Raw genomic sequence first — 56,189 nt, 5'->3', positions numbered from 1 at the left:
GCAGATCGGCATGGTCTTCCAGAGCTATCACCTGTTCCCGCACATGAGCGTGCTCGACAATCTGTTGCTCGGCCCGCTCAAGGTACAGAAGCGTGAACGCCGTGAAGCCCGCGCGCAGGCCGAGGCCTTGCTGGAACGCGTGGGCCTTTTGGACAAGCGTGACGCCTTCCCGCGCCAGCTCTCCGGCGGCCAGCAGCAACGCATCGCCATCGTCCGTTCGCTGTGCATGAACCCCAAGGTTATGCTCTTCGACGAAGTCACCGCGGCCCTCGATCCGGAAATGGTCAAGGAAGTGCTCGAAGTGATTCAGGGCCTGGCCCGCGAGGGCATGACCCTGCTGATCGTCACCCACGAAATGGCCTTCGCCCGTGCGGTGGCCGACCGCATCGTGTTCATGGACGCCGGGCGCATCCTTGAACAACACCCCCCCGAGATTTTCTTTACGAACCCGCAAACCGCACGAGCGCAGCAGTTCCTGGAGAAGTTCTCCTACGTCGCCGCACTACCCAAAACGACTCAAACAAAGGAACTGGAACTGTCATGAAAACTGCCAAGTCTTCTCTGCTGCTGCTCCCGCTGTTCGGCCTGGCGCTGCTGGCCGGCTGCAACAAAACCGAAGAACCGACAAAGCCGAAAGCCGCAAGCGTCAGCACCGCACCGGCCGGGTACCTGGAAAAAATCAAAGCCCGGGATAAGCTGATCGTCGGCGTCTTCACCGACAAGCCGCCGTTCGGTTTTGTCGATGAGGCCGGGCGCTACGTGGGGTTCGATACTGATATCGGTCGTCAATTCGCCAAGGATCTGTTGGGTGATGAGAACAAGGTCGAATTCGTTGCGGTGGAGCCGGCGAGCCGGATTCCGTTCCTGCAAAGCGACAAGGTCGACCTGATCCTGGCCAACATGACCGTCACCCCGGAGCGCAAGGACGCGGTGGACTTCACCAACCCGAACCTCAAGGTCGCGGTGCAGGCACTGGTGCCGCAGGCGAGTTCGGTGAAGAACCTTGATGACCTGGCGACCCGCACCACCATCGTGACCACGGGCACCACGGCGGATATCTGGCTGACCAAGAATCATCCGGACTGGAAACTGCTGAAGTTCGAGAAAAACTCCGAGTCTTTGCAAGCCCTGGCCAATGGTCGCGGCGACGCTTATGCGCAGGACAACCTGGTGCTGTTCAGCTGGGCCAAGCAGAACCCCGGTTACCGCGTGCTGGAGGAAAAACTGGGTGCTGAAGCACCGATCGCACCGGCAGTGAAGAAGGGCAATATCGAACTGCGCGACTGGGTGAATGTGGAGTTGGCGAAGTTGGGTGAGGAGAAGTTTCAGCTCAAGCTGTACGACCAGTATGTGCGTAAAGAATTGAGCGATGACACCAAGCCTGAGAGCGTGATTGTCGAGGGTGGAAAGTGGCAGGGGTGATTTGCTTCAGATGATCGTTCCCACGCTCTGCGTGGGAATGCCTCTCGGGACGCTCCGCGTCCCTGCGGCTGTGACGCAGAGCGTCACTGGCTGCATTCCCACGCAGAGCGTGGGAACGATCAGTGTGTCTCAATCCGGCCAATACCACGCCGGCTCATCCAGCATCCGCTGCCCGACCATCCCGGTCTGGCCGAAATTCTTCTCCAGCACAATGCAATTGCATTCCGGGTCTTGCTGCAGCGCCGAGATCAACCGCCGCGCATGAGACACCACCCACACCTGACACTGCTCGGACGCTCGAATAATCAAGCGTGCCAACGCCGGCAGCAGGTCTGGATGCAGACTGGTTTCCGGCTCGTTCAACACCATCAACGTCGGCGGCCGAGGAGTCAGCAATGCCGCAACCAGCAACAAATAGCGCAACGTCCCGTCCGACAACTCGGCGGCGGACAACGGCCGCAACAATCCTTCCTGATAAAATTCGATCGCAAACCGCCCACCCTGCAGCGGCGCGATGTTCAACGTTGCACCGGGGAATGCATCGCTGATCGCTGCCTGCAACGCGTCGGGATCGCCGATTTCGCGGATGGTCTGTAACGCTGCGGCGAGGTCGCGACCGTCGTGGTGCAACACTGGCGTGCGGGTGCCCAGTTGCGGTTGGCGCACTGGCGCGTCGGCGTCGCTGCGAAAGTGGTCGTAGAAGCGCCAGCGGCGGATGAACTCACGCAGCTGCAAGACTTCCGGCGAGGTGCGCAAGCTACCGACCTGATCGAACAGGCTGTCGAAGTTCGGTGTGTGCTGCGCCAGTACTTCCCAGCCGCGACCGACCCGAGCGCGGATCATCGGGCCGTCGCGATCCACCAGCAGGCTGGCCGGGCGATAGAACGGCCCGGACCAGATGCATTCCTTTTTGATTTCCGGGTCGAGGGAAAAGTACGTCACATGGTCTGGCAGCGGCATGGGTAGCCCCAGCGCGATCGCATAACTGAAATCATCACCGGCAAAGCCCAGACGCAAACGCTTGGGTGACTGGCGCACGCTTGCCTCGACCGGCACTTCGCCGTTACGCATACGCCGGCTGATGTTTTCCGGCCCGGCCCAGAACGTCGAATCCAGTCCACCCTCGCGTGCCAACGCATTGACCACGCCACCTTGAGCGGTTTCCGCCAGCAGGCGCAAGGCGCGGTAGAGGTTGGACTTGCCGCTGCCGTTGGGACCGGTGATCAGGTTCAACCGGCCAAGCGGAATCACCAATTTATTGATCGAGCGGTAATTGGCCACCGCTAGGGTTTTGAGCATGGGAAGCTTCCTGCTGCATGGTTTGATCGTTCCCACGCTCCGCGTGGGAATGCATCCCGTGACGCTCCGCGTCACAGTGGACGCAGAGCGTCCATGGCGGCGTTCCCACGCAGAGCATGGGAACGATCAGTGGAGTATAAGGATCGCTCGTGCAGACGTGGAACGCTGTTCTAAGCTCACAGTCGTATCGTCACTGGCAGGTTTGTACAACGCAAAGGAGTTTGCATGGCAGGTCCCGGATTGAAATTAATGGTTGGCCTGAGTCTCATCGCCTTGCTGACCGCCTGTGGCGATAAAAAGCCCGTCGAGAAGGACCGCCCACGAGTCTTCGTGCAAGAGGTCAAACCATCGGATTACGCCGCCGCGGTGACACTCACCGGCGACGTCCAGGCGCGAGTACAAACCGAACTGTCGTTCCGCGTGGGCGGCAAGATCATCCAGCGCATGGTCGATGTCGGTGACCGGGTTTCGGCCAAACAAGTGCTGGCCAAGCTCGATCCCAAGGACCTGCAAACCAGCGTCGACTCTGCCCAGGCCCAGGTCGTTGCCGAACAGGCGCGGGTCAAACAAACCGCCGCCGCCTTCGTTCGCCAACAAAAACTCCTGCCCAAGGGCTACACCAGCCAGAGCGAATACGACTCCGCCCAAGCCGCCTTGCGCAGCAGCCAGAGCGCGCTGACCGCCGCTCAAGCGCAATTGGCCAACGCCCGTGATCAACTGAGCTACACCGCGTTGATTGCCGATGCGCCGGGGGTGATTACCGCGCGCCAGGCTGAAGTCGGCCAAGTGGTACAAGCCACAGTGCCGATTTTCAGCCTGGCCCGGGACGGCGAGCGTGACGCGGTGTTCAACGTGTACGAATCACTGCTGACTGAGCCGCCGGCGGATAGATCGATTGTGGTCAGCCTGCTCGACAACCCGAAAATCAAGACCACGGGCACCGTTCGGGAAGTCACGCCAGCCGTGTCCGCGCAGACCGGCACGGTGCAAGTCAAAGTCAGTCTCGACAGTCTTCCCGAGGGCATGCAGCTCGGATCGGTAGTGAGCGCCACCGCAAAACCGGTGGGCAAAACCGCAGTGGAGCTGCCTTGGGCGGCGCTGACCAAGAACCTCAGCGACCCGGCCGTGTGGCTGGTGGACGCCGAGGGCAGGGCGCAATTGCACACCGTCACCGTCGGCCGTTACCTGACCGGCAAAGTCATTGTCAGCGCTGGCCTCAACGGGGGCGAAAAAGTCGTCACTGCGGGTGGCCAGTTACTGCATCCGGGTGTGCGCGTGGAGATTGTCGAAAACACTTACCAGCCCTCAGCGACAGGAGCCCAGCCATGAAGCGTCTGTTGCTGTTGTCCGCCGGTTTGTTGCTGGTCGCCTGCTCCAAGGAGGAAGCGCCGCCAGAACCGGTTCGGCCGGTGTTGTCTGTGGAAGTGAAGGCGCTCAATCAAGAAAACCTCGGCCGGTTTGCCGGCAGCATCCAGGCCCGTTACGAAAGCAACGTCGGTTTCCGGGTGCCGGGGCGTATCGCCAGCCGTAACGTCGATGTTGGCGCAGAAGTCCAGAAGGGCGCGTTGCTCGCGACCCTCGACCCCACCGATCAGCAGAACCAGTTGCGCTCCGCCCAGGGGGATCTGGCGCGGGTTCAGGCGCAGCTCATCAACGCTCAGGCCAACGCCCGGCGTCAGCAGGAACTGTTCAATCGCGGGGTTGGCGCACAGGCGCAGCTGGACATCGCCCAGACCGACCTGAAAACCACCCAGGCGTCCCTCGATCAAGCCAGGGCTGCTGTCGATCAGGCACAGGACCAACTCAACTACGTTGAGCTGCGCGCCGATCACAAAGCCATCGTCACCGCGTGGAACGCCGAAGCCGGGCAAGTGGTCACGGCCGGCCAGCAAGTGGTGACCCTGGCGCAGCCGGACATCAAGGAAGCGGTGATCGACCTGCCCGATACCCTGGTCGATCAGTTGCCAGCCGACGTGGTGTTCCAGGTCGCCTCACAACTGGACCCGAGCATCACCAGCACCGCCATCGTGCGCGAGATCGAACCCCAGGCGCAAAGCGCGACCCGCACCCGTCGTGCCCGCCTGAGCCTGGCCGATACGCCGCCGGGCTTTCGCCTCGGCACGGCGATCAGCGTGACCCTCAGCTCCGCGATCAAGCCGCGCCTCGAACTGCCGGTGAGCGCGCTGCAGGAGGTCGATGGAAAACTGCGGATCTGGGTCGTTGACCCACAGACGCAAACCGTTTCGCCACGGGAGGTCAGCCTGATCAGCCGGACTGATGCCACGGTGGTCCTGGCCAACGGCGTGAAAACCGGTGAGCGGGTGGTCAGCGCGGGCGTGAACAGCCTCAAACCGGGGCAGAAAGTGAAAATTGACGAGGGCAGCCCGCAATGAAAGGGAGTTTCAACTTATCCGAGTGGGCCCTCAAGCATCAGTCGTTTGTCTGGTATTTGATGTTCGTCGCGCTACTGATGGGCGTGTTCTCGTACCTGAACCTCGGTCGTGAAGAAGACCCCTCGTTCACCATCAAAACCATGGTGATTCAGACTCGCTGGCCCGGCGCGACCCAGGAACAGACCCTCAAGCAGGTCACCGACCGGATCGAGAAAAAACTCGAAGAACTCGACTCGCTCGACTACGTGAAAAGCTACACCCGCCCCGGCGAATCAACGGTCTTCGTTAACCTGCTCGACACCACCAGTGCCAAGGACATCCCGCAAATCTGGTACCAGGTGCGCAAGAAGATCAACGACATTCGCGGTGATTTCCCGAAGGGCCTGCAAGGGCCGGGTTTCAACGACGAGTTCGGCGACGTGTTCGGTTCGGTGTACGCCTTTACCGCCGATGGCCTGTCGATGCGCCAGTTGCGCGATTACGTGGAGCAGGTGCGTGCCGAGATCCGTGAAGTCCCGGGGTTGGGCAAGGTCGAGATGGTCGGCGAGCAGGATGAAGTCCTTTACCTGAACTTCTCCACTCGCAAACTCGCCGCGCTCGGCATCGATCAGCGTCAGGTGGTGCAAAGCCTGCAATCACAGAACGCCGTGACCCCGGCCGGGGTGATCGAGGCCGGCCCGGAGCGGATTTCGGTGCGGACCTCGGGCCAGTTTGCCTCTGAAAAAGACCTGGCCAATGTCAACCTGAAGCTCAACGATCGCTTCTATCGACTGGCCGACATTGCCAACATCAGCCGTGGCTACGTCGATCCGGCCACCCCGGAGTTTCGCTTCAACGGCCAGCCGGCCATTGGCCTGGCGATCGCCATGAAGAAGGGCGGCAACATTCAGGACTTCGGCAAGGCGCTGCACCTGCGCATGGATGAGCTGACGGCGGACCTGCCGGTGGGCGTCGGTGTACACACCGTTTCCGACCAGGCTGTAGTGGTGGAAGAAGCCGTCGGCGGTTTCACCAGTGCGCTGTTCGAAGCCGTGGTGATCGTGCTGATCGTCAGCTTCGTCAGTCTTGGCGTGCGCGCCGGGCTGGTGGTGGCGTGTTCGATTCCATTGGTGCTGGCGATGGTCTTCCTCTTCATGGAATACAGCGGCATCACCATGCAGCGGATCTCCCTCGGAGCGCTGATCATCGCCCTCGGCCTGCTGGTGGACGATGCGATGATCACCGTGGAGATGATGGTCACACGCCTGGAAATGGGCGAAACCAAAGAGCAGGCGGCGACCTTCGCCTACACCTCGACCGCATTCCCGATGCTCACCGGCACCTTGGTCACCGTCGCCGGTTTTGTGCCGATCGGCTTGAATGCAAGCTCGGCCGGTGAGTACACCTTCACGCTGTTCGCCGTGATCGCAGTGGCGATGCTGGTGTCGTGGATCGTCGCCGTGCTGTTCGCCCCGGTACTCGGTGTGCATATTCTGAGCGCCAATGTGAAACCTCACGACGCAGAGCCTGGGCGCATCGGTCGGGCGTTCAATGGCGGCCTGCTCTGGGCCATGCGCAATCGCTGGTGGGCCATCGGCATCACCGTGGCGCTGTTTGTGCTCTCGGTGTTTTCCATGCAGTTCGTGCAGAACCAGTTCTTCCCGTCCTCCGACCGCCCGGAAATTCTCGTCGATCTGAACCTGCCGCAAAACGCTTCGATCGCCGAAACCCGCAAGGTGGTGGACAAGCTCGAAGCGACGTTCAAGGATGACCCGGACATCGTGCGCTGGAGCACCTACATCGGTGAGGGGGCGATCCGTTTCTACCTGCCCCTCGACCAGCAATTGCAGAACCCGTACTACGCGCAACTGGTGATCGTCAGCAAAGGCCTGGAATCGCGCACGGCCCTGACCGAGCGTTTGCAAAAGCGCCTGCGCGAAGAATTCGTCGGTGTCGGCAGTTACGTCCAGGCGCTGGAAATGGGCCCGCCGGTGGGGCGGCCGATTCAGTACCGGGTCAGCGGCAAAGACATCGATCAGGTGCGCAAACATGCGATTGCCCTGGCGACCGAGCTGGATAAGAACTCGCACATCGGCGAAATCATTTACGACTGGAACGAGCCGGGCAAAGTCTTGCGCATCGACATCGCCCAAGACCGGGCACGGCAATTGGGGCTGTCGTCGGAGGATGTGGCGAACCTGATGAACAGCATCGTCGTCGGCTTGCCGGTCACGCAGGTCGATGATGATATCTACCTGATCAACGTAGTGGGTCGTGCCGAGGATGCCGAGCGCGGCAGTCCGAAAACCTTGGAGAACTTGCAGATCGTCACTCCGAGCGGCACGTCGATTCCGCTGCTGGCGTTTGCCACGGTGCGTTATGAACTCGAACAGCCGCTGGTCTGGCGTCGTGATCGCAAACCGACCATCACCATCAAGGCGGCGGTGCGCGACGAGATTCAGCCGACCGACCTGGTGCAACAGCTACAGCCAGACATCGATAAGTTCGCCGCCAGTTTGCCGGTGGGCTACAAAGTCGCCACCGGCGGTACGGTGGAGGAAAGCGGCAAGGCTCAAGGGCCGATTGCCAAAGTTGTGCCGTTGATGCTGTTTTTGATGGCGACCTTCCTGATGATCCAGTTGCACAGCGTGCAGAAGCTGTTCCTGGTGGCCAGCGTCGCGCCGCTTGGGTTGATCGGCGTGGTGCTGGCGCTGATTCCGACCGGCACGCCAATGGGCTTCGTGGCCATCTTGGGGATTCTGGCGCTGATCGGCATCATCATCCGCAACTCGGTGATTCTGGTGACCCAGATCGACTCTTTCGAGAAGAGTGGCTACACACCGTGGGACGCGGTGGTGCAGGCCACGGAACACCGGCGCCGGCCGATTCTGTTGACGGCGGCGGCGGCGAGTTTGGGGATGATCCCGATCGCCCGGGAAGTGTTCTGGGGGCCGATGGCCTACGCGATGATTGGCGGGATCATCATCGCGACGTTGCTGACACTGCTGTTTTTGCCGGCGCTGTACGTGGCCTGGTACAAGGTTCGCGAGCCGAAGAATGAGTCTGCCTAATGATCGTTCCCACGCAGAGCGTGGGAACGATCAGTTGGCTCGACGCCAGACACTCGCCAACCAAGGCTGCTGCTCCCGCGGTAGCCCCGCCGGCCGGTAGTAATGTTCAAGCTCCACAAACCCCGCTTCAGTCAGCATTTGCTGCCACACCTGAAGATCGTAATAAGCCCCATAACGCGGCCCGTTCCAGCCTTCCTGATTCTCGCCACGCGGATTGGAACTGAACAACACACCACCCGGTTTCAACGCCCCGCGCAGTTCCTTCAGCACCCGAGGCAACTCCTGACTCGGGATGTGAAACAGCACCGCATTGGCGAATATCCCGTCGAAGCGTTCGGCCGGCAGGTCGAGCTTCAGAAAGTCTTGCTGCCAGACTTCGCAACCACTGTCCTCCCGCGCCATCTGTGCAAGCTTTTCCGAACCGTCGAGCCCGACGGCGCTGTGGCCCAGGCGGGTGAAGGTTTTCAGATCGCGGCCAGGGCCACAGCCAAAGTCGAGAATGCTGAACGGAGCCTCACCCTGAATATGCCGCAACAGGGCATCGATGTTCTGGCTGACATCATGATCGCGAGTACCCTCACGGAAGTCCTCGGCCACTGCGTTGTAATGGCCCAAGGTGGTGGAAGTGATCTGCTCCAGGTCGTCGGGAGTCTGTTTCATGGTTGGCTGCGCAGGTAATGGAGGATTTGCCGAATATACGCCAAGACGCCGGGGGCTGCTGCGCAGCCCATCGCGAGCAGGCTCGCTCCCACAATGGATCGTGTCGAACACAGGTTGTGTGTTCGCAGCAGATCAACTGTGGGAGCGAGCCTGCTCGCGATGGCGGTATCACTGACAACCAATGACTTCAGCCAGACTCAACTCTGTTTCATCCCCAGACATTCAATGGACCGATCAACCATCGCCTTGGCAATCTCCAGCAAATGCCAGACGGAGAACACCAACGCCCGATCGGCCCCCTTGAGTTGATCGCCGCACTGATACGCCGTGACCGAGGCGCAGCGCAGCAGATCAGCCACATAGAGCTGGGCGTCTTCGAAGCTCACGTCTTTGCTGACGTTGTAGAAGCGTAATTCATCGGGCGCCGTCGGCTGCTTGCCGGTGAGGTGGAAATCGATCGCACGGTAAAGCGCGGAACGGTCCTTGAGCAGGTCGTCGGTGAAGGCTTTGTTGGAGGATGTATCGGGAGGTGGATCGGGAATGCTTCTTTCCATAGGTAAAACTCCTAGAGCTAATTGGAGCCAACCGATATCGCGACTAAACGAACAGGGGTGGCGGCTGCACGCAGGTTAGTCGACCGGTCTCCAGGCAATACCGGCGCACCCGAGGGTGCCCTGCGCACAGCCACCATAACTTTCAGGCAATGAAAAACACCTGACATGAGGTGGCGCTGTGCGCCTGGAAAGATCCGGGCGACTAAACCCGATCACTGATGAGCAGTGACGAACCGAGACTAGCCACCAGATTCTGTCGGCGCAAGCGAGCGGAATGATCTAGGAAACGTCCTGCAAATGAAAGGGATCGGGCCTGCTGGCACTCTGATTTTCTTGTGCGAAATGTTCCCCAGAGGCTAGAGACAATACCTCTGGCGAGTGAGCTTTTCTGTGGCGAGGGAGCTTGCTCCCGCTGGGCTGCGAAGCAGACCCCAAACCATTCAATCAGGTGTGTCAGAAAAAACCGGTAAGCAGGTTTTGCGATTGCTGCGCAATCGAGCGGGAGCAAGCTCCCTCGCCACAAAAGCCTGCGACCTCCACCGCCTTCAACGCTTGTTCAACCCCCGAGCCAACCGATCTCCACCCAACTGAATCACCGCCACCAATACCACCAGCAACACAATCACCGTCAACATGATCTGGCTATCAAAGCGCTGATACCCATACCGATAAGCAATGTCCCCCAACCCACCAGCACCAATCGCTCCGGCCATGGCTGACGAGTTGATCATCGTCACCAACGTAATCGTGAAACCACCGACAATCCCCGGCAGCGCCTCGGGCAGCAGCACATGCCAGACGATATGCCAGCGTCGGCAGCCCATCGCTTGCGCCGCTTCAATCAACCCATGGTCGACCTCGCGCAAACTGACTTCGGCAATACGCGCAAAGAACGGCGTAGCGGCGATGGTCAGCGGCACCACGGCAGCCCAAACGCCATACGTGGTACCGACGATCAACCGGGTAAACGGAATCAGCGCCACCATCAAAATCAAAAACGGAATCGAGCGGAACAGGTTCACGAATGCACCCAATGCGCGGTTCAACGCCGGTGCTGCGTAGATCCCGCCTTTGGTGCTGGTGACCAGAATCACCGCCAGCGGAATGCCCGCCAACAGTGCAATCAGCGACGACACACCCACCATCAAAAACGTGTCGATAAACCCCTGAAGCAAGCGATCAAACCACATAACCCAGCACCTCCACCTGTTGCGCCCAGTGGCCGGCGCGCTGACGCAACTCATCGGTGCCGAGGGACGATCCGGTCACCGCCAGCAGCAATTGCCCGAGGGCATGCCCCTGAATCCGTTCCACGCCCCCTTGCAGCAAGCGCACGCGGCCACCGAGGGCGCTGAACAGCGCCGCCAGGTCTGGCTCCTCGCTTGTGCTGCCGGTGAATTGCAAACGCAGCACCACAGCGGCGTCCGAAGACGGCGGCTGCGCTCGCAAGCGGCTTTGCAGTTCTTCCGGCAGGCCGTGTTGCAGCGGCGCGAGCAAGGTTTTGCTGACCTCATGTTGCGGGTTGCCAAAGACTTCCCAGACCGGCCCTTGCTCGACGATTTGCCCGTGCTCCAGCACCACGACCCGATCACAGATGTCGCGGATCACCGCCATCTCGTGGGTGATCAGCACGATGGTCAAACCCAGCCGTTGATTGATCTCACGCAGCAGGCCGAGGATCGATTGCGTGGTTTCCGGATCCAGCGCCGAAGTCGCCTCGTCGCACAGCAGAATCTCGGGATCATGGACCAGTGCGCGGGCGATGCCGACGCGTTGTTTCTGCCCGCCGGAAAGCTGCGCCGGATAAGACTTGTGCTTGCCTTGCAGGCCGACCAGTTCCAGCAAATCACGGACCTTCTGCTCGCGTTTTTCCTTGGGCACACCAGCAACTTTCAGCGGCAATTCGACGTTCTGCCAAACCGTCTTGGCCGACATCAGATTGAAGTGCTGGAAGATCATGCCGATCCGCCGCCGCAGCGCCACTAGGCGGTCTTCATCGAACTCGCCGATGTCCACCTGATCGATCAGCACCCGCCCGCTGCTCGGTTGTTCGAGGCGGTTGATGGTACGGATCAGCGACGACTTGCCGGCGCCGCTACGACCGATGATGCCGAACACTTCGCCGCGCTGGATCGCCAGGTCGATGCCGTGCAGGGCCGCCACCGGACCTTGCTGGCCGTTGTAGGTTTTGCCCAGGCCGATGAAGCGCACGTGAGCTCGATTGAGGTCTGGGTGCAGTTCGGTTTGTATGGCGTTATGTGGCTCCGGAAGTTCCAGTCGCCGTTGGATCGCGGCCGTCATGTTCAGCTTTCCCAACCGGCTTGATAGAGCTTGCCGTGGGCTTTATCCAGCGCCGCACGCACGGCTGGCGAATGCTGGTAGATGTCGACGAATTTGATCAGGCGTGGATCGGTTTTGCTTTTCGGCTGGATCACGAACTGGATCACGTATTCCTTGTGATCGAGGCCATCGAACAGCAGGGCGGAATTGGCATCGAAGGTCTTCGACAGACGGATGTAGGCCGGGTAGCCCTGGACCAGATCGGCGTCGTCGTAGGCGCGCACCAGTTGCACGGCCTCGACCTGAAGGATTTTGATTTTTTTCGGGTTGGCGATGATGTCCTCTTCGGTGGCCTTGTAGCCGACGCCCGGTTTGAGGGTAATCAACCCGGCCTTGGCCAGCAGTTGCAGGCCGCGACCGCTGTTGATCGGGTCGTTGGCGATGGCGACGCTGGCGCCTTCGGGCAACTCGTCGAAGCTTTTGTATTTCTTCGAATAGAGGCCGACGTTGTTGATGATCCCCGGGGCGAACGGCACCAGGTCAAAACCGGCGGCGGCCTTGGCGTTTTCCAGGAACGGGATGTGCTGGAAGTAGTTCACGTCGATGTCGCCCGAGGCGAGGCTGACGTTGGGGGCGATCCAGTCACTGAACTCCACCAGTTCGACTTTCAGGCCTTGTTTGTTGGCTTCTTCTACGGCGGCTTCCAGGGGAATGGCGAAGGCGGCGGTGGTGCCGACTTTCAGCGGTGCGTCGGCGGCGAAGGTGACGGAACTGAAGAGGCCGAGGGCCAGAGCCAGTGCTTTGACTGGGTGGTTGAACAGTTTTTTTGTCATGAGATTTCTTCCAGTCAATGATTAAATTTGTTGCACACCTTTGTGGCGAGGGAGCTTGCTCCCGCTGGGCTGCGAAGCGGCCCCAAAACCATCCAATGAGGTCAGCCAGTTGAAACTCGCCAGCAGATTTTTTGCGACTGCTGCGCAGTCGAGCGGGAGCAAGCTCCCTCGCCACAGGGATCAGCGCCGGAATGCAGAGCCCGTATGTTGCTCAGGCAAATGCGCCCCTTCGTGAAACAGCTTTTCCCGCAGGCTGCCGTTGTCATAAGCAATCTTGTACGACCCTCGGCGCTGTAACTCCGGAATCACCAGTTCAATGAAGTCCACATAACTTTCCGGGGTGACGATCCGTGTCAGGTTGAAGCCGTCCAGGCCGGTTTCGGCGATCCACGATTCCAGCTCATCCGCCACCTGCTGCGGCGAGCCGACCACGGTGATGTAGCGGCCACCGAGGGCGTGTTGTTCCAGCAATTTGCGGCGGGTCCAATCGTTGTTTTGCAGGTTCTTGGTGGCGGACTGGATGGCGTTGCTTTTCACGTACTGGATCGGTTCGTCGAGTTCGTACTCGGAAAAGTCGATCCCGGTGGACGCCGAAAAGTGCGCCACGCCGGCCTCGGCACTGGCGTAGCTCAGGTACTCGGCATGCTTGGCCCAAGCCAGCTCTTCTGTCTCACCGACAATCACGTTCAAGCCCATGAACACCTTGATGTCCCAGGGATTGCGCCCGGCCTCGACGGCGCTGGCGCGCACCTTGTCCACCTGAACCCGGGTCGCTGGTTTGTTCTGACCGCTGATGAACACGCACTCGGCATGCCGACCGGCGAACAGCAAACCGCGATCGGAACTGCCGGCCTGGAACAGCACCGGCGTGCGTTGCGGCGATGGTTCGCAGAGGTGATAGCCCTCGACCTGATAGAACTCGCCCTTGTGCTCGATCTTGTGCACTTTTTCGGGTTGGGCGTAGATCCGTTGCTCGCGGTCGTTGAGCACCGCGCCGTTTTCCCAGCTGCCTTCCCAGAGTTTGTAGAGCACTTGCAGGTATTCGTCGGCCTGGTCGTAGCGGCGGTCGTGTTCCACCTGTTCGCTCAGGCCCATGGCCTTGGCGGCGCTGTCGAGGTAGCCGGTGACGATGTTCCAGCCGACCCGCCCACGGCTCAAATGATCAAGCGTCGACAGGCGTCGGGCGAACAGATACGGCGGTTCGTAGGTCAGGTTGGCGGTCAGGCCGAAGCCGAGGTTTTTGGTAACGGCGGCCATGGCCGAGACCAGCAACAGCGGGTCGTTGACCGGCAACTGGATCGACTCTTTGAGTGGCACGTCCACCGAGTTTTGATAGACGTCGTACACGCCGACAATGTCGGCGATGAACAAACCGTCGAACAGTCCGCGTTCCAGCAACTGAGCCAGTTCGGTCCAGTATTCGATGGTTTTGTACTGGGTGGAATTGTCCCGTGGATGCGTCCACAGGCCATGGTTGATGTGCCCGATGCAGTTCATGTTGAACGCGTTGAGCAGGATTTTCTTTTTGGCATCAGCCATCAAATGGTCCCTCGCAATGGAGGGGGTTCATCGTTGAGGTAGTAATTGCCGATGGCGTGATATTTCCAGCGCACCGGGTCGTGCAGGGTATGCACCCGGGCATTGCGCCAGTGGCGATCCAGGCCGTGTTCGGCCAGGGTCGCCTGGCTACCCGCCAGTTCGAACAGTGTGCTGCCGGCGGCGAGGGAAATTTCGGTGCTGATGGCGCGGGCTTCGGCAATGGCAATCGACGCGGCGGCGACGGTCTCGGCATTGGTGTTGGCCTGGGCCTGGTCGAGGAATTCGCCGGAGCGTTCCAGCAGGGCTTCGGTGGCGTGCAGACGGATACTCAAGTGGCCGAAGCTCTTGATGGTCAGCGGGTCTTCGGTGGCTTTTTCATGAGTGGCGTCGATCCACGGCCGGGTCCTGGTGCGCACAAAATGCAGTGCATCTTCATAAGCGGCGCGGGCGATGCCAGTGTCGATGGCGGCATGGAGAATCTGCGCCAACGGGCCGACAGTGGTCGGGCGTTCGAACGCGCTTTGAAACGGGATCACATCCTCGGCGGCGACGTAGACACCCTCGAACACCACCGAACCGCTGCCGGTGGTGCGCTGGCCGAAACCGCTCCAGTCGTCGATCACCGTCAGGCCTTTGCTGTTGCGCGGGACGAAGGCCAACTGCTGCACGCCGTTTTCGTCCACCACTGACGTGGGGATGCGCTGGGCGTAAATCGCGCCGGTGGCGTAGAACTTGCGGCCGTTGATGCGGTAGCCGTTGCCATCGCGAGTCAGGCTGGTGACGCGGTCATGGGCGGTTTTGGTGCCCAGTTCCGCGAGTGCATTGCCGAAGCGCTGGCCGGCCAACACTTCGGCGTACAGGCGTTTTTTCTGCTCGTCGGTGCCGTTCACACGGAGCACTTCGAGGGCATAGAAATGGTTCTGGGGAATTTGCCCGAGGGAGCCGTCGGCCTGGGCGATCAATGCGATGACCTTGGCCAGGGTGACGTTGGAAACCCCAGCGCCGCCGTATTCTTTTGGCACGCTGATGCCCCAAAGACCCGAACGGGAAAACACTTCCAGTTCCGGGTATGGCAAACGACGTTCGCGGTCGCGCAGGGCGCTGTCGCGTTTGAAATCGTCGGCCAGGTCACTGGCGACGATCAGGGCTTGCTCATCGCTGGTGATGACCGCGACATGGTGAGAATGAGTCATGTGTTTCTCCAGAGATCTGGTCAAAAAGGTTCTGGTCGTCAGATCCAGGAATGCCGCGCAGGCAAGGTTCCATTGAGGTGGTAAGCGCCAACCGCGTGATACTTCCAGCGCACCGGGTCGTGCAGCGTGTGCACCCGGGCGTTGCGCCAGTGGCGGTCGAGATTGAATTCAGCGAGGGTGGCGCGGCTGCCGGCCAGTTCGAAGAGCTTTTCGCTGGCCAGCAGCGAGATCTCGGTGGTCAGTACTTTGGCTTCCGCCACGGCAATCGAGGCGCGTGCAGCGGACTCGGCGGTGAGCGGCGCGGCGTTGACCTGATCGAGTACTTGGCCTGCCTTGCGCAGCAGTGCTTCGGCGGCGTGCAGTTCGATTTTCAGCTTGCCGATGTCGGCGATCACATAGAGGTCGTCGCTGGCCCGGTCGACCTTGGCGTCGATCCACGGTCGTGCGCGTTTTTGCACGAATTCTATGGCGTCATCGATGGCGCCCCGGGCAATGCCGGCGTCGATGGCTGCTTGAATCAGCTGCGACACGGCGCCTTGGGTATTCGGGCTGTCGTTGATCTTCCAGTTATCCACCACCAGCTCGGCGTCGACCCGCACGTTGTTGAGCAAAATGGTGCCGCTGGCGGTGGTGCGCTGGCCGAAACCCGACCAGTCATCAACGATGCGCAGGCCTGGGGTGCCGCGACGTACGAAGGCCAGCACTTGCTTGCCGTCGTCGTTCAGCGCCTTGACGGCCACCCAGTGGGCGAACAGCGCGCCGGTGGAATAGAACTTCTGCCCGTTGATGACGAAGCCATCACCGTCGGCGGTGATCCGAGCCTTGAGCTCCAGGGTATTTTTGGTCCCGCGTTCTGGTCCCGCGTTACCGATTCGCCAGCCTTCGAGGACACTTTTGAACAGCTGCTTTTTCTGCGACTCGGTGGCGGCGCCGAGTATCAGGTTGAGAATCCCGAACTGGTTCTGCGGGATCTGCCCCAGTGCCGGGTCGGCCGCGGAAATGATCGCGAACACCGAGGCCAGGGTGACGAATGAAACCTGCGGGCCGCCGTACTCACGCGGGATGGCAATACTGCCCAGACCGCTGCGGGTGAACTGCTCGATTTCCGACCACGGCAACTTGCGTTGCTGGTCACGTTTGGCTGCTTGCAGGCGGGCGACTTGCGCCAGCTCATGGGCTGCCTTGATGGCTTGTGCGTCGTTGCGCAAGACCTGCGCGGGCAACAACAATGGGGCGATGTCCAGATCACTCTGGACGATTGCATCTGCCAGACTGGACATCAGTGCCGCTCCTTGGCTGCACGCAATGCCCTGGCGATTTGCACTGGGGTGATTGTGTTCCGGACCATACCTACCTCACATCTCATGAAAGCGCCGCATGGGTTGCGGCGAACGAAAAACACGAATGTCCGGTGGTCCGGTTTATATACCCTAAACGTGTATAAATAATTAATGAACTAACTTTTAGGAATATGTATAGAAGGGTGACTTCGCCCAAGTGGGCGGAGCCCCTGTGGCGAGGGAGCTTGCTCCCGCTCGGCTGCGCAGCAGTCGCAAAAATCGTTAACGGGGTTCAATCTGAAAGAACGCGTTTGTCGGTTTCAGGGGCGCTTCGCACCCCAGCGGGAGCAAGCTCCCTCGCCACAAAAAAACTCATGACACAACAGGAGTGTTGCTACAGGGTCTTCACTTCTTCCGGGATTCAGCGGCCATGAGCGCTTCTTTTGGCGGCACTTTCAGGTAGGGATTGGCACAGCCGATCTTCAGCGTGCGTGCCGGTGCCCAGCGCGAGTTGTTACCCACGCGGTCGAGGATGCAGTAGGTCACTTCCAGTCGAAGGTCTTCGCCGGCTTCGACAATGATCGCCGGGGGCACCCACACCTGAATCGGCTGACCTACATCGCAAGCCTTGAGCTTTGGCAAGTCCATGCGCACATCGCCCCAGCGCAGGGTGATCTCGTCGTCGGCGGCCATGTTCAGGTACGGTTCGATGGTCAACGGGACACCGCGCTTGACCTGATTCGGATTGACCCCCTGACGGCGAATGGTCTCGGGGATGGATACGGGCGCCAGGCTCTGGTTTTCCTCATCGCAAAGAAGCAGGCCGCCCGGACAATCGAGTTTGATCTGGACGCGCGCCGCCGGTGATACCGCTGGCCCTTGCCCGACCTGCATGACCTTGTAATGGACGCGGGCAGAACCATTGGCAATGAAGCTTTCCGGCACCCGCAGGCTCACGGCTTGGCTGTCATGGTCGGACCCCAACACGCTGGAGGCGACATAGCAGTTGTCCCAAAACAGCTCGATCAGATCGCCTTCGTCCATGCCGGGGTAGGGTGGCACCTCGATCATAAGGTGCGCGGCCGAGGTAATGTTGATACCGGCCTTGTGGCTTCGCGCCAGGGTCGGGGCTGCAAGTTCAGGTTTGTTCGAAGTGCTTGTCATGGGTTTCTCTCCTTGAAGCTTTGCCGCGAAGTCCATTTCTGAAAGATCGAAAGGCGTGAATTACCAAGCAACAAAACGATTCGTTATTTGCGCGCTTAAACAATAATTGAGGGTGATGGTTGTTGCCTGTTGGTGCCTAGATAAGAGTGCGCTCGAATAAGTGTCAATAGCGTTGGTTGGTTAAAGGTTAGTTCTTGCGTGATTCAGAAAGCTCCTACGCGGCGTGGTTAATAATCCGCATCGCTCTGTCGAACATAGTCCGGTATTTGGCGGGTTTTATGCCTCCCAGGCAGTAACCCTTTGAGCGTGGACAGCGAGGTGTTTTATAGATTTTAGGCGATATGAATCTGTTGCAGGACATATATATGTACCGCATGGGATGGCGGGAAGTTATTTAGGATGGGGGCGAATCATGTGAGTCGTTGAAAGCTGCTATACGATTTTATAAAACGGAGTTAATGTCACTTCCATCCATGGAAGTTGACAGTTTTCGAGTGGGGCAGCACTAAGCGTTATTAAGAAACTTGCTGAGAAACTGCTTCGTCCGTTCCTCTTTCGGGTTGGCAAACAGTGCTTTGGCTTCGCCTTGTTCGACGATCACACCCTTGTCAAAAAACACTACACGGTTGGCCACGTCCCGGGCAAAGCCCATTTCGTGGGTAACGATCACCATGGTGCGTTTCTCCTCGGCCAGGCCGCGGATGGTTGCCAACACTTCACCCACCAGTTCCGGGTCCAGCGCCGAGGTCGGTTCATCGAACAGAATCACTTCCGGTTCCATCGCCAACGCTCGGGCAATCGCTACACGCTGTTGCTGACCGCCGGAGAGGCGTCGCGGGTAAGCGTCTTCCTTGCCCGCCAGGCCGACCTTGGCCAACAGCTTTTTACCCAGGGCAACGGCTTCGGCACGCGGGATCTTTTTCACCACCAACGGGCCTTCGATGACGTTTTCCAGGGCCGTGCGATGGGGGAACAGGTTGAAGTTCTGGAACACAAAACCCACGTGCTGGCGCAAGCGCCGTACCAGGCTCTGCTGCTGGTTCAGGGGGCGGCTGCCATCGATCTCGATGTCGCCGACCTTGATCCGGCCGCTGGTGGGTTCTTCCAGAAAATTCAGGCAACGCAGGAAGGTGGTCTTGCCCGAGCCGCTGGGGCCGATGATTGCCACCACCTCGCCTTCCTTCACCTGCAGATCGATGCCGTTGAGCACCACCTGACCCTTGAACTGCTTTGTCAGTTTTTCCACGACAATCATTGGGTCAGGACTCCTGGTCGTGCCGATTGACCCGCGCTTCCAACTGGTTCTGCAGGTGCGACAGGACAGTCGCCAGAACCCAGTAGATCAGCGCAGCGGCAAGATACATGGTGAAAATTTCGAAGGTGCGAGCGGTAATCAGCTGTGCCTGGCGGAACAGCTCCGGCACCTGAATGGTGGCGGCCAGTGCCGTGTCCTTGACCAACGAGATAAAGCTGTTGCCCAAAGGTGGCAAGGCCGTGCGCGCCGCTTGCGGCAGGATGGCCCGGCGCAGGGTTTGCGCGCGGGTCATGCCGATACTGGCGGCAGCTTCCCACTGGCCGCGCTCGATGGAGCTGATCGCGGCACGCAGGATTTCGCAGGCGTAGGCGGCCATGTTCAGCGAGAAGCCGATCAGGGCAGCCGGCAGCGGATCAAGTTCGATACCCAGTTGCGGCAAGCCGTAATAGATCACGAACAGTTGCACCAGCAACGGCGTGCCGCGAAAGAACGACACGTAGATGCGGGCGATCCAGCTCACCAGTTTGAAGCGCGACAGCCGCATCAACGCCAGGCCGAAGCCCATCAGCAGGCCGAAGAACATTCCGCCCAGGCTCAGGATGACTGTGTAATACGCGCCCTTGAGCAGAAAGGGCGCGGAGTCCAGCGCAAGTTGGAAAGCTTCTCCCATTATTGAGTGACGTCAGCGCTGAAGTATTTTTCCGACAGCTTTTTCAGCGTACCGTCGGCACGCAGCTTGTCGATGGCTTTGTTCACCGCGGCCAGCAGCTCAGGCTCGCCTTTGCGCAGGGCAATACCGGCTTCCTGGCGGGAGAACGCTTCGCCGGCGGCGGCAGTGTCCTTGGCCTTCCTGGCATATTCCAGCGCGGCCAGGCGGTCGATCAGAATGGCGTCGATGCGGCCGACGCGCAGATCCTGGAACTTGGTCGGATCATCTTCGTAGGTGCGGATGTCAGCCTTAGGCACATTCTCTTTCACCCACTGCTCGTAGTTGGTGCCCAGGCCTACGCCGACTTTCTTGCCGGCCAGATCGGCGGCGGTCTTGATGGTGTCTTTGTTTTTGGTCAGGGTCAGCGCCTGAATTCCGGAAACGGTGTAAGGCGTGGAGAAGTCGTACTTCTTCTTGCGCTCTTCGGTGATGGTCACCTGGTTGATCACCGCGTCCAGACGCTTGGATTCCAGGGCTGCGAGGATGCCTTCCCATTTGGTCGGCTGCAGTTTGACCTTCACGCCCAGCTCTTTGGCCAAGGCTTCGGAGAACTCGACTTCGAAGCCGCTCAGTTTGCCGGCCTCGTCGACGAAGCTGAACGGTGGATAAGTGCCTTCCAGACCGACGTTGATCACGCCTGCGTCCTTGATTTTTTGCAGTTGCTCACCGGCCACTGCCTGCCCGAGCAGGCCGGCGCTCAGCGCCAGGCCCAGCGAACCCACCAGCAGATTTCGACGTAATGCGGAAAAATTCATGACAAGCCCCTGTGTTTTCTTATGGAAGACGCTTAAGGAAAGTTGGCAAATTCGGGATTTGAACGACTGCGATATCCTGCCCTAAAGCAGCTTATGCGTCTTGCTGCAAATTCGCCTGCGGCGCGACTATATGATGTTGTCTTTAGATAGGAAAATACTAAATATTGAGTTTGTTATTCTTTTTTTGGCTAAGTGATCGTTCCCACGCTCCTGCGTGGGAATGCCTCTAGGGACGCGGAGCGTCCCGGGCTGCGTTCCCACGCAGAGCGTGGGAACGATCATTTACAGAAAGTCTTTGTAGGCAAACAGTGCCGGCGCCCCACCGGTGTGCAGGAAGATGATCGGGCCGTCATTGAAGCGCTGGCGCCCAATGCCGTCGAGCAAACCGGCCATGGCCTTGCCTGTGTACACCGGATCCAGTAACAACCCTTCCTGGCTCGCCAGCAGCTTCAGCGCCGACAGTGTCCCGGCATTCGGCTCGCCATAACGCGGGCCGAAATATTCGTCCCACAGTTCGATTTTGAAATTCGCCGGCAGACTCACGCCCAGCAACTCGGCCGTGCGCTCGGCGAGGCCTTGGACTTTCGGTCGTTGCTCTTCATCGCTACGGGAAACAGTCACGCCGATCACTGGCAAATCCGGCAGTACTTCGCTCAATGCCAGCGCCAGGCCGCTGTGGGTACCGGCACTGCCGGACGCCAGCACCACGGCGGCGAATTGCAGCCCGGTGTCCTTGATCTGTTCGGCCAGCTCCAGGCCTGCACGGACATAACCCAAAGCGCCCAATGCATTCGAGCCACCAATCGGCACCAGATACGGCTTCTTGCCGTTACTGCGCAGACGCCCGGCCAGCGCTTCCAATTGCTCGTCGGCGTTGTCGAGGTTTTCCACCAGCTCGACCTTGGCGTCGAACAGGTCCAGCAACAGCCGATTGCCGTTGCCGATATAGTTGCTGTCGTCAGTGCCCAGCGGATTTTCCAGCAGGGCCACGCAGCCCAGGCCAAGCTTGGCCGCAATGGCAGCGGTCTGGCGCACGTGGTTGGACTGGATCGCGCCTGCAGTGATCAACGTATCAGCGCCTTGGGCCAGGGCATCGGCGGCCAGGTATTCGAGTTTGCGCAGCTTGTTGCCGCCCAGTGCCAATGGCGTCAGGTCATCGCGTTTGACGTACACATCGCGGCCTAGCCAGGTCGACAGGCGTTCGAGTTTTTCCAGGGGGGTAGGATGACCGAGCAGGTCGAGGCGGTTAAAGCGGGCAAGCTGTTGTTTGATCATGGGTCCGTACTGGCGGAGGAAGATGTCAGGACTATAGGCACGGGTATTTAGTGGGGCAACTGCCAATCGCTTATAGCCAAAAGTGTTGATCTCAGCACTATTGGTTCTTAATTCGGCTGCAAGCCGTTGCCGTAAAGTAATCGCGGTTAACGCGGCCAGACAGTCCGGCCGCCCGTGAGGAGTTTTTACCGTGAGCGAGCGTTCCAGCCATTGGCAATTGCAGACCATCGTCAGCCAACTGCGTACGGCGCGCGAGCAGTGGCGCGCACAAAACGGCCGTGCCAGCGGCGAGCAGGGCGGTCGCGAGTTGCCGTCCCGAGCGGCCATGGCGGATATTCTCGAAGCCTTGTGCGGTGCGCTGTTCCCGATGCGTCTGGGCCCGGTGGATTTGCGCGAGGAGAGTGAAGACTTCTACGTCGGCCACACACTCGACGTGGCGCTGAACGCGTTGCTGGCCCAGGCGCGGCTCGAACTGCGTTACGCCGCGCGCCACAGTGCCCAGGCCGACACTGAAGTCGAGGCCAAAACCATCCAGATCATTCAGGATTTCGCCCTGGCTTTGCCGGGGCTGCGCACTCTGCTGGACACCGACGTACTGGCGGCCTATCACGGCGACCCGGCGGCTCGCAGTGTCGATGAAGTGTTGCTCTGCTATCCGGGGATTCTGGCGGTGATTCACCATCGTCTGGCCCATCATTTGTATCGCGCCGGCTTGCCGCTGCTGGCGCGGATCAGCGCGGAAATCGCCCATTCGGCCACCGGCATCGACATCCATCCGGGGGCGCAGATCGGGCGCAGTTTCTTCATCGATCACGGGACGGGTGTGGTGATCGGCGAGACCGCGATCATTGGTGAGCGCGTGCGGATTTATCAAGCCGTGACGTTGGGCGCCAAGCGCTTTCCGGCGGATGAAGACGGCCAGTTGCAAAAGGGTCATCCGCGGCATCCGATCGTCGAGGACGATGTGGTGATCTATGCCGGAGCGACGATTCTGGGGCGCATCACCATCGGCAAGGGCTCGACCATCGGCGGCAACGTCTGGCTGACCCGCAGCGTGCCGGCGGGGTGCAATCTGACCCAGGCGAATCTGCAGCATGATGATGGGACGCAGAAGTAATTTCGATAACGCATTGCGTTTTTGTGGCGAGGGAGCTTGCTCCCGCTCGGTTGCGTAGCAACCGCAAATACAGACAACGCCGTTTATCCACATGGATGGGGTCGCGATTTTTGGGGCCGCTTCGCGGCCCAACGGGAGCAAGCTCCCTCGCCACAGCCCTTCCCTGAGCTAGCGTACGAAAAGTACCGCCGAGCCCTGCGATTAGTCCTTAGCCCCCTATCCATGTTTAACTTGAACGCTCATTCAAGTTAAACCACCGGTTTGCTGCCCGCTCACAACAGGAGGCTTGCCTTTGCCGAGTCCGTTATTGATTGCCCTGTTTCACCCCCTTGAGGTGCACTTTTCATGAGTGCATCGTCCCCCCCCGCAAGCGGCCAGGTCCGCATGAATCCGCCGGTGTTTTATTTCGCGGCGACCTTTATTTTGTTGTTCGCCGTTGTGGTCATGGCGATACCCGAACAGGCCGGTGCCTGGCTTCTGGAAGCGCAAAACTGGGCGGCCAATACGGTCGGCTGGTACTACATGCTCGCGATGACGCTGTATCTGGTCTTCGTGGTGGTCACCGCCTTGTCTGGCTACGGCAAGATCAAGCTCGGTGCCGACCACGACGAGCCCGAATTCAGCTACCTGTCCTGGGCCGGCATGCTGTTCGCCGCCGGGATCAGCATCACGCTGTTTTTCTTTTGCGTGTCCGAACCGCTGACGCACTTGGCACAACCGCCGCAAGGTGAAGCCGGCACGGCGGATGCGGCACGGCAGGCAATGCAGATTCTGTTTCTGCACTGGGGCCTGCACGGTTGGGGCGTGTTCGCCTTCGTCGGCATGGCGCTGGCCTATTTCGCCTATCGACATAACCTGCCGCTGGCCCTGCGTTCGGCGCTGTACCCGCTGATCGGCAAGCGCATCAACGGGCCCATCGGCTACGCGGTGGACGGCTTCGGCATCATCGCCACGGTATTCGGCCTCGGTGCCGACATGGGCTTTGGCGTATTGCACCTCAACTCGGGCCTCGATTACCTGTTCGGCATCGCTCACACCCAGTGGATTCAGGTCGGTCTGATCACGCTGATGATGGGTGCGGCGATCATCGTTGCGGTGTCCGGCGTCGATAAAGGTGTGCGGGTGATGTCCGACATCAACATGCTGCTGGCCTGTGCGCTGCTGCTGTTCGTATTGTTCGCTGGCCCCACCCAGCACTTGCTCAACACACTGATCCAGAACCTCGGCGATTACCTCGGCGCCTTGCCGATGAAGAGTTTCGACCTCTACGCCTACGACAAACCCAGCGACTGGCTGGGCGGCTGGACGGTGTTCTACTGGGCCTGGTGGATTGCATGGTCGCCATTCGTGGGCCTGTTCATCGCACGGATTTCCCGTGGCCGGACCATCCGTGAATTCGTCTTCGGCGTGTTGCTGATCCCGCTCGGTTTCACCCTGGCGTGGATGTCGATCTTCGGCAACAGCGCCATCGACCAGGTCCTCAACCACGGCATGAGCGCGCTCGGCATATCGGCCATCGACAACCCGTCGATGACCCTGTACCTGCTGCTGGAAACCTACCCGTGGAGCAAAACCGTGATTGCGGTCACGGTGTTCATCAGCTTCGTGTTCTTCGTGACCTCCGCCGACTCCGGCACTGTGGTGTTGTCGACGTTGTCCGCCAAGGGTGGTAACCCGGATGAAGACGGGCCGAAATGGTTGCGAGTGTTCTGGGGCGCGATGACGGCGCTGGTGACCAGCGCGCTGTTGTTCTCCGGCAGCATCGACGCGTTGAAGTCAGCAGTGGTGCTGACCTCGTTACCGTTCTCGATGATTTTGCTGCTGATGATGTGGGGGCTGCACAAGGCGTTTTATCTGGAATCGCAGAAGCAGATCGCGCAACTGCATTCCCTCGCGCCGGTGTCCGGTTCGCGGCGCGGTGGTTGGCGTCAGCGCTTGAGTCAGGCGGTGCATTTCCCGTCGCGCGATGAGGTCTATCGCTTCCTTGATACGACGGTGCGTCCGGCGATTGAAGAAGTGACGGCAGTGTTCGTCGAGAAGGGCTTACACGTGGTCACTCAGCCCGATCCGGCCAATGACAATGTCAGCCTGGAAATCGGTCACGGCGAACTGCATCCGTTCATCTATCAGGTGCAGATGCGTGGTTACTTCACGCCGTCCTTCGCCCGTGGCGGCATGGGTTCCAAGCAACTCAACAACCGTCGTTACCACCGCGCCGAAGTGCATTTGCGCGAGGGCAGTCAGGATTACGATCTGGTGGGCTACACCAAGGAGCAGGTCATCAACGACATCCTCGACCAGTACGAGCGGCACATGCAGTTCCTGCACCTGGTGCGTTGATTGAGAAGGGTGGCGCTGACGTCTTGTCAGGCGTCAGTGCTCATCGTCATGAACAACACCAGCGCCGCAACCGGGACGCCGAATACCGCGCTACCCACCACCAGTTCCGTGCTCAACGGCTGGCCGGCGTTGACCATGCCGACCGCGCCGTTGATCAAGGTCAACGCCAGCCACAGCACGACAAAACTGTAGGCCAGGGTCTGGCGGTGGAAGCCGATTTTCTTTCCGATGAACAGCATCAGAGCCAGCAGGACCAGGCCGAAGAAGATGATGATGGTGGTGTGCATGATGCATTCCCCTCCTTCAGATGTGTGGTGTCTTTGAGGTCGTCTTCGCGGGCAAGCCTCGCTCCTACAGGTTTTTGTGTCGAACGACACTGCGTTTGTAGGAGCGAGGCTTGCCCGCGAAGGCGGCCTTGCTGATTCACCCCAATACATCGAGCATAGTTAAACCAACCCACCATTCACCCGCAAAATCTGCCCATTGACCCAAGCCGAATCCGGCCCCACCAGAAACGACACAACGCGAGCAATATCCTCCGGCTGACCCAAACGCTCCAGTGGAGGCATCTTGGCGAAAGTCTGGATTTGCTCTTCGCTCTTGCCGTGCAAAAACAGCTCAGTCGCCACCGGGCCAGGCGCCACCGCGTTGACGGTGATGTTGCGCCCGCGCATTTCCTTGGAGAACACCTGGGTCAGGGATTCCACCGCCGCTTTGCTGGCGATGTACACCGCGTAGCCCGGCAAGTTAAGCCCAACGGTGCTGCTGGAGAAGTTGATGATCCGGCCACCGCTGTTCAGACGCGTCGCCGCTTCACGCAAGGTGTTGAAGGTGCCGCGAGCGTGGATGTTGAAAGTCTGGTCGAACAGTTCGTCGGTGTACTGCGCCAGCGGCATCACTTTGAGGATGCCGGCGTTGTTGATCAGCACGTCGACCTTTCCCAGTTGGGTTTCGGTTTCGTCGAACAACCGGCGCACGTCATCGGCATTGGCCACGTCAGCCTTGACCGCTATGGCCTGATGCCCGGCCTGACGCAGTTCCACAACCAGTTTTGAGGCTTCAGTGGCGCTGCTGGCGTAGTTGATGGCGACGGCGAAACCTTCGCTGGCCAGTTGCCTGGCGATCACAGCGCCGATGCCTCGGGAGGCGCCGGTCACGATGGCAACTTTCGAAGTTTGAGCAGTCATGGCGTTGATTCCTTGGAGTGGTTTGAAGTGGAGCCAGACTCACATGTTTACTCAGGCCGATAAATGCATGAGAGTTGCCTTGACTGTTCAATAATCGCCAACAATCGAGCGCCAGGAGTGACCCGTGGATCAAGTCAAAGCGATGAAGGTGTTCGTGCGGATCTACGAGCGCAGCAGCTTCACCCTGGCGGCCGATGACCTGAACCTGCCCCGGGCGACGCTGACCCACACGCTGAATCAGTTCGAAGCCTGGCTCGGCACTCGTTTACTGGAGCGCAGCACGCGTAAGGTCCGTCCTACGCTGGATGGCGAGGCGTATTACTTGCGTTGTGTGCAGTTGCTGGCGGAACTGGAAGAGGCCGAACTGGCATTTCGCAGCGTAGCGCCGAAAGGGCGGTTGCGAGTGGATCTGCACGGTACCTTGGCCAAGCACTTCGTGATCCCGGCGTTGCCGCAATTCATGGCGCGCTACCCGGATATCGAACTGTCCATCAGCGAAGCCGACCGCTTCGTCGACCTGATCGCCGAAGGCGTTGATTGCGTGTTGCGCGCCGGCACCTTGGGCGACTCTGCACTGATCGGTAAACGTGTTGCCAACTTGCGGCAGATTACCTGCGCCAGCCCCGCCTACCTGCGTAAATACGGCGAACCGAAAAGCCTCGACGACCTGAGCCGCCACCGCGCGGTGAACTACGTTTCGCGCACCACCGCCAAGTTGTTTCCGTTTGAGTTCGTGGTCGATGGCGAACTCAAGGAAGTGGCCATCGATGGCGCGCTGTCAGTGTTTGGTGCGGAGATCTACGCGGCCTCGGCGATTGCCGGATTGGGCCTGATCCAGTGCCCGCATTACCGAATGGAAACCCTGATTTCCCAAGGCCTGGTGCAGGAAGTCCTGGTCGACACACCACCGCCGCCGATGCCGGTTTCGGTGCTGTATCCCCATAACAAACACATGTCGCCACGGGTTCGGGTGTTTGTGGATTGGTTGGGGGAAGTGTTTGCGGATGCCGTTTGAAGGCAAGCGAAGATCAAAAGATCGCAGCCTTCGGCAGCTCCAGTGATATGCGGTCGAGCGTAGGAGCTGCCGAAGGCTGCGATCTTTGCAAGATATGTATGGTGTGTATGCGTGTAGATTTCTGTTTTACAGTCCATGCTCTTTCAACAGAGAAATCATCGAAAAATGAAATTCCCGGTCGTTCTGCACAAGGATGCCGACTCAGAATACGGAGTGATTATCCCGGACGTGCCGGGGTGCTTCTCTGCGGGCGCTACTGTGGCGCAGGCATTTGAAAACGTGAAAGAAGCGTTGGCTTTGCACTACGAAGGTCTGGTCGCCGATGGTGATCCACTTCCGCAGGTGCGTGAGATTGACGCTCATCTGGATAACCCTGATTACGCTGGCGGCGTGTGGGGTGTGGTCGAATTCGATATCACGCCTTATTTCGGCAAGTCGGTGCGCTTCAATGCCACGCTTCCTGAGCAGTTGCTTGAGCGTATCGACCAGACGGTCAGAAGAGATCAGCGATACAGCTCAAGATCTGGTTTTTTGGCGGCTGCCGCGTTGCGTGAGTTGTCGGCGTAAACGTTGGGAGTGGATATCGGCGCTATGCGGTGGGTCAGATTTAATAATCTATGAAACGTTTCAGCATTTTCTCGAGTCCGAGGTTTATCGGCGTTTGTCCAAGCGTATGCTGGGCAACTTGCAGAGCAGTCGATACCGCATTCAAGACAGACAAGAGAGGATTCGATGACCTACACCGCTGCCGAAAACCGCTACGATTCCATCCCTTACCGCCGCGTGGGGCGCAGCGGGCTGGTGCTGCCGGCACTGTCTCTGGGCTTGTGGCACAACTTCGGCGACAGCACGCCGATAGACACCCAGCGTTCGTTGCTGCGCACGGCATTCGATCTGGGCATCAACCATTTCGACCTGGCCAACAACTACGGCCCGCCGTATGGCAGCGCCGAGATCAACTTCGGTCGTTTGCTGCGTGAAGACTTCAAGCAGTACCGCGACGAGTTGATCATCTCCAGCAAGGCCGGTTGGGATATGTGGGCTGGCCCGTACGGTCAGGGCGGTGGTTCGCGCAAATACGTGCTGGCCAGCCTCGACCAGAGCCTGCAACGCCTGGGCCTCGACTACGTAGATATCTTCTACTCCCACCGCTTCGATCCGGACACGCCGCTTGAAGAAACGGCCGGCGCACTGGCCACCGCCGTGCAGCAGGGCAAGGCGCTGTACATCGGCATCTCGTCCTATTCCGGGGTCAAAACCCGTGAAATCGCCGGGTTGCTGAAAGAGTGGAAAGTGCCGTTGTTGATTCATCAACCGGCCTACAACTTGCTCAACCGCTGGGTGGAAAAGGACCTGTTGGACACCACCGATGAACTCGGTACCGGCGTGATCGCCTTCACTCCATTGGCTCAGGGGCTGTTAACCGACAAGTACCTCAATGGCGTGCCAGCGGATGCGCGGGTCAATCGTCCGGGCGGTGGTTCGTTGCAGGCGTCTCACCTGTCCGAAGCCAACATCGCCCATGTGCGGGCGCTCAATGAAATCGCCAAACGCCGTGGTCAGAGCCTGGCGCAGTTGGCGCTGGCCTGGACCCTGCGCGATCCACGGGTGACCTCGGCGCTGATCGGTGCGAGCCGGCCGGAGCAGATTATCGAGAATGTCGGAGCGTTGAAGAATCTGAATTTTAGCGTGGAAGAACTGGCGGAGATTGATCGGTTTGCCCAAGAGGGTGGGGTCAATCTTTGGGAGAAACCTTCGACGGCTGAATAACTCCGTACTGATCGTTCCCACGCTCCGCGTGGGAATGCAGCCCGGGACGCTCCGCGTCCCATCCAAAGCCGAACGCAGAGCGTCCGTTGAGGCATTCCCACGCGGAGCGGGGGAATGATCGGTTCACCGAAAGAAAGGCACATCCCCCAACACAGTCGCCCGCTGCATCACCCGCCGTGCCGGGCGGTAATCATCCACCGCGTAATGCTGGGTCACACGATTGTCCCAGAACGCGATGTCGTCTTTCTGCCAGCACCAGCGGATGGTGAATTCCGGCCGTGTGGTGTGGGCGAACAAGAATTTCAGAATCACTTCGCTTTCCGTCTCCGACAGCTCATTGATCTTCGACGTGAACCCTTCATTGACGAACAACGAGCGCCGTCCGCTCACCGGGTGCGTACGAATCACCGGGTGCGACAGCGGTGGGTTCTTGCGTCGGGCTTCTTCCCACTGGGCCAGGGCTTGCGGTGTATTGCCATAGCGTTCCAGTGGGAACGAGCGGGTGAAATCGTGAGTAGCAGTTAACCCTTCGAGCAGAGTTTTCATCGGTGCGGACAGCGCTTCATACGCCGCAATACCACTGGCCCATAGTGTGTCGCCGCCAAATTCGGGCAGCAGTTTGGCGCTGAGCACTGCACCCATGGCCGGGGTCGGCAGGAAGGTCACGTCGGTGTGCCAGATCGCGTTGTCCCGCACGTCGGTGACGGCGGTGTCGAGGATCAGCACTTCCGGCTGCTCAGGCACGTTCGGGTAGATCGGATGAATGTGCAGGTCGCCAAAATAGGCGGCGAATCGCGCTTGCTGTTGCGGCTCGATCGGCTGGTCGCGGAAGAACAGCACTTGATGCTTGAGCAGCGCCTGCTCGATGGCATCGCGTTGCTCAACGTTCAGCGGCTGGCTGATATCGATGCCGCTGATTTGCGCGCCGAGGGCGGAGCTTAAAGGGACGATGGTCAGGTGGCTCATGGTGTTCTCTTCAATCCGGGGTGCCTACTGTGGGAGCGAGCCTGTGGCGAGGGGGCTTGCCCCCGTTCGGCTGCGAAGCAGTCGTAAAACCTGTGTCTGAAAAAACTGGCTGGAGGAACGTGTTGCCGGGGTTGTTTTGGGGCCGCTTCGCGGCCCAACGGGGGCAAGCCCCCTCGCCACAGGCAGACCCCCTTGCCACACAGGCCCACTCCCACATGAGTATTCAGTGAGCCTGGCCATGCCATGGCACCAGTTTGCGTTGCAGCGCACGCAGGCCCATTTCCATGGCGAAGGCGATCAATGCGATCACCAGAATCCCCAACACCACCACATCGGTGACCAGGAATTGCGCGGCCGATTGCACCATGAAGCCCAAACCACTGGTGGCGGCGATCAACTCGGCGGCCACCAGCGTCGACCAACCCACACCCAAACCAATCCGCACGCCAGTCAAAATGTCCGGCAAGGCACTGGGCAGAATCACATGCCGAATCAACTGCGCCCGAGTCGCGCCCAGCGACTGCGCGGCGCGCAATTTCGCCGGGTCGACGGTGCGTACGCCAGTGGCGGTGGCTATCGCGATCGGCGCGAAGATCGCCAGGTAGATCAGCAACACTTTCGACAACTCACCGATGCCGCACCAGATCACGATCAACGGCAGATAAGCCAGCGGCGGAATCGGGCGATAGAACTCGATCAGCGGATCAAGAATGCCGCGAGCGATGCGGTTGTGGCCGATGGCGATGCCCACCGGAACGGCGGTTAGCACGGCGAAGCCCAGGCCCAGGCCAATACGGCTGAGGCTCGCGCCCAAATGCTGCCACAAGGTCGAATCCATGTAGCCGGTGGTCACCAGCAGCCAGCCTTTTTGCAGCACGGCGGAGGGTGGCGGCAGGAACAGCGGTTCGATCAAACCTGTTTCCGTGACGGCCCACCAAATGGCAACGAGAGCGACTAGTGTCAGCATGCTGATCCAGCGCGTGTTCAAACTGCGACGCTGCGCGATTACCGCCGAGCTCTTCACCTTTGAGCCCGGTTTCACCGTCGTGGCGGGAATTTCATAGGTGCTCATGCGCGCTCCTGCCGCTGGACGGCACTGCGTTGGGAGAACACTTTGGCGAGCACGTGTTCGCGGGTTTCGATAAAGCGCGGATCGGATTTGATCGCCCGCGCCGATTCGCCGGCGGCGTAACGCTGACCGAAATCCAGGCTCAGATGTTCGACGACTTGCCCGGGGTTGGGCGCCAGCAGAATCAGATCCGTGGCGAGGAACACCGCTTCTTCAATGTCGTGGGTAATCAGGAACACCGGTTTGGCGGTGCGTTGCCAGACTTGCAGCAGCAGTTCCTGCATCTGTTCGCGGGTGAAGGCATCGAGGGCACCGAAGGGTTCATCCATCAGCAAAACCCGAGGGTCTGCTGCGAGGGCGCGAGCGAGGCCGACACGTTGTTTCTGGCCGCCCGAGAGCTGCCAGATTCGGCGATTTTCGAAACCGCAAAGGTCCACCAGCGCGAGCATTTCCCGGGCGCGGATTTCGCGTATGTCCCGGGCGACGCCAGCCAGTTCCAGACCGAAGCCGACGTTCGCCAGCACGTCCTGCCAAGGCAGCAGGGCGTCGTCCTGGAACACCACGCCGCGCTCGGCGCTCGGGCCTTTGACCGGCACACCGTCAAGGGTGATGCGCCCGGCACTGGGTTCGACGAAACCGGCAATCAGGTTCAACAGCGAGGTCTTGCCACTGCCGGACGGGCCGAGGGCGACCAGCAACTGCCGGGGCCCAAGGCTCAGGGAAATATCCGCCAGCACAGGTTCCGTGCTGCCTGGGTACTGTGCGCAGATGCGCTCCAGCTGAAGCAAAGCCATCGCGGTTAACTCCCGATCAATTGGTGATGTATTTGGCGCTGACGTACGGCGCGTAGTCCGGCAGCACGGCCTCGACCTTGCCCTGTTCCTTGAGGAACACGGCGGTGTCGGTGATGGCCTTGGTGGTCGGCGCGCCGAGGGTGAGCACCTGATCAGCCGCGAGCGGGAAGACGTTGCCTTGCAGCAGCAATGGAATGTCGCTGGCCTTGGCACCGGAGAGCTTTACCAGTTTGTCGACATTGCTTTGGTTGGCGAGCCAGGCTTTCGGGTCTTTGCGGTAGTCGGCGTAGGCATCGAGGGTCACTTTGGCGAACGCGGTGACGATTTCCGGGTGCTTCTGGGCGAAATCCTTGCGCACGATCCAGGCATCGAAAGTCGGCGCGCCGAACTTGGCCAGTTCGCCCGAGGTGATCAGCACTTTGCCGTTTTCCTTGGCCACGCCGAGAGCCGGGTCCCAGACGTAGGTGGCGTCGATATCACCGCGTTTCCATGCCGCGATGATCGCTGGCGGCGCGAGGTTGAGCACGGTGACTTTCGATGGGTCGATGTTCCAGTGTTTCAGCGCGGCCAGCAGGCTGTAGTGGCCGGTGGAAACGAACGGTACGGCGATTTTCTTGCCGATCAGGTCTTGCGGAGTCTTGATCCCGGAGCCATCGCGCGCAACCAGCGCTTCGGCGGCGCCGATCTGGGTGGCGATGAGGAAAGTTTCCACCGGAACTTTGCGGGTGATTGCCGCCGTCAGGGGGCTGGAACCGAGGTAGCCGATTTGCACATCGCCTGAAGCGATGGCGGCGATGATGTCGGCGCCGTTATCGAATTTGCGCCAGTCGATGTTGGCTTTGGTGGCTTTTTCGTAGGTGCCGTCGGCTTGGGCGACTTTGGCTGGGTCAACGGTGGTCTGGTAGGCGACGGTCACATCTGCCGCCTGAGCCAGGACACTCGCCGACGCCAGGAGCGCGGCGGCCAGAAGGCGAAGAGGGGAAGTCAGTTTCATCGGGAAGCTCCTTGTCAGGCGACCGAGAGTCGGCGTGAAAAGGAGACTAAATGATATAAGAATCCGAAAATAAATAACTTTTTCGAATTACCTTATGAGCGGAAAATTCTAAGGGAGACCGTGGTGTGGCCTTCGCGGGCAAGCCTCGCTCCTACAGGTTTTATGTGTGTCGCAAGATTTGGCACGACACTGTAGGAGCGAGGCTTGCCCGCGAAAAGGTCCGAAGGACCTTCAGAGTTTAGTTGCTGATCGCCAGAATACTCGCCTGATACGACCCGACAAACACATCGAAATCGCCGACTTCGTTCTGTTCCAGCTCTACCTGCTGAGCCAACGACGAACGTGCCAACTCTTCAAATCCAGCCTGTTCTTCGCTTGAAAGCGGCTCGCTACGGAAAAATTCTGCGTGCACCTGACTCTGACGCAAGGAGAACTGAGCAAAGCTTTCCTTGTGCTCGGCCATCGCCGCCAATACCTGGGCCGATGGCGTCAGGGACGAGTCCTTGACCTTGGCCAGTTGTGCGTCCAGTGCCTTGCTGTGGGCATCGCCGCCATGGCTTTGATCCAGCAACGCCGCCAGTGGCGCAATCTTTTCCAGCAATTCGCCGGCCCATTCCTTCAGGTCTACCGGGTGCCCGTCGCGTTGCAGTTGCAGGCCCGGACGACGACCTTCCTTGACCACGCTGAGGAAGTTAGACGTCGCGTTGCCGCAGCTGGTACTGGTCAACAGCGGGCTGTCGTTCAGCGCGCAGTACAGCAGGAACGCATCGAGGAAACGCGACTCGGTGAGGTCGATGCCCATCGGCAGGAACGGGTTGATGTCCAGGCAACGCACTTCGACGTACTGAATGCCGCGGGCCACCAGCGCCTGAATCGGCCGTTCGCCGGTGTAGGTCACGCGTTTCGGACGGATGTTGGAGTAGTACTCGTTTTCGATCTGCAGGATGTTGGTGTTGAGCTGAACCCACTCACCGTCCTGGTGCGTACCGATCTCGACGTACGACGGGTAAGGCGTGGCCACCGCTTTGCGCAGGCTGTCGGTGTAGCTGGTCAGATCGTTGTAGCACGGCGTCAGACCGGCCTGGGCGTTACTCTGGTAACCCAGGTCACTCATGCGCAGGCTGGTGGCGTACGGCAGGTACAACGTGTCCGGATCCAGCTGTTCCAACTGATGCGAGCGACCGCGCAGGAAACCGGCGTCCAGCGCAGGCGAGGCGCCGAACAGGTACATCAGCAGCCAGCTGTAGCGACGGAAGTTGCGGATCAGCGCGATGTAGGCCGACGACTGATAGTCGCGGTCGGTGCCGACAAAGCCTTCGGCTTCTTTAAGCAGCGGCCAGAGCTTTTCCGGCAGCGAAAAGTTGTAGTGGATCCCGGCGATGCACTGCATGGTCTTGCCGTAACGCAGCGCCAGGCCCTTGCGATAGACGTACTTGAGCTGACCGATGTTGGAGGTGCCGTAATAAGCGATCGGGATGTCTTCCTCGGCCGGCAACGGGCACGGCATCGAAGGACTCCACAGGTACTCGTTGCCGAGCTTGCTGTAGGCAAAACGGTGAATCCTGTCCAGGCTCGCCAGCATCTGCGCCGGGTCTGGCAGGGCAGGCGTGATGAACTCCAGCAGCGACTCGGAATAGTCGGTGGTGATTTGTTCATTGGTCAGCGCGGAACCCAATTCTTCCGGGTGCGGCGTTTGCGCCAGGCGCCCTTCGCCCGTCACGCGCAGGCATTCACGTTCGATGCCGTGAAGGCACTGTTCGAGCAGAGAGAGGTTAGCGCGCTCGCCGAGCAGAGCCAGGCGGCGGTTGAGAAGTTCGCTCAAGTTGGATTCCTTCACGCATCAGTCGCCCCAATATGGGGGTGGGCAAGACGGTCTACAAGGGTGAAGTTAAAACTGGCGTTTTCGCCTGGTTTTTTCGAGCCGCACAGGCCTAATGCCGGTCAGTCAGGAATTGCACAATCCCTGTGGGAGTGACCTGTGGCGAGGGGGCTTGCCCCGTTGGGCTGCGAAGCGGCCCCAAAATCTCTGAGTTTCCAAAATCTTGTGAGTGCTACGCACTCAAACGGGGGCAAGCCCCCTCGCCACAGGGTTCCACAGGTTGCATTGCGCCGAAATTAACTCAAATTGATGAAGAGTATCTACAGGACAGCGAACGTGCCTTGTGCTTTTGCGACGAGTTTGTCGCCTTGCATCACGTCGGCTTCGACCACCAGCGTGCGGCGGCCCGGATGGATCACCCGTGCCGTGCACATCACTTCACCGTCGGCGACGGCGCGGATGTAGTTGATCTTGCACTCGATGGTCGCGCTCTGCTGGTCAAAGCCGTGGGTGCTGGAACAGGCCAGCCCCATGGCAATGTCAACCAGACTGAACAAGGCGCCGCCGTGCAGTTTGCCGCCGCGATTGCGCAGTTCTGGCGCAAGCCCCAGGGCGACTTGCGCCACCCCGGTTTCCAGACTGTGCAAGCGACACCCCAGCAGCTTGAAAAACGCGCTTTCGGTCAAGCCGGCCGGGATCTCCATCAGCGTTTCTTCAACTGTTTGGCGTTGGCGAACAGCGAGGCCATGGCGTTGTTGGCCGGGGCTGCTGCCGTGGTTTCCTTGCGCGGTGCGGTGTTCTGGGATTGGCGTGGTGCCGACCCCGGACGCGCGCCACGGGCACCGTCGATCTTCTCGCCCGGGGTGTCGCTCATGCGCATCGACAGGCCAACGCGTTTGCGCGGGATGTCGACTTCCATGACCTTCACCTTGACCACATCACCGGCCTTCACCGCTTCGCGCGGATCCTTGATGAACTTCTCCGACAGTGCCGAGATGTGTACCAAGCCGTCCTGATGCACGCCGATGTCGACGAAAGCGCCGAAGTTGGTCACGTTGGTGACCACGCCTTCGAGGATCATCCCCAGTTGCAAGTCCTTGAGGTCTTCGACGCCTTCCTGGAACTCGGCGGTCTTGAACTCGGGACGCGGGTCGCGACCGGGTTTTTCCAGCTCTTGCAGGATGTCGGTGACCGTCGGCAGACCGAACGTTTCGTCGGTGTACTTCTTCGGATCGAGACGCTTGAGGAAGCTCGCGTCGCCGATCAGTGAGCGAATGTCGCGATCGGTTTCAGCGGCAATGCGCTGCACCAGCGGATAGGCTTCCGGGTGAACCGCGGACGAATCCAGCGGGTTGTCGCCGTTCATTACCCGCAGGAAGCCTGCGGCCTGTTCAAAGGTTTTTTCACCCAGACGCGCGACTTTCTTCAATGCCGCACGGGTTTTGAAGGCGCCGTGCTCGTCGCGGTGGCTGACGATGTTCTGCGCCAGGGTCGCGTTGAGGCCGGAGATACGCGCCAGCAGTGCCACGGAGGCAGTGTTGACGTCGACGCCCACGGCGTTCACGCAGTCCTCGACCACCGCGTCCAGGCCGCGCGCCAGTTTCAGCTGCGACACGTCGTGCTGGTACTGGCCGACGCCGATGGATTTCGGATCGATCTTCACCAGTTCAGCCAGTGGATCTTGCAGGCGACGGGCAATCGACACTGCGCCACGGATCGATACGTCGAGGTCCGGGAATTCCTTGGAGGCCAGTTCCGACGCGGAATACACCGATGCACCGGCCTCGGAGACCATGACTTTGGTCATCTTCATGGCTGGGTATTTTTTGATCAGTTCAGCAGCGAGCTTATCGGTTTCGCGGCTGGCGGTGCCATTGCCGATGGCGATCAGGTCCACCGAATGCTTGGCGCACAGGGCGGCGAGCACGGCGAGGGTCTGATCCCACTTGTTGTGCGGCACGTGCGGGTAAACCGTGGCGTGGTCCAGCAGCTTGCCGGTGGCATCGACCACGGCGACCTTGCAGCCGGTGCGTAGGCCCGGGTCAAGGCCCAAGGTGGCACGCGGGCCGGCCGGGGCCGACAGCAGCAAGTCGTGCAGGTTGTGCGCGAAGACGTTAATTGCTTCGGTTTCCGCGCCGTCGCGCAGCTCGCCCAGCAGATCGGTTTCCAGGTGGGTGTAGAGCTTGACCTTCCAGGTCCAGCGCACCACTTCGCCCAGCCATTTGTCGGCGGCACGGTTCTGGTTCTGGATGCCGAATTGTTGACCGATCATGCCTTCGCACGGGTGCATGGTGCCGGGCAGTTCATCGCCGACTTTCAGTGCAGAACTCAGAATGCCTTCGTTGCGGCCACGGAAAATCGCCAGCGCGCGGTGCGACGGCATGCTTTTCAGTGGTTCGTCGTGTTCGAAGTAGTCGCGGAACTTGGCGCCTTCCTCTTCCTTGCCGGCGATCACGCGGGCACTGAGGGTGGCTTCCTGCTTGAGGTAGTTACGCAGCTTGTCCAGCAGACCCGCGTCTTCGGCGAAGCGCTCCATGAGGATGTACTTGGCGCCTTCAAGGGCAGCTTTCACATCGGCCACGCCTTTTTCGACGTCGATGAAACGTGCGGCTTCGGTTTCAGGGTTCAGGGTCGGGTCGTTGAACAGGCCGTCGGCCAGTTCGCCGAGGCCGGCTTCCAGGGCGATCTGGCCCTTGGTACGGCGCTTCTGCTTGTACGGCAGGTACAAGTCTTCGAGGCGGGTCTTGGTGTCGGCGAGTTTGATGTCGCGTTCGAGTTGCGGGGTCAGTTTGCCCTGCTCTTGAATGCTGGCGAGGATGCTGATCCGCCGTTCGTCGAGTTCTCGCAGGTAGCGCAGACGCTCTTCCAGATGACGCAGCTGGATGTCATCGAGGCTGCCGGTCACTTCTTTCCGGTAGCGGGCGATGAAGGGAACGGTAGAGCCTTCATCGAGTAGCGCGACGGCCGCTTCGACCTGTTGTGGGCGTACACCGAGTTCCTCGGCGATGCGGCTGTTGATGCTGTCCATAAAACCACCTGACAAATTGTGAAAGCAGGCTCGCAGGCGCAGAGATAAAGGCTCGGCGAGTCTGGTTGAGCGGCCTGGCGTGCGCCGCTACCTGAGCCAACAGGCTTCCCGTTGACCCGTGAAATCGAACAATTACTGCCAGCGCCATGAAAAAAAAGCGGCTGCTTACAGTAACGATCAGACGTTGCCTGACACAAAAGGCCGCGCATTATAACCAGCGTTCTGCCCCTTCGGGGGCATCGCGGGTTGTAGGCACAATGCCCGGTTTTCTGGCGGTGAAGGAAAAATCTGCTAACAATGCACACGGTGCGTATAACGGCAGCTACGCCATAATGCGCGCCGAGATCAAAGGAGCATCCAATGAGCAGCACTGCAAACATTGCTGAAGGCGAAAAAATTCTTATTGTTGACGACGATCCCGGGCTGAGCAGCCTGCTGGAGCGTTTTTTCGTCAGCAAGGGCTACCGTGCCCGCGCCGTCCCGAACACGGAACAAATGGACCGCCTGCTGGCGCGTGAAGTGTTCAACCTGGTCGTCCTCGACCTGATGCTGCCCGGCGAAGACGGCCTGACCGCTTGCCGCCGCCTGCGCACGGCGAACAATCAGATTCCGATCATCATGCTGACCGCCAAGGGCGATGAGCTTAGCCGCATCAAGGGCCTGGAACTGGGCGCCGACGATTACCTGGCCAAGCCGTTCAACCCGGACGAGCTGATGGCTCGTGTCAAAGCGGTTCTGCGGCGTCAGGCGGCACCAGTGCCGGGCGCACCGGGCAGCGAAGACGAAAGCGTGACCTTCGGTGACTACGAACTGTCCCTGGCCACCCGCGAACTGAAGCGCGGCGACGAAGTGCACATGCTCACCACCGGTGAGTTCGCGGTGCTCAAGGCGTTGGTCATGAACGCGCGTCAGCCACTGACCCGCGACAAGCTGATGAATTTGGCCCGTGGTCGCGAGTGGGATGCCCTGGAGCGTTCCATCGACGTGCAGATTTCCCGTCTGCGCCGGATGATCGAACCCGATCCATCCAAACCACGCTACATCCAGACCGTCTGGGGCGTGGGCTACGTGTTCGTTCCGGATGGCGCCGCCACGAAGTGATTGGTGATTTGTAGGAGCGGGTCTTGCGGGCAAGGGGTCAGATGACCTTTCCCGCAGACCCGCGATCCGCAATATGCGAGCATGCTCGCTCCTGCAAGTGTGTAGCGGTTACCCATGAAAACCCCTGTTTGGTTCCCCCAGAGCTTCTTCTCCCGCACCCTGTGGCTGGTGCTGATCGTCGTCCTGTTCTCCAAGGCGCTGACCCTGGTTTATCTGTTGATGAACGAAGATGTGCTGGTGGATCGCCAATACAGCCACGGCGTCGCCCTGACGCTGCGTGCCTATTGGGCCGCCGATGAAGAAAACCGCACCAAAATCGCCGATGCCGCGACCCTGATTCGGGTGGTGGGTGCCGGTGTGCCGGAAGGCGAACAACACTGGCCTTACAGCGAGATCTACCAGCGCCAGATGCAGGATGAACTGGGCGCCGACACCGAAGTGCGATTACGCATGCACTCACCGCCGGCGCTGTGGGTTCGGGCGCCCAGCCTGGGCGATGGCTGGCTGAAAGTGCCGCTGTACCCGCACCCGTTGCGCGGCCAGAAAATCTGGAACGTGCTCGGTTGGTTCCTCGCCATCGGCTTACTGTCCACCGCCTCGGCGTGGATCTTCGTCAGCCAGCTCAATCAACCGCTCAAACGTCTGGTTTATGCCGCGAGGCAACTCGGTCAGGGCCGCAGCGTGCGCCTGCCGATCAGTGATACACCGAGCGAGATGACCGAGGTTTATCGCGCCTTCAACCAGATGGCTGAAGACGTCGAACAGGCGGGGCGCGAACGGGAACTGATGCTGGCAGGGGTGTCCCACGACCTGCGCACGCCGCTGACCCGCTTGCGGCTGTCCCTGGAGCTGATGGGTGATCACAGCGACCTGACGGACGACATGATCCGCGACATCGAAGACATGGACGCGATTCTCGACCAGTTCCTGGCATTCATTCGTGACGGACGTGACGAGTCGGTGGAAGAAGTGGACCTGAGCGATCTGGTTCGCGAAGTCGCCGCGCCGTATAACCAGAACGAAGAGAAAGTGCACTTGCGCCTGGAGCCGATTCAGCCGTTCCCGTTGCGTCGGGTGTCGATGAAACGGCTGCTGAACAACCTGATCGGTAATGCCTTGCATCATGCTGGCAGCGGCGTCGAAGTGGCGGCTTACGTGTCCGGGGATACCAGTGCACCGTATGTGGTGCTGAGCGTCATGGACCGTGGCGCGGGGATCGATCCGTCGGAGCTGGAGGCGATCTTCAATCCGTTCACCCGTGGCGATCGGGCCCGGGGCGGGAAGGGGACCGGGTTGGGGTTGGCGATCGTGAAGCGAATCGCTTCGATGCATGGCGGCAATGTCGAGCTGCGCAATCGGTCCGGTGGTGGGCTTGAAGCGCGGGTGCGGTTGCCGCTTGGGTTGATGTTGCCGAGGGATGCGGTTTAAGCGAAGTACACAACCTCTGTGGCGAGGGAGCTTGCTCCCGCTCGGTTGCGCAGCCGCCGCAAAACCCGGCAACCGTATTTCAATAAAGGAATACGGTTGCCGGAATCGGGAGTCCTTCGGCCTCCAGCGGGAGCAAGCTCCCTCGCCACAGGGACCGAGTAAGTCTCAACCCTTGCCTTTGGTCCGCGTCATATTCGGCCCGCCATTCTTCTCCAGATGCTCGATGATGATCCCCGCCACGTTCTTCCCGGTGGTGGTTTCAATCCCTTCAAGCCCCGGCGACGAGTTCACTTCCATCACCAGCGGCCCATGGTTGGAACGCAGGATGTCCACTCCCGCCACTGCCAACCCCATGACCTTCGCTGCACGCAATGCGGTCATGCGTTCTTCCGGCGTGATCTTGATCAGGCTCGCACTGCCGCCGCGATGCAGGTTGGAGCGAAATTCCCCCGGCTTGGCCTGACGCTTCATCGCCGCGATCACCTTGTCGCCGACCACGAAGCAACGAATGTCCGCGCCGCCGGCTTCCTTGATGTATTCCTGAACCATGATGTTTTGCTTCAGGCCCATGAAGGCCTCGATCACCGATTCCGCCGCCGTCGCCGTTTCACACAGCACCACACCGATGCCCTGAGTGCCTTCCAGTACCTTGATCACCAGCGGTGCGCCGTTGACCATCTCGATCAAGTCAGGAATGTCATCCGGAGAGTGGGCAAAGCCGGTGACCGGCAAACCGATCCCCCGGCGCGACAGCAATTGCAGTGAACGCAGTTTGTCTCGCGAACGAGCGATGGCTACCGATTCGTTGAGCGGAAACACTCCCATCATTTCGAACTGGCGCAGCACCGCGCAGCCATAAAACGTCACCGATGCACCGATCCGCGGGATCACTGCATCGAAACCTTCCAGCGGTTTGCCACGGTAGTGGATCTGCGGCTTGTGGCTGGCAATGTTCATGTAGGCGCGCAGGGTGTCGATCACCACCATTTCATGGCCACGCTCGATACCGGCTTCGACCAGACGACGGGTGGAATACAGACGCGGGTTCCGCGACAGCACAGCGATCTTCATGCAACACCTGTGGAGAAGGTAGATACCGGGAACACCGGCTTGTCTTGTACATATTTAATGCCCGGATTGACCACCAACTGGCCGTCGATCAGGGCTTTGGAACCGAGTAACAGGCGATAGCGCATGGACTTGCGGCAGGCGAGGGTGAACTCGACCCGCCAGACCCGATCACCGAGGGCCAGGGTGGTGCTGACCACATAGCGCATCTGCGCATGGCCATTGGAGCTTTTAATGGTTTTCCTCGTTACCAGCGGGGCTTCGCAGCGCCGGTGCCGCAGTTGCACCACCGTGCCCAGGTGCGCGGTAAAGCGCACCCACTGTTCCCCATCGCGCTCAAACGGCTCGATATCGGTGGCATGCAGGCTGGAGGTGCTGGCGCCGGTGTCGATTTTTGCCCGAAGGCCAGCGACTCCCAAATCCGGGAGCGCCACCCACTCGCGCAGACCGATAACGGTCAAATGGTCAAATGTCTTCAAAAGTGCTCAACCGGCAAAAACCGCTCAGACCGCGTGCGGCCGAATTCGCGGTATTCACGCAGAATAATGGGTAAAAGGCGACAGATATCTACTGCCCGGATTTCCATCCCTCAATGTGCGGGGGAATGCCTGCATTCTAATCCACAGCGTGGTGATTCATGGCACGACAGAAACGGTAGTACAGTTCATCGATATTTCAGAATGAGGTCATCCAATGGCACAAAAAAGCGAAGAGGACGACAAGGTCCGTCTCGATAAATGGTTGTGGGCCGCGCGTTTTTATAAAACACGTGCCTTGGCCAAGGCGGCGATTGAGAGTGGAAAGGTGCATTGCCGGGGCGAGCGCTGCAAGCCAGGCAAGGAGCCGAGGGTCGGCGATGAGTTTCAGATTCGCACCGGCTTCGAGGAGCGCACGGTGGTGGTCCAGGCGCTGTCGATCGTGCGTCGTGGCGCGCCGGAGGCTCAGGCCCTGTATGCCGAAACCGAAGCCAGCATCGCCAAACGTGAAGCGGCTGCGGCCATGCGCAAGGCCGGGGCGTTGGGCGTGAGCACCGATGGCAAGCCAAGCAAGAAACAGCGCCGGGATCTGTTCAAGTTTCGTGGTAATAGCAACGACGAGTAGTGATCACCGTCGGGCGCAGACTTGCAATCGCGCACCTGTGCAGCCATATGGGTGTACTCGACAGCGGCAAAGTGAAAATGCCGTTCGTCGAAAACCGAGGTTTGACCTTGCTTGGAACAACCCCGGATTGTTCATAAAATGCCCTTATGGCTGAACTTTTCCCGTCCCAAAATGCGGAAATGACGCGATTTTCATTTTTTGTCACCCTTTCAGATACCCAGACCTATGACCAATCTATCGGATAACGACTACACCCAACGCTTCATCTTCGATGACAGCGACACCCGCGGCGAGCTGGTTGGGTTGGAGCGTAGCTATGCCGAAGTCCTCGCCAAACACGCCTATCCGGAGCCGGTCGCGCAATTGCTGGGCGAGCTGATGGCGGCGGCAGCGTTGCTAGTTGGCACCTTGAAGTTCGATGGCTTGCTGATTCTTCAGGCCCGTTCCGAAGGCCCGGTGCCGTTGCTGATGATTGAGTGCTCCAGCGAGCGCGAAATCCGTGGCCTGGCTCGTTACGAAGCCGACCAGATCGCCCCCGACGCGACCCTCGCCGACTTGATGCCCAATGGCGTGCTGGCGCTGACCGTCGACCCGACTCAGGGCCAACGCTACCAAGGCATCGTCGACCTCGACGGCGCGACCCTGTCGGAGTGCTTTACCAATTACTTCGTCATGTCCCAACAGACCAATACTCGCTTCTGGCTCTACGCCGATGGCCGTCGTGCCCGTGGCCTGTTGCTGCAGCAATTGCCTGCCGACCGTCTGAAAGACGAAGAAGAACGCGCCGCCAGCTGGCAGCACATCACCACGCTGGGCGGCACGCTGACCGCCGATGAATTGCTGAGCCTGGACAACGAAACCGTGCTCCATCGCCTCTATCATGAAGAGCAGGTGCGCCTGTTCGATGTGCAGAAACTACGCTTCCATTGCAGTTGCTCCCGGGAACGCTCGGGCAATGCGCTGGTCAGTTTGGGTCTGGAAGATGCTCAGAAGCTGGTCGTCGAACATGGCGGCCGCATCGAGATCGATTGTCAGTTTTGCAATGAACGTTACCTGTTCGACGCAGCCGATATCACCCAATTGTTTGCGGGTGCAGGGGTCGATACGCCGTCAGATACCCGTCACTAAAACGTTTCAGTGCAGGTAAATTCACTGCTTAACGCCGGAATAACGCCGTTCTGACGGGAGGGCCCTACACTTTTTGGGCTTTTCTGGCATAATCCGGCCCACTTTTTTCGCGGTAGTAGTGCACGACTTTCTACTACAAAACGTTTGGAGCACTCGGCCACTGGCCGACGGGGAACCTCATGACGCAAGCCAATAACGCCGTGTACACCGATCTGAGTGTTGATGATCTGGTTAAAGAAGCCCTGAAGCGCGGTGAAGGCGAGCTTGCCGATACCGGCGCGCTGGTTGTTCGCACCGGTCACCGTACCGGCCGTTCGCCAGTCGATCGTTTCATCGTTGAAGAGCCGACCACCCAGGACGCCATCGCCTGGGGCCCGATCAACCGCAAGTTCCCGGCCGACAAGTTCGATGCCCTGTGGGCTCGCGTCGAGGCCTTCAACAACGCGCAAGAGCATTTCGTTTCCCACGTGCACGTAGGTGCTGCCGAAGAGCACTACCTGGCCGTGAAGATGACCACCCAGACTGCCTGGCAGAACCTGTTCGGTCGTTGCCTGTTCATCAACCCGGCCCAGTACAACCCGGCGGGTCGTGAAGAGTGGCAAGTTCTCAACGTCGCCAACTTCGAATGCGTGCCAGAGCGTGATGGCACCAACTCCGATGGCTGCGTGATCCTCAACTTCGCCCAGAAGAAAGTGCTGATCGCCGGCATGCGCTACGCCGGTGAAATGAAGAAAGCTATGTTCTCGGTGCAGAACTTCCTGCTGCCGGCCGCTGACGTGCTGCCAATGCACTGCGCTGCCAACATCGGTGAAGAAGGCGACGTGACCCTGTTCTTCGGTCTGTCCGGTACCGGCAAGACCACCCTGTCCGCCGACGAAAGCCGTTACCTGATCGGTGACGACGAACACGGCTGGGGCGAGGGCGTGGTGTTCAACATCGAAGGCGGTTGCTATGCCAAGTGCATCGACCTGTCCGAGAAGAACGAACCGGTCATCTGGAAAGCCATCAAGCACGGCGCAGTCCTGGAAAACGTTGTCCTGGACGACGCCAAGAAAGCTGACTACGCCGACGGCAGCCTGACCCAGAACAGCCGCGCCGCCTACCCGCTGGAGCACGTCGAGAAGCGTTCCGAGAAGAACCTCGGTGGCGAGCCAAACGCGGTGATCTTCCTGACCTGCGACCTGACCGGCGTATTGCCGCCAGTCTCGATCCTCAGCGAAGAACAAGCGGCCTACCACTTCCTGTCCGGCTACACCGCTCTGGTGGGCTCGACCGAAATGGGTTCCGGCAGCGGCATCAAGTCGACCTTCTCCACCTGCTTTGGCGCACCATTCTTCCCGCGCCCGGCCGGCGAATACGCAGAACTGCTGATCAAGCGCATCCGCGGCTTCGGCTCCAAGGTCTATCTGGTAAACACCGGCTGGACCGGCGGCGGCTACGGCGTCGGCAAACGCTTCAACATCCCGACCACCCGTGGCGTGATCGCAGCAATCCAGAGCGGCGCGTTGATTGGTGCCGAGACTGAGCACCTGGACACCATCAACCTCGACGTGCCACTGGCCGTACCGGGCGTTGAGACTGGCCTGTTGAACCCACGTAATACCTGGGCTGACAAGGCTGCTTACGATGAAGCCGCTAAAGCATTGGCTGGGTTGTTTGTTGAGAACTTCAAGAAGTTCGATGTGAGCGACGCGATCAAGGCTGCTGGGCCGAAGTTGTAAGTATCGGTAGTGGTTTGAGGTAAGAGAAAGCCGCCCTTTGAGGGCGGCTTTTTTTTGTGGGCACCCAGCATGGTCGCAATCTTGTGGGTGAAAGCCCCCTAGGCTGGCCACAGCGGACGAAGTGAAGCGCAACTGCATGAGGGCGACCGAGTGTGGGGAGGAAGCGTGAATCGAAGCCATGAGCTGTAGTTGGTGCGTTGAGGCTAATTACCTGCCAGCCGAAACGCTGGGGCCATGTTGTCTCTCTCTCGCTTCGAAAGCCCCAAAGCGCTAGCCACGGTTGACCATTGGCTGACAGCTTCCCGGAAATTCTCGATAATTTCGTCTGCGTCTTTACGGCTGATACGGAAGTACTCTGCAACTTCGCGAGCGAGCTCAAGATCCAGGGCGTTGTCTGAATCGGTGATGTTGAGTTTCAATCCATCGGCATGTGGTACCGGGTTCATATCGTAGGCTTCAGACAGGCGCCATCCTCGACCAGGATCAAGGATAAAACCATGATTGCGCAGGTGGTCGTCGGTATTGGAAACCAAGATGTTGAACACGATACGAGACCATAGCTCGCGAAGATCCGCGTTAGTTTCTGAACCGTGCTTCATGAGCACTTCAGCCAACTCCAGGTAGCTGGCACCTGCCGATGCATCGTCGCCGTCTACCCTATCTGTCATGGTCATGGCTGAGGCGAAATGCAGTCGACCACCATTTTTTGTTCGGTCGAAGCGCTTAACCATGAAGCAGTGATGATCGCTCGCGAAGCGTTGCGCCACACCATTCGCTACCCGCAGCCCGCAGCTATCCGCCAAGGCATTCACTACCAGTTCCCAACCGCCGACGTCATAGTCATCACGAGTGCTTGGGAATTTGGCGATCCACAAGTGACCAGCTTCGTCAGCGACGCTGGCCTTAGGTCTGGCTCCACCCAATGAGCCGCCTGGTGCAATCAACATTCTCAACCATTCACGTCCATCGGGAGCAGTGTTGTCCTCATCGCTCTCCAAGGCGCGACTTGCCTGCTCCAAGGCGCGTAACTCGACGAAGGGCGGAGCAGCCAATCCATCGCGATCATCCAGAAAATTGCCTTGATCATTGAGTTTGTAGCGGATCGCCCCGACCCGGTAGCGGTCATGAACCCCCAAAAGAAAGTCGGATTCGTACAGCTTGGTTCCGTCAGGTACCAAGCCCTCGCGGATATCTCGCTCCAGCCGACGTTTCATCAGCAACTGACCCCACCGATCAGGGCTTGAGTCAGCAAATAGGCCAAACCGGCTCTGATGTTGACCTGGGTACTGACGGCCTTCAAAAAGCCCGATGCGAGGATCAAGAGAAATGAAATTTAACGCTGGATCGGCCAGTGCGGCAGAGTCGTACTCAAACTCAAATACGTTTGTGGAGCGAGTCTTTCTGGCGTGCAAGAACCCAAGTCGTCTTGGACCGTTCAAGGTTTCCCAGTCGGCATACACAGCGATTAATGTCATTTTTCACTTTCCGTAGGTTTGTTTTTTTTCTTGATCACCAAGCGAGATAACGAGTGGGTGCTGAAAGGGAAATCAGGAATGCGATTTGATTCGGGACCGGATTTTTCAATGAATTGGCCGCTCTTTTCATCAGCGGGGGGCGGCGTTCTGGTCGCAGCAATGCTTCGTGCGCTTCGGCGTTTATTGACTGTGAGTTTCGCTCCGGGGGTTAACTGAGCATCTTGCAGTTGGCGCCCTAACTCATCCACTGCGGCGAGCTTGCTCAAGTCCTTTTCCAGCCCCAGCACCTGCATGACCGACAAATACGCGCCCATGGTCACACCTGCTCCGCCTGACTCCAGATTGCGCAGTGTTGTCAGTGACATGCCAGCCCTTTCGGCGACTTGCTTGGCTGTCAGTTTTCGGCGCAGTCGAGCGAGTTTCATTCGCTCGCCAAACTCAGAGAGCAGCTTGGATGCGGCGGGCAAAAGTGGCGCTGTTTTCTTAGCCATATGCCATTATTCCTTCACTTTTAAGCCTAAACTGCCAGAATAATATCACTTAATGGAAATGCCGCTTCACTGTCTCACGAGGTTACGGGATCAGCTTGTTAGCAGCGGACAGGATTTGATAGATCATCATTAACTGCCATTATTCCAGTCGAAATAGGCTTAAACAGCCAGAATAATGCCACTTGTATCGGGGGGTGGTTGCAGCAGTTGAGTGGCGATATACGCGTTACAGGCCTTCCAATCCTTGTGTATCCCACCGTTGCACCTTGATCGCTTGGTAGAGCATGCCAATGGTCAGTGGGATTTTGTTTCCGCGTCCTTTCGCCCTGCGCTTGAGAAACACATCAAACCCTTCCGGCTGGAAATAGCGATAGGCGTCGTAGTCCACGAAGTCGATCCCAAACTGTTCTTCTAGCGCTTCCATCAAATGCCGCGCATCAGCGCCGTCGCAGCTCAGGTCGAAATTGATCGAGGTGCTGAGGCTGAGCATTTTACGTTCAGGTAGGCCAAGTTCTTCGTGCAGCAGCTGCATGAGCAGGTGCATGGTGTGGTCGTCGGGGAAGTTGGGGGCGAGGTTCATGGTGCATCTACCGTCGGGTGTATATCGATGAGGCTGATTAAGTCTGACTTTGCGGCGAGTCGGTCGTCAATCAACGCTGCGAACTTGGCCTGAGTCAGATCGGTAGCCTTATGAATTTCTTGGACTTGCAACGCATCAACATGGAATTCGCGAGAAGGCTCACGCCCACCACGGATGATTTCGTTCATCTGTTGCACGCTTTCCATTAACTCATCAAAAAACTTGCTCATGATTATCTCCAGTGTTCGATGACGGCTTTCGGCGCTCGGTGTTCCAAGAGCCGAACGCGGAGCGTCCGTAGAGGCATTCCCACGCGGAGCGTGGGAAGGATCTTCACTTGGTGTCAGACCGGAGCTTTCCAGTTCAGCATGCGTTGCTGGGCAACCTTGAGCAGGTCGCAGCCGTCCTGGGTCAGCAGGTAGAGCGCGTGGGTGATGTGGGGGATGTCTTCTACGTCGCCATGTTTGAAGCAAACGCAGTGCAAGGTTTTGAGGAGATCACTGGAGGCTCGGATGCGCTGGAGGGCGGCTTCGAGGATGTCCTGGGGGTTGGCCTCTGTGTCGATGATCAGGGGCGGGGAATCGGTGAGGCTGGATTGGAGCGGGCGGTAGCGTTCGGTTGTGAACTTATTCCAGTTATTCATAGTGAGAATTCTCAAGTGCATTACGAGAAAACCACCACCATCGTGACCAAGCGATGGGAGGCGGACTGTGTTCGGGTTGGTCAAACCGGTGAGAACTCACTTTGCCGGTACGCCCGAAGACGTCCCGAACACAGCCACCATATAGCGTGCAGGCACTTGAGGTGTCGCAGCATACAACGGAAGCGAAATGAGTTCTCTACTCGGGTGACCAAGCCCGGTCGCTGATTTGGCAGCGACAGTCACGACTATAGATTTGAGCTACAGGGCAGCGATAGGCGACAAGGAGTCTTCTGTTGTAGGAACGGGATGAAGCATTGATAGGCCGTTCCTACCGATCCGGTAACCGCTTAAACACTTCGCGTTTTTCCGCCATCAAACGCCTGGCTTCTTTATCCTGAATGCTCGTCCGAGGGGCATCGAGGCTGGCTTGCACCTGCTTGATAAACCATTCCTCGTAGGCTAGTTCCAGCGAGTTAAGAAAAGGACATGCGAGTGGAGAGCCTGTGGCGAGGGGGCTTGCCCCCGTTGGACTGCGAAGCAGCCCTAAAACCTGCACTCTCGTACTGCCAGGCACACCGCATGCATCGGGTTTGCGACTGCTTCGCAGCCGAACGGGGGCAAGCCCCCTCGCCACGGGTCTTATGTCTGACGAGCCTTCACTTAACTGACCGGCATCAGCCTCGTAGGCCGCATTGTCGATTTGCGCTTCAAAACCGTTGTCGCGGTTTTTCTCCGTCATTCAACCTACCCCCGCATAGTTTTTAGAATTCCCGCGCCCACCGCAGGCAAGCTATCGCCCAGCGCCGCCCACCCGATCAACAAATATGCTGATACGCCGCAACATCCAGCACGTTAGTGGCCAACCCGGTTGCCGGGGTGTAGACCGTGCCTTTCACCGCCGAGAAGTTGACCCCTTTGCTGCCCAGCGAAACGTAGCGTTCGCCTTGATCCAGTTCGGTGAAGTAGGTGTAGGAGTAGTTGTGCATCAGCCGGTACTTCGCTTCGGCGTCGACCATGGCTTTGCCAAGGTTCTCCAGATCGGCGTGGGTCAGGTTCAACGACTTGTCCAGTTGCACGCCCCAACGCTGGAGGCAGACTTCGGCAAAGTGGCGGACGAACCGGCCTGGCTCGGCCAGGGTTTTCGGGCCGTTGACGCCGTCGGGGGAGGCATTGCCTGCCACGGTGGCGTGACGGCCGGGTATGGGGTAAATGTGGGTTTGGGTGCCGGTGACGGTTTGCGGGATGACGCAGCAGAAGCCTTTCGAGCGTTCGTCCCGGGCATAGAAACCTACGTATTCCTTGACGTTGGCACCGAGTTTGACTTTGTCGTCCTGGAAGTTGCTAATGCCAGGCACCGGATCAATCGCAAAGATATTTACCGGAATGTTTTTAAGTGCGGTGTCCTTGAGCATGGCGTTGGCCAGCATGTGGCAACTAATACCGCCGCGACTCCAGCCCACCAGGTTTACTTGGGTGGGAATAACACCGTCCTTGCGGAAGGTTTTAATGATCTGTTCTTGCAACGCCTGCTGGGTCACGCTGCGATCGCCATAGTTGTATTTGCGCCAGAACCACGAGCCTTCAACTTTTACGTCTTCGATGGGGATGCCGGCCGCTTTGAGGCGGTTGTATTCTTCTTCGGTCAATTGCTCGCGCTGCCAGCTACACTGGCCTTTGATGATGTTAATCGCATGCTGGACGTTTTGCTCCCAGCCTTTGCCGAACAGTGTGCCGCTGAGACCGTACTCCTCGGATTTGGTAAAGAGATCGTCGGCTTGCAGATTACCGCTGCCGGGACCATCGACCACGATCCATTCGGCGAACTCCCTGCCAAGATGGTGGGAGGCAAGTGTCGATACCAGTTCGCCGTCCCAGTAATTTTCATTAGTGGTGTCGAATTTAGTTGAGCCTGTGCCGCAGAAGAAAATAGTTAATACAGTCATTTGTGTTGCCCTTGCTTGATATAAGAGCTGGCACGCTAGTTTGTATTGTCTGAATAGTGAAGTGATTAGTTGTTGCTGTTTTTGTGAGAGGTGTTAGTTGTTGTTTGAAAATATTATTTGATGAGTTGCTTGGCGGTTTCAAGAAGTTGGCAGCCATCTTGAGTCAGCAAGTAAAGCGCGTTGACGATATTGGGGATGTCTTTCACGTCGGCCTGTTTGAAGCACAGGCAATAGAGCGTTTCGAGCAGGTCGCTGGCGGCGCGGATGCGTTGCTGGGCGGCATCGAGAATCTCGTGCGGATTGGCTTCGGTGTCGATGACCAGCACGGGGGTATCGCTGTAGTTGGTTTTGAGCGGGCAATAACGGTCGGTTAGCGAGTTGAACGTGTTCATCGAGATCAGTCCTGTGGGAAGTCGGGCAGGCTCGCCGGCGGGCCGACACAGTGTTTTCTGCCGCGTCGGAAACTATAGAGGGCGGCGGCGAGGCGTCGCAATAAGACGTAAATGGACAGGTTTTGTAGGGGGTTTACCGGCGCTGTCGACCTTTGCCTACGCACCCTCCGACTATTTTTTAAGCTTTTTCTCCGAGAGGTCGATATTCCTACGGGATTGTCAGGCGTAACGCATCAAACCTCCGTAGGGTGCGCGCCAGAATTTGTAGGACGTTTCGAAACGTCTGAGTCGACTCTTAAAGGGAATTAGGTATGCAATGGCTGCGTATGGCCTCGATATTGTTGTTGTGGGCCGGTGTTTGCCGTTTCACCGGCGCTGCCGATGTGGGTAATTCGCTGGTCCTCGCCAACATGGACCGCACCGGTTGGCCGGATGCCCTGACCACTCAGGCAGACGTCGACACCGCATCCCGCGCCGAGGTGTTGATGGTGGGCAAGGCACTGCTGGCCAGCGAAGCGCTGGACGAACAGGGTCTGAAACAGCGACTGGGCGTGCAGGCTGTGAAGCTCAAGTCGGTCAGGCAAGTGCGTGAGGGGTTGTGGGATCGGTTGCTGGTTACCTATCGCAACGCCAGTCAGAACTGTGACGGTGAACCCTTTTGCCCCCGTGTGCGAAGTGTCGCGGATTTGCGTCAGTTGGCGGCGGCGTTCACTGGCGAAATCAGCCCGGCCCATGCGGTTTGGGCGAGCAAGAGCCAGGTGTTTCATGAGCAGGCGCTGGATGAGCAACTGCGGGTGGCGGTGTTGGTGCCCTGAGTGTGTTTATGAATTTTGGAGTGACTGTGCTGGCCTCATCGCGAGCAGGCTCGCTCCCACATTAGACCGAGTCGCCAAGCAAGAACTCGGTCGACTGTGGGAGCGAGCCTGCTCGCGAAGGCGATCTGACAAACACCCCTTTTCCTCAAGCCTTACCGTGGCCTGGTTCTATCCGCTGTATCATCCCGTATCGTTTTTGCCCCTGACCTTTTCTCGACTCGCTGCTATCGCCGGCTAGGCTTTGGGCTTCGCAGCGGTCAACGGAGTGACAGCTTATGCACAACACCCTGGAACAGGTTTTCGGTTATCCACAGTTTCGGCCGGGTCAGGAGGCTGCGGTCAGTGCTGTGTTGGCCGGGCGCTCGGCGGCGGCGATTTTCCCTACCGGTTCGGGCAAGTCTCTTTGCTATCAATTGCCAGCCTTGTTGTTGCCGCACCTGACGCTGGTGGTCTCGCCGTTGCTGGCGTTGATGCAGGATCAGTTAGCGTTTTTGCAGCGCCACGGCATTGCGGCGGGCAGTATCGATTCGGCCCAGAGCCGCGATGACGCCAGCGATGTGATGGCCCGGGCAAAGTCCGGGGAATTGAAGATTCTGATGATTTCCGTGGAGCGCCTGAAGAACGAGCGCTTCCGCCATTTTTTGCAGCAGGTGCCGATCTCGCTGCTGGTGGTGGACGAGGCTCACTGCATCTCTGAATGGGGTCACAACTTCCGCCCCGATTACCTCAAGCTGCCGGACTACCAACGCCAGTTCAACATTCCTCAGGCCCTGCTGCTGACCGCCACCGCGACACCCAAGGTGATTGCCGACATGGAGGCCAAATTCGCCATCGCCCCCGAGGATGTGGTGACCACTGGCTTCTACCGACCCAACCTCAATCTGTTGGTGGAACCGGTACGCGGCCAGGACAAGCGACGACGCCTTGTCGAGTGGATGAGTCAGCGTCCCGGCCAGCCGAGTATTGTCTACGTCACCCTGCAGAAAACCGCCGAGCATATCGCCGAACATCTGGGGCGTAATGGTATTCAGGCCGAGGCCTATCACGCCGGTTTGCCCCATGAACAACGGGAAGGGATACAAAAGCGCTTCATGGGCGGGCAGTCCAACTGCATCGTCGCCACCATTGCCTTCGGCATGGGCATCGATAAAAGCGATATCCGCAATGTGGTGCATTTCGACCTGCCTAAATCCATCGAAAACTACAGCCAGGAAATCGGTCGCGCCGGGCGTGACGGGCAGCCATCCGATTGCCTGGTGCTGGCCAACCGCGACAGTCTCAACGTGCTGGAAAACTTCGTCTACGGTGACACGCCGGAGCGGGACGGCATTCGTTGCGTGCTCGAGGAGTTGCAAGCTGCTGTGCCCGAGGGGCAGTGGGAGTTTCTGCTGGGACCTTTGGCCGATCAGAGCAACATTCGCCAGTTACCGCTCAAGACCTTGCTGGTACAGCTGGAGTTGCGCGCAATAATCGCACCGCGTTATGCCTATTACGCCGAGTACCGCTTCAAGTATTTGCAGGAACCCGAAGCATTGCTTGCCCGATTTGAAGGTGAGCGAAAGGACTTCGTCTCGGCGATCATCCAGACCTCCAGTCGCGCACGGACTTGGGCCACGGTGAATTTCGATGCGCTGTATGAGCAGTATTCCGCCGAGCGCAGTCGGGTGGTCAAGGCGCTGGATTACTTCCAGGAAAAGGGCTGGGTCGAGGTCGAAAGCAAGCAGATGACCGAGGTCTACAGCCTGCTGCAAGCGGACTTTGATTCCCAAACCCTGAGCACTGAATTGCACGCCTACTTCACCCAACACGAGCGCACTGAGATCGCTCGGATTCACGCCATGCTGGACCTGTTCGCGACTGACCACTGCCTGGGCTATCGCCTGGCGGAGTACTTCGGCGACGAAAACGCACCGAAGCAGTGCGGGCATTGTTCCGTGTGTCACGGTCACGTGGCGCGGTTGCCGGCACCGCCAGAATTGCCGGCGCTTGTGGATAAAAGTTTCGAGGCGCTGTGTGCTGATTTTATCCACAAGCACGAGCAGCACACGGGGAGTGCTCCATCGGCAGAGCGCGTCACGCGGTTTCTGTGCGGGATCAGCGTGCCGTTATTTACCAAGCTCAAGGCGCGGTCGATTCCGGGGTTTGCGGCGTTGGAGGATTATCCGTATGGCGACGTGCGCGACGGGGCTCAAGCACATCTGCCAAGCTGAAACCCCGTCAATGTGGGAGCAACTGTCTTGATGGTTTTTATTTTGAACGCACATCCATCCCCTGAATGTCGCTCATCACAGGAATAAATTTCAAAAAAGCCCGGCGCCTGACTATGGTGAGGACTGTCTTTGGATCGCTAACAAGAGAACAACCATGAGCCAGACACCGTTCGATATTCAGCGCGCCGCCGTGATCGGTGCGGGCACCATGGGCCGTGGCATTGTCATGTGCCTGGCCAACGCCGGGGTGCCGGTGCAATGGGTCGATAACAATCCGCAGATGCTTGAGCAAGCGCTGACCAGCGTGGCTGAGACTTACGCCCACAACGTGCGTCAGGGACGGATCGATCAGGCCGAGGCGGATGCGCGCATTGCACGGGTGACGGCGGCTGCCGATTACGCGGCGATCCGCGATGTCGATCTGGTCATCGAAGCGGTCTACGAAAACCTCGAGTTGAAACAGAAAATCTTCCGCGAACTCGACGGCGTGATGAAACCTGAGGCGATTCTGGCCAGTAATACCTCAGCGCTGGACATTGACGCCATCGCCGCTGCCACTCGCCGTCCGCAACAGGTCTTGGGTCTGCATTTCTTCAGCCCGGCGCACATCATGAAATTGTTGGAGATCGTGCGCGGCGCCCAGACGGCGCCGGCGGTGCTTGATGCGGCCCTGGTGCTGGGCAAGCGCATGGGCAAGGTCAGCGTGGTATCGGGCAACTGCCACGGTTTCATTGGTAACCGCATGCTGCATCCCTACGTGCTCGAAGCGCGCAAGATGCTGCTGGAAGGCGCTTTGCCTTATCAGGTGGATGCGGCGCTGCAAGGTTTTGGATTCGCCATGGGGCCGTTCCGCATGTACGACGTGGTCGGCATCGATCTGGAATGGCGTGCTCGGGAGCTGGCCGGCATAGGCCAGGATGCGCCGGAAGTTCAAGTGGACAACCGCTTGTGCGAGCTCGGGCGTTTTGGTCAGAAGAGTGGCGACGGGTATTACCACTACGAACCGGGCAGTCGCCAGGCTGAGCATGATGTGGACGTCGATGCGCTGGTACTGGGAGTCAGCGAAGGGTTGGGGTTCCAGCGTCGTGAGATCGGCCCTGAAGAGGTTCTAGAGCGTTGTTTGCTGGCGCTGGTCAACGAAGGGGCGAAGATTCTTCAGGAAGGTATTGCGACGTCGGCGCACGACATCGATCTGGTCTACCTCAACGGTTATGGCTTCCCGGCGGACAAGGGCGGGCCGATGGCCTGGGCGGATCAGCAAGGGTTGGAAGATATTCATCTGCGGTTGTTGCAGCTTGAGACCAAGCAGGGCGATCACTGGGCGCCGGCGCGGTTGATTGGTGAACTGGCGGCAGAGGGGCGAGGGTTCGCTGACGTGTGATTTTATGTGGCGTCTGTGAAGGCGCCTTCGCGAGCAAGCCCGCTCCCATACTGAATCTTCATGGAACACAGATTTCGTGTGCGACCAAGATCAACTGTGGGAGCGGGCTTGCTCGCGAAGAACGGTAACGCGGTTTTCGCTTTAGACTCGCTGTTCAACTCCAGGAACCAACACTGATGTCCAACCCGATGCCCCAACGCACCGACTACCCGCACTTCCAGCCCATCACCACTCGCTGGCACGACAATGACACCTACGGTCACGTCAATAACGTCACCTACTACAGCTTCTTCGACACGGCGGTGAACACCTATCTGATCGAAGTCGGCGGCCTGGATATCCATGACGGCGAAGTGGTGGGTTTTGTGGTGAGTTCGGCTTGCGACTACTTTGCCTCTATCGCTTTTCCGGATCGGATCGAGATCGGCCTGCGGGTCGGCAAGTTGGGCAATAGCTCGGTGCAATACGAGCTGGCGGTGTTCAAGGCTGGAGAAGATGAAGCCTGTGCGGCAGGGCGCTTCGTGCATGTGTTCGTCGATCGGGCGTCGAATCAACCGGTGGCGATTCCTGCCGGATTGCGCGGGGCATTGGAGCGACTGGCGGTTTGAGGCGCAAAAAAAATCGCAGCCCGAGGGCTGCGATTTTTTGATCTACCGGTAAACGGGGCGATTCAAGCCTCAGTCGCGATAGCGATGTTTATGCTTGCGATGGCCATAGGCATGGCCGCGACCCGGGTGACCACGGTAGTAGCGACGATCATCATCGTCATAACCACGACGATAGGAACGACGATCATCGTCATCATCGCTCTTGTTGCCCATGTAGTTACCCAGCGCGCCACCGGCGCCGCCGCCTGCTGCGGAGCCGATCAGGCTGCCGGTGGTGCCGCCCATGCTGCGGCCGACCACGTTACCGCCTGCTGCGCCCAGCGCACCGCCAATGGCGGCTTCGC

General features: G+C 59.2%; 53 protein-coding genes (1 of these 53 running past the window's edge). 19 read left to right on the top strand and 34 right to left on the bottom strand.

What is annotated here, in order from left to right; all coding sequences use genetic code 11:
* Nucleotides 1-544, top strand: partial view of an amino acid ABC transporter ATP-binding protein gene (locus PMI18_RS10190; RefSeq protein ID WP_007903149.1) — the 3' portion only. 239 nt of this gene lie to the left of the window's left edge; only the last 544 of its 783 coding nucleotides appear in the window; its start codon lies off the left edge, out of view; it ends in the stop codon at nucleotides 542-544.
* Nucleotides 541-1,422 carry a transporter substrate-binding domain-containing protein gene (locus PMI18_RS10195; RefSeq protein ID WP_007903148.1) on the top strand — a complete coding sequence of 294 codons (882 nt, stop codon included), beginning with the start codon at nucleotides 541-543 and terminating at the stop codon, nucleotides 1,420-1,422. The genes PMI18_RS10190 and PMI18_RS10195 overlap by 4 nt, the downstream gene beginning before the upstream one ends.
* Before the next feature lie 129 nt (nucleotides 1,423-1,551).
* Here PMI18_RS10195 and PMI18_RS10200 read toward each other — a convergent pair whose 3' ends face one another.
* A complete protein-coding gene (locus tag PMI18_RS10200; protein ID WP_007903147.1) occupies nucleotides 1,552-2,721 on the bottom strand; it encodes an AAA family ATPase in 1,170 nt (389 codons plus the stop codon).
* Between the two features lie 225 nt (nucleotides 2,722-2,946).
* Here PMI18_RS10200 and PMI18_RS10205 point away from each other — a divergent pair, with 225 nt between their 5' ends.
* From PMI18_RS10205 to PMI18_RS10215, 3 genes are read left to right on the top strand one after another with little or no spacing between them, the layout of a single operon-like run.
* A complete protein-coding gene (locus tag PMI18_RS10205; protein WP_007903144.1) occupies nucleotides 2,947-4,050 on the top strand; it encodes an efflux RND transporter periplasmic adaptor subunit in 1,104 nt (367 codons plus the stop codon).
* Entirely contained in the window at nucleotides 4,047-5,114 is a 1,068-nt protein-coding gene (locus PMI18_RS10210) for an efflux RND transporter periplasmic adaptor subunit (RefSeq protein ID WP_007903142.1), read from the top strand. The genes PMI18_RS10205 and PMI18_RS10210 overlap by 4 nt, the downstream gene beginning before the upstream one ends.
* Nucleotides 5,111-8,164 (top strand): efflux RND transporter permease subunit, encoded by a 3,054-nt coding sequence (locus tag PMI18_RS10215; protein ID WP_007903140.1) that lies wholly within the window; start codon nucleotides 5,111-5,113, stop codon nucleotides 8,162-8,164. Before PMI18_RS10210 ends, PMI18_RS10215 begins: the two co-directional genes overlap by 4 nt.
* A gap of 30 nt (nucleotides 8,165-8,194) precedes the next feature.
* Here PMI18_RS10215 and PMI18_RS10220 read toward each other — a convergent pair whose 3' ends face one another.
* From PMI18_RS10220 to PMI18_RS10280, 13 genes are all read right to left on the bottom strand, one after another.
* The gene (locus tag PMI18_RS10220; RefSeq protein WP_007903138.1) at nucleotides 8,195-8,824 is read right to left on the bottom strand and encodes a class I SAM-dependent methyltransferase; all 630 of its coding nucleotides are present in this window, start codon (nucleotides 8,822-8,824) and stop codon (nucleotides 8,195-8,197) included.
* Between the two features lie 197 nt (nucleotides 8,825-9,021).
* Nucleotides 9,022-9,378 (bottom strand): DUF6124 family protein, encoded by a 357-nt coding sequence (locus tag PMI18_RS10225; RefSeq protein WP_007903130.1) that lies wholly within the window; start codon nucleotides 9,376-9,378, stop codon nucleotides 9,022-9,024.
* A 545-nt stretch (nucleotides 9,379-9,923) separates the two neighbouring features.
* Nucleotides 9,924-10,568 (bottom strand): methionine ABC transporter permease, encoded by a 645-nt coding sequence (locus tag PMI18_RS10230; protein WP_007903129.1) that lies wholly within the window; start codon nucleotides 10,566-10,568, stop codon nucleotides 9,924-9,926.
* Nucleotides 10,558-11,679 (bottom strand): methionine ABC transporter ATP-binding protein, encoded by a 1,122-nt coding sequence (locus tag PMI18_RS10235; protein ID WP_007903128.1) that lies wholly within the window; start codon nucleotides 11,677-11,679, stop codon nucleotides 10,558-10,560. The genes PMI18_RS10230 and PMI18_RS10235 overlap by 11 nt, the downstream gene beginning before the upstream one ends.
* A gap of 2 nt (nucleotides 11,680-11,681) precedes the next feature.
* Entirely contained in the window at nucleotides 11,682-12,491 is an 810-nt protein-coding gene (locus PMI18_RS10240) for a MetQ/NlpA family ABC transporter substrate-binding protein (protein ID WP_007903127.1), read from the bottom strand.
* 180 nt (nucleotides 12,492-12,671) lie between these two features.
* The gene (locus PMI18_RS10245) at nucleotides 12,672-14,030 is read right to left on the bottom strand and encodes an LLM class flavin-dependent oxidoreductase (RefSeq protein ID WP_007903126.1); all 1,359 of its coding nucleotides are present in this window, start codon (nucleotides 14,028-14,030) and stop codon (nucleotides 12,672-12,674) included.
* Complete coding sequence (locus tag PMI18_RS10250; RefSeq protein ID WP_007903125.1) at nucleotides 14,030-15,223, bottom strand: SfnB family sulfur acquisition oxidoreductase; 1,194 nt, start codon at nucleotides 15,221-15,223, stop codon at nucleotides 14,030-14,032. Before PMI18_RS10250 ends, PMI18_RS10245 begins: the two co-directional genes overlap by 1 nt.
* Before the next feature lie 38 nt (nucleotides 15,224-15,261).
* The gene (locus PMI18_RS10255; protein WP_007903121.1) at nucleotides 15,262-16,503 is read right to left on the bottom strand and encodes an SfnB family sulfur acquisition oxidoreductase; all 1,242 of its coding nucleotides are present in this window, start codon (nucleotides 16,501-16,503) and stop codon (nucleotides 15,262-15,264) included.
* Between the two features lie 405 nt (nucleotides 16,504-16,908).
* A complete protein-coding gene (locus PMI18_RS10260) occupies nucleotides 16,909-17,667 on the bottom strand; it encodes a hypothetical protein (RefSeq protein WP_007903120.1) in 759 nt (252 codons plus the stop codon).
* A 505-nt stretch (nucleotides 17,668-18,172) separates the two neighbouring features.
* Complete coding sequence (gene tcyN / locus PMI18_RS10265; protein WP_007903118.1) at nucleotides 18,173-18,922, bottom strand: L-cystine ABC transporter ATP-binding protein TcyN; 750 nt, start codon at nucleotides 18,920-18,922, stop codon at nucleotides 18,173-18,175.
* 4 nt (nucleotides 18,923-18,926) lie between these two features.
* On the bottom strand, nucleotides 18,927-19,592 hold the full coding sequence (tcyL, locus tag PMI18_RS10270; protein ID WP_007903115.1) for a cystine ABC transporter permease: 666 nt from the start codon (nucleotides 19,590-19,592) through the stop codon (nucleotides 18,927-18,929).
* The gene (gene tcyJ, locus PMI18_RS10275) at nucleotides 19,592-20,386 is read right to left on the bottom strand and encodes a cystine ABC transporter substrate-binding protein (protein ID WP_007903114.1); all 795 of its coding nucleotides are present in this window, start codon (nucleotides 20,384-20,386) and stop codon (nucleotides 19,592-19,594) included. The genes tcyL and tcyJ overlap by 1 nt, the downstream gene beginning before the upstream one ends.
* 282 nt (nucleotides 20,387-20,668) lie before the next feature.
* On the bottom strand, nucleotides 20,669-21,661 hold the full coding sequence (locus PMI18_RS10280; RefSeq protein WP_007903112.1) for a D-cysteine desulfhydrase: 993 nt from the start codon (nucleotides 21,659-21,661) through the stop codon (nucleotides 20,669-20,671).
* A gap of 190 nt (nucleotides 21,662-21,851) precedes the next feature.
* On the opposite strand from PMI18_RS10280, the gene epsC reads away from it, so the two are divergent.
* Together epsC and betT are read left to right on the top strand one after the other, a co-directional pair.
* The gene (gene epsC / locus PMI18_RS10285) at nucleotides 21,852-22,778 is read left to right on the top strand and encodes a serine O-acetyltransferase EpsC (protein WP_007903111.1); all 927 of its coding nucleotides are present in this window, start codon (nucleotides 21,852-21,854) and stop codon (nucleotides 22,776-22,778) included.
* Nucleotides 22,779-23,162: 384 nt separating this feature from the next.
* Nucleotides 23,163-25,118, top strand: a complete 1,956-nt coding sequence (gene betT, locus PMI18_RS10290) for a choline transporter BetT (RefSeq protein WP_162831698.1) — start codon at nucleotides 23,163-23,165, stop codon at nucleotides 25,116-25,118.
* A gap of 26 nt (nucleotides 25,119-25,144) precedes the next feature.
* Here the strand turns inward: betT and PMI18_RS10295 are convergent, their stop codons facing one another.
* Nucleotides 25,145-25,405, bottom strand: a complete 261-nt coding sequence (locus tag PMI18_RS10295; RefSeq protein WP_007903109.1) for a hypothetical protein — start codon at nucleotides 25,403-25,405, stop codon at nucleotides 25,145-25,147.
* Between the two features lie 159 nt (nucleotides 25,406-25,564).
* The gene (locus PMI18_RS10300) at nucleotides 25,565-26,305 is read right to left on the bottom strand and encodes an SDR family oxidoreductase (protein ID WP_007903108.1); all 741 of its coding nucleotides are present in this window, start codon (nucleotides 26,303-26,305) and stop codon (nucleotides 25,565-25,567) included.
* A 124-nt stretch (nucleotides 26,306-26,429) separates the two neighbouring features.
* Between PMI18_RS10300 and PMI18_RS10305 the strand changes: the two genes are divergently transcribed.
* From PMI18_RS10305 to mgrA, 3 genes are all read left to right on the top strand, one after another.
* On the top strand, nucleotides 26,430-27,320 hold the full coding sequence (locus tag PMI18_RS10305) for a LysR family transcriptional regulator (RefSeq protein WP_007903106.1): 891 nt from the start codon (nucleotides 26,430-26,432) through the stop codon (nucleotides 27,318-27,320).
* A 165-nt stretch (nucleotides 27,321-27,485) separates the two neighbouring features.
* Nucleotides 27,486-27,887, top strand: coding sequence for a type II toxin-antitoxin system HicB family antitoxin (locus PMI18_RS10310; RefSeq protein WP_007903104.1), 402 nt, complete (start codon nucleotides 27,486-27,488; stop codon nucleotides 27,885-27,887).
* 165 nt (nucleotides 27,888-28,052) lie between these two features.
* Nucleotides 28,053-29,090, top strand: coding sequence for an L-glyceraldehyde 3-phosphate reductase (gene mgrA, locus PMI18_RS10315; RefSeq protein ID WP_007903102.1), 1,038 nt, complete (start codon nucleotides 28,053-28,055; stop codon nucleotides 29,088-29,090).
* Nucleotides 29,091-29,213: 123 nt separating this feature from the next.
* On the opposite strand, the gene tauD is transcribed toward mgrA, so the two are convergent.
* From tauD to PMI18_RS10345, 7 genes are all read right to left on the bottom strand, one after another.
* Nucleotides 29,214-30,056: a taurine dioxygenase gene (gene tauD, locus PMI18_RS10320; RefSeq protein WP_007903100.1), complete on the bottom strand. Its 843-nt coding sequence runs from the start codon at nucleotides 30,054-30,056 to the stop codon at nucleotides 29,214-29,216.
* Nucleotides 30,057-30,279: 223 nt separating this feature from the next.
* On the bottom strand, nucleotides 30,280-31,128 hold the full coding sequence (tauC, locus tag PMI18_RS10325; RefSeq protein ID WP_007903099.1) for a taurine ABC transporter permease TauC: 849 nt from the start codon (nucleotides 31,126-31,128) through the stop codon (nucleotides 30,280-30,282).
* Nucleotides 31,125-31,919 (bottom strand): taurine ABC transporter ATP-binding subunit, encoded by a 795-nt coding sequence (tauB, locus tag PMI18_RS10330; RefSeq protein WP_007903098.1) that lies wholly within the window; start codon nucleotides 31,917-31,919, stop codon nucleotides 31,125-31,127. The genes tauC and tauB overlap by 4 nt, the downstream gene beginning before the upstream one ends.
* Nucleotides 31,920-31,935: 16 nt before the next feature.
* Entirely contained in the window at nucleotides 31,936-32,913 is a 978-nt protein-coding gene (tauA, locus tag PMI18_RS10335; protein WP_007903094.1) for a taurine ABC transporter substrate-binding protein, read from the bottom strand.
* Between the two features lie 238 nt (nucleotides 32,914-33,151).
* Nucleotides 33,152-34,735: a glutamate--cysteine ligase gene (gshA, locus tag PMI18_RS10340; protein WP_007903090.1), complete on the bottom strand. Its 1,584-nt coding sequence runs from the start codon at nucleotides 34,733-34,735 to the stop codon at nucleotides 33,152-33,154.
* Nucleotides 34,736-35,052: 317 nt separating this feature from the next.
* Nucleotides 35,053-35,436, bottom strand: coding sequence for a PaaI family thioesterase (locus tag PMI18_RS0129640; RefSeq protein ID WP_007903088.1), 384 nt, complete (start codon nucleotides 35,434-35,436; stop codon nucleotides 35,053-35,055).
* Nucleotides 35,436-37,760 (bottom strand): Tex family protein, encoded by a 2,325-nt coding sequence (locus PMI18_RS10345; RefSeq protein ID WP_007903086.1) that lies wholly within the window; start codon nucleotides 37,758-37,760, stop codon nucleotides 35,436-35,438. The genes PMI18_RS0129640 and PMI18_RS10345 overlap by 1 nt, the downstream gene beginning before the upstream one ends.
* Before the next feature lie 360 nt (nucleotides 37,761-38,120).
* Here PMI18_RS10345 and ompR point away from each other — a divergent pair, with 360 nt between their 5' ends.
* On the top strand, nucleotides 38,121-38,861 hold the full coding sequence (ompR, locus tag PMI18_RS10350) for an osmolarity response regulator transcription factor OmpR (protein ID WP_007903084.1): 741 nt from the start codon (nucleotides 38,121-38,123) through the stop codon (nucleotides 38,859-38,861).
* A gap of 114 nt (nucleotides 38,862-38,975) precedes the next feature.
* Nucleotides 38,976-40,289: an ATP-binding protein gene (locus PMI18_RS10355; protein WP_007903083.1), complete on the top strand. Its 1,314-nt coding sequence runs from the start codon at nucleotides 38,976-38,978 to the stop codon at nucleotides 40,287-40,289.
* A gap of 165 nt (nucleotides 40,290-40,454) precedes the next feature.
* On the opposite strand, the gene rimK is transcribed toward PMI18_RS10355, so the two are convergent.
* The gene (rimK, locus tag PMI18_RS10360) at nucleotides 40,455-41,360 is read right to left on the bottom strand and encodes a 30S ribosomal protein S6--L-glutamate ligase (RefSeq protein ID WP_007903081.1); all 906 of its coding nucleotides are present in this window, start codon (nucleotides 41,358-41,360) and stop codon (nucleotides 40,455-40,457) included.
* Nucleotides 41,357-41,836, bottom strand: coding sequence for a retropepsin-like aspartic endopeptidase RimB (gene rimB, locus PMI18_RS10365; RefSeq protein ID WP_007903080.1), 480 nt, complete (start codon nucleotides 41,834-41,836; stop codon nucleotides 41,357-41,359). The genes rimK and rimB overlap by 4 nt, the downstream gene beginning before the upstream one ends.
* Nucleotides 41,837-42,050: 214 nt before the next feature.
* Here rimB and PMI18_RS10370 point away from each other — a divergent pair, with 214 nt between their 5' ends.
* The 3 genes from PMI18_RS10370 (at nucleotide 42,051) to PMI18_RS10380 (ending at nucleotide 45,307) form a co-directional block, all read left to right on the top strand.
* Nucleotides 42,051-42,458, top strand: a complete 408-nt coding sequence (locus PMI18_RS10370) for an RNA-binding S4 domain-containing protein (protein WP_007903079.1) — start codon at nucleotides 42,051-42,053, stop codon at nucleotides 42,456-42,458.
* Nucleotides 42,459-42,683: 225 nt separating this feature from the next.
* Entirely contained in the window at nucleotides 42,684-43,586 is a 903-nt protein-coding gene (hslO, locus tag PMI18_RS10375) for an Hsp33 family molecular chaperone HslO (RefSeq protein WP_007903074.1), read from the top strand.
* 179 nt (nucleotides 43,587-43,765) lie between these two features.
* Nucleotides 43,766-45,307, top strand: a complete 1,542-nt coding sequence (locus tag PMI18_RS10380) for a phosphoenolpyruvate carboxykinase (protein ID WP_007903072.1) — start codon at nucleotides 43,766-43,768, stop codon at nucleotides 45,305-45,307.
* A gap of 203 nt (nucleotides 45,308-45,510) precedes the next feature.
* Here PMI18_RS10380 and PMI18_RS10385 read toward each other — a convergent pair whose 3' ends face one another.
* The 8 genes from PMI18_RS10385 to PMI18_RS10420 all read right to left on the bottom strand — a co-directional run bounded on the left by PMI18_RS10385 (nucleotide 45,511) and on the right by PMI18_RS10420 (nucleotide 50,831).
* Nucleotides 45,511-46,782 carry a type II toxin-antitoxin system HipA family toxin gene (locus PMI18_RS10385; protein ID WP_007903070.1) on the bottom strand — a complete coding sequence of 424 codons (1,272 nt, stop codon included), beginning with the start codon at nucleotides 46,780-46,782 and terminating at the stop codon, nucleotides 45,511-45,513.
* Nucleotides 46,779-47,273, bottom strand: a complete 495-nt coding sequence (locus PMI18_RS10390) for a helix-turn-helix domain-containing protein (RefSeq protein WP_007903068.1) — start codon at nucleotides 47,271-47,273, stop codon at nucleotides 46,779-46,781. The genes PMI18_RS10385 and PMI18_RS10390 overlap by 4 nt, the downstream gene beginning before the upstream one ends.
* A 226-nt stretch (nucleotides 47,274-47,499) precedes the next feature.
* A complete protein-coding gene (locus PMI18_RS10395) occupies nucleotides 47,500-47,853 on the bottom strand; it encodes a DUF1493 family protein (protein WP_007903065.1) in 354 nt (117 codons plus the stop codon).
* Nucleotides 47,850-48,083, bottom strand: coding sequence for a hypothetical protein (locus tag PMI18_RS10400; protein WP_007903063.1), 234 nt, complete (start codon nucleotides 48,081-48,083; stop codon nucleotides 47,850-47,852). The genes PMI18_RS10395 and PMI18_RS10400 overlap by 4 nt, the downstream gene beginning before the upstream one ends.
* A gap of 113 nt (nucleotides 48,084-48,196) precedes the next feature.
* Nucleotides 48,197-48,496: a hypothetical protein gene (locus tag PMI18_RS10405; RefSeq protein ID WP_007903061.1), complete on the bottom strand. Its 300-nt coding sequence runs from the start codon at nucleotides 48,494-48,496 to the stop codon at nucleotides 48,197-48,199.
* Between the two features lie 328 nt (nucleotides 48,497-48,824).
* Nucleotides 48,825-49,235: a hypothetical protein gene (locus PMI18_RS10410; protein WP_007903055.1), complete on the bottom strand. Its 411-nt coding sequence runs from the start codon at nucleotides 49,233-49,235 to the stop codon at nucleotides 48,825-48,827.
* Between the two features lie 76 nt (nucleotides 49,236-49,311).
* Entirely contained in the window at nucleotides 49,312-50,439 is a 1,128-nt protein-coding gene (locus tag PMI18_RS10415; RefSeq protein WP_007903054.1) for a hypothetical protein, read from the bottom strand.
* Nucleotides 50,440-50,552: 113 nt separating this feature from the next.
* Nucleotides 50,553-50,831, bottom strand: a complete 279-nt coding sequence (locus tag PMI18_RS10420; protein ID WP_007903053.1) for a hypothetical protein — start codon at nucleotides 50,829-50,831, stop codon at nucleotides 50,553-50,555.
* A 311-nt stretch (nucleotides 50,832-51,142) separates the two neighbouring features.
* On the opposite strand from PMI18_RS10420, the gene PMI18_RS10425 reads away from it, so the two are divergent.
* From PMI18_RS10425 to PMI18_RS10440, 4 genes are all read left to right on the top strand, one after another.
* Nucleotides 51,143-51,646, top strand: a complete 504-nt coding sequence (locus tag PMI18_RS10425; RefSeq protein ID WP_007903052.1) for a hypothetical protein — start codon at nucleotides 51,143-51,145, stop codon at nucleotides 51,644-51,646.
* Nucleotides 51,647-51,921: 275 nt separating this feature from the next.
* Complete coding sequence (locus PMI18_RS10430; RefSeq protein ID WP_007903051.1) at nucleotides 51,922-53,856, top strand: RecQ family ATP-dependent DNA helicase; 1,935 nt, start codon at nucleotides 51,922-51,924, stop codon at nucleotides 53,854-53,856.
* Nucleotides 53,857-54,010: 154 nt separating this feature from the next.
* Entirely contained in the window at nucleotides 54,011-55,237 is a 1,227-nt protein-coding gene (locus PMI18_RS10435) for a 3-hydroxyacyl-CoA dehydrogenase (protein WP_007903049.1), read from the top strand.
* A 176-nt stretch (nucleotides 55,238-55,413) separates the two neighbouring features.
* Nucleotides 55,414-55,845: an acyl-CoA thioesterase gene (locus tag PMI18_RS10440; RefSeq protein WP_007903048.1), complete on the top strand. Its 432-nt coding sequence runs from the start codon at nucleotides 55,414-55,416 to the stop codon at nucleotides 55,843-55,845.
* Between the two features lie 69 nt (nucleotides 55,846-55,914).
* Here PMI18_RS10440 and PMI18_RS10445 read toward each other — a convergent pair.
* A partial coding sequence (locus PMI18_RS10445) for a glycine zipper domain-containing protein (RefSeq protein ID WP_007903046.1) occupies nucleotides 55,915-56,189 on the bottom strand: 275 nt, incomplete at its 5' end.

It is taken from the genome of Pseudomonas sp. GM102 (assembly GCF_000282555.1).
Taxonomy (GTDB): Bacteria; Pseudomonadota; Gammaproteobacteria; order Pseudomonadales; family Pseudomonadaceae; genus Aquipseudomonas.
Note: the sequence above shows the minus strand (reverse complement) of the source record. Positions and strands in the feature narration are given on the sequence as shown.

What these genes read in the sequence shown, in the direction of transcription:
- PMI18_RS10435 (WP_007903049.1), top strand. Translation starts at nt 54,011, where the DNA reads ATGAGCCAGACACCGTTCGATATTCAGCGCGCCGCCGTGATCGGTGCG.
- PMI18_RS10400 (WP_007903063.1), bottom strand. Translation starts at nt 48,083, where the DNA reads ATGAGCAAGTTTTTTGATGAGTTAATGGAAAGCGTGCAACAGATGAAC.
- PMI18_RS10410 (WP_007903055.1), bottom strand. Translation starts at nt 49,235, where the DNA reads ATGACGGAGAAAAACCGCGACAACGGTTTTGAAGCGCAAATCGACAAT.
- PMI18_RS10250 (WP_007903125.1), bottom strand. Translation starts at nt 15,223, where the DNA reads ATGACTCATTCTCACCATGTCGCGGTCATCACCAGCGATGAGCAAGCC.
- PMI18_RS10225 (WP_007903130.1), bottom strand. Translation starts at nt 9,378, where the DNA reads ATGGAAAGAAGCATTCCCGATCCACCTCCCGATACATCCTCCAACAAA.
- PMI18_RS10420 (WP_007903053.1), bottom strand. Translation starts at nt 50,831, where the DNA reads ATGAACACGTTCAACTCGCTAACCGACCGTTATTGCCCGCTCAAAACC.
- PMI18_RS10245 (WP_007903126.1), bottom strand. Translation starts at nt 14,030, where the DNA reads ATGGCTGATGCCAAAAAGAAAATCCTGCTCAACGCGTTCAACATGAAC.
- tauA (WP_007903094.1), bottom strand. Translation starts at nt 32,913, where the DNA reads ATGAAACTGACTTCCCCTCTTCGCCTTCTGGCCGCCGCGCTCCTGGCG.
- PMI18_RS10380 (WP_007903072.1), top strand. Translation starts at nt 43,766, where the DNA reads ATGACGCAAGCCAATAACGCCGTGTACACCGATCTGAGTGTTGATGAT.
- PMI18_RS10255 (WP_007903121.1), bottom strand. Translation starts at nt 16,503, where the DNA reads ATGTCCAGTCTGGCAGATGCAATCGTCCAGAGTGATCTGGACATCGCC.
- PMI18_RS10390 (WP_007903068.1), bottom strand. Translation starts at nt 47,273, where the DNA reads ATGGCTAAGAAAACAGCGCCACTTTTGCCCGCCGCATCCAAGCTGCTC.
- PMI18_RS10240 (WP_007903127.1), bottom strand. Translation starts at nt 12,491, where the DNA reads ATGACAAAAAAACTGTTCAACCACCCAGTCAAAGCACTGGCTCTGGCC.
- tauD (WP_007903100.1), bottom strand. Translation starts at nt 30,056, where the DNA reads ATGAGCCACCTGACCATCGTCCCTTTAAGCTCCGCCCTCGGCGCGCAA.
- PMI18_RS10430 (WP_007903051.1), top strand. Translation starts at nt 51,922, where the DNA reads ATGCACAACACCCTGGAACAGGTTTTCGGTTATCCACAGTTTCGGCCG.
- PMI18_RS10195 (WP_007903148.1), top strand. Translation starts at nt 541, where the DNA reads ATGAAAACTGCCAAGTCTTCTCTGCTGCTGCTCCCGCTGTTCGGCCTG.
- tcyN (WP_007903118.1), bottom strand. Translation starts at nt 18,922, where the DNA reads ATGATTGTCGTGGAAAAACTGACAAAGCAGTTCAAGGGTCAGGTGGTG.
- PMI18_RS10425 (WP_007903052.1), top strand. Translation starts at nt 51,143, where the DNA reads ATGCAATGGCTGCGTATGGCCTCGATATTGTTGTTGTGGGCCGGTGTT.
- hslO (WP_007903074.1), top strand. Translation starts at nt 42,684, where the DNA reads ATGACCAATCTATCGGATAACGACTACACCCAACGCTTCATCTTCGAT.
- PMI18_RS10355 (WP_007903083.1), top strand. Translation starts at nt 38,976, where the DNA reads ATGAAAACCCCTGTTTGGTTCCCCCAGAGCTTCTTCTCCCGCACCCTG.
- tcyL (WP_007903115.1), bottom strand. Translation starts at nt 19,592, where the DNA reads ATGGGAGAAGCTTTCCAACTTGCGCTGGACTCCGCGCCCTTTCTGCTC.
- PMI18_RS10385 (WP_007903070.1), bottom strand. Translation starts at nt 46,782, where the DNA reads ATGACATTAATCGCTGTGTATGCCGACTGGGAAACCTTGAACGGTCCA.
- PMI18_RS10370 (WP_007903079.1), top strand. Translation starts at nt 42,051, where the DNA reads ATGGCACAAAAAAGCGAAGAGGACGACAAGGTCCGTCTCGATAAATGG.
- PMI18_RS10310 (WP_007903104.1), top strand. Translation starts at nt 27,486, where the DNA reads ATGAAATTCCCGGTCGTTCTGCACAAGGATGCCGACTCAGAATACGGA.
- PMI18_RS0129640 (WP_007903088.1), bottom strand. Translation starts at nt 35,436, where the DNA reads ATGGAGATCCCGGCCGGCTTGACCGAAAGCGCGTTTTTCAAGCTGCTG.
- PMI18_RS10210 (WP_007903142.1), top strand. Translation starts at nt 4,047, where the DNA reads ATGAAGCGTCTGTTGCTGTTGTCCGCCGGTTTGTTGCTGGTCGCCTGC.
- PMI18_RS10200 (WP_007903147.1), bottom strand. Translation starts at nt 2,721, where the DNA reads ATGCTCAAAACCCTAGCGGTGGCCAATTACCGCTCGATCAATAAATTG.
- PMI18_RS10215 (WP_007903140.1), top strand. Translation starts at nt 5,111, where the DNA reads ATGAAAGGGAGTTTCAACTTATCCGAGTGGGCCCTCAAGCATCAGTCG.
- PMI18_RS10345 (WP_007903086.1), bottom strand. Translation starts at nt 37,760, where the DNA reads ATGGACAGCATCAACAGCCGCATCGCCGAGGAACTCGGTGTACGCCCA.
- betT (WP_162831698.1), top strand. Translation starts at nt 23,163, where the DNA reads ATGAATCCGCCGGTGTTTTATTTCGCGGCGACCTTTATTTTGTTGTTC.
- tauC (WP_007903099.1), bottom strand. Translation starts at nt 31,128, where the DNA reads ATGAGCACCTATGAAATTCCCGCCACGACGGTGAAACCGGGCTCAAAG.
- PMI18_RS10220 (WP_007903138.1), bottom strand. Translation starts at nt 8,824, where the DNA reads ATGAAACAGACTCCCGACGACCTGGAGCAGATCACTTCCACCACCTTG.
- ompR (WP_007903084.1), top strand. Translation starts at nt 38,121, where the DNA reads ATGAGCAGCACTGCAAACATTGCTGAAGGCGAAAAAATTCTTATTGTT.
- PMI18_RS10295 (WP_007903109.1), bottom strand. Translation starts at nt 25,405, where the DNA reads ATGCACACCACCATCATCATCTTCTTCGGCCTGGTCCTGCTGGCTCTG.
- PMI18_RS10235 (WP_007903128.1), bottom strand. Translation starts at nt 11,679, where the DNA reads ATGACGGCCGCGATCCAACGGCGACTGGAACTTCCGGAGCCACATAAC.
- PMI18_RS10205 (WP_007903144.1), top strand. Translation starts at nt 2,947, where the DNA reads ATGGCAGGTCCCGGATTGAAATTAATGGTTGGCCTGAGTCTCATCGCC.
- PMI18_RS10415 (WP_007903054.1), bottom strand. Translation starts at nt 50,439, where the DNA reads ATGACTGTATTAACTATTTTCTTCTGCGGCACAGGCTCAACTAAATTC.
- tauB (WP_007903098.1), bottom strand. Translation starts at nt 31,919, where the DNA reads ATGGCTTTGCTTCAGCTGGAGCGCATCTGCGCACAGTACCCAGGCAGC.
- PMI18_RS10405 (WP_007903061.1), bottom strand. Translation starts at nt 48,496, where the DNA reads ATGAATAACTGGAATAAGTTCACAACCGAACGCTACCGCCCGCTCCAA.
- mgrA (WP_007903102.1), top strand. Translation starts at nt 28,053, where the DNA reads ATGACCTACACCGCTGCCGAAAACCGCTACGATTCCATCCCTTACCGC.
- tcyJ (WP_007903114.1), bottom strand. Translation starts at nt 20,386, where the DNA reads ATGAATTTTTCCGCATTACGTCGAAATCTGCTGGTGGGTTCGCTGGGC.
- PMI18_RS10260 (WP_007903120.1), bottom strand. Translation starts at nt 17,667, where the DNA reads ATGACAAGCACTTCGAACAAACCTGAACTTGCAGCCCCGACCCTGGCG.
- PMI18_RS10300 (WP_007903108.1), bottom strand. Translation starts at nt 26,305, where the DNA reads ATGACTGCTCAAACTTCGAAAGTTGCCATCGTGACCGGCGCCTCCCGA.
- PMI18_RS10440 (WP_007903048.1), top strand. Translation starts at nt 55,414, where the DNA reads ATGTCCAACCCGATGCCCCAACGCACCGACTACCCGCACTTCCAGCCC.
- PMI18_RS10230 (WP_007903129.1), bottom strand. Translation starts at nt 10,568, where the DNA reads ATGTGGTTTGATCGCTTGCTTCAGGGGTTTATCGACACGTTTTTGATG.
- rimK (WP_007903081.1), bottom strand. Translation starts at nt 41,360, where the DNA reads ATGAAGATCGCTGTGCTGTCGCGGAACCCGCGTCTGTATTCCACCCGT.
- PMI18_RS10280 (WP_007903112.1), bottom strand. Translation starts at nt 21,661, where the DNA reads ATGATCAAACAACAGCTTGCCCGCTTTAACCGCCTCGACCTGCTCGGT.
- PMI18_RS10395 (WP_007903065.1), bottom strand. Translation starts at nt 47,853, where the DNA reads ATGAACCTCGCCCCCAACTTCCCCGACGACCACACCATGCACCTGCTC.